A 57537-nucleotide genomic window follows, 5' to 3' on the forward strand; every position below is an offset into this window, starting at 1 on the left:
AACAAGCATCGGTCGACGTAACGCTTGGCTGATGAGTAGAACCCGCCAGTGCAATGCCGGCGGCGGGCACGACGCGCTGCTGTGGCGCGCGTGCCTCAGTTGGACGGGTGGCCCCCCTCAGCGTGAGACGTGCTTTGCGAGACGTTCCGCGGCTCGTCGGGCCCGCCCCCCAATGCGACGTAAAGCGACACCCCGTTCTGCAAGGCCGTTGCCCGAAGCTGGATCAGCTGCTGCTCGGCGGCAAACTGATTGCGTCGCGCATCCACCACCTCGAGATAGATCGAGATCCCGTTTTCGTAGCGCAGCTCCGCCGTTTCGGCGAGTTGCCGCTGCGCCTGCACCGCCTGTTCCTGCGCCGCGATCTGTTCCTTGTAGCGTTGTCGCGCGACCAATGCGTCGGACACTTCACGAAACGCGTTCTGCACCGTGCGCTGATAATCGGCGACCAGTTCGTCGCGTCGCGCGCGCGCCTGCGATAGTTGCGCCTGGCGCTGTCCCGCATCGAAGATCGGCATGCCGACCAGCGCGCCGAACGACCACGCCTGCTTGGCCGGCACGAACAGATCGCCGAGTTCGGGCGACACATATCCGAAGCTACCCGTCAGCGCGATGCGTGGAAAAAAGTCCGCGCGAGCGGCGCCGATGTCGGCATTGGCTGCGCGCAGTTGCTGCTCGGCCTGCTGGATGTCCGGCCGGTCGATCAGCAGTGCGGAGGGCAGGCCCGCATCGAGCTCGCGGAACTGCGCGGCGTCGGCGATCGGCGGCGCCGGCGGTAGCGACCCGCTGAGCGGCCCGCCGATCAGTACCTCGAGCAGATGGCGCTGCTGCGCGGTGGTCCGTTGCAGCTCGGCCAGCTGCGTTTGCGCCTGCGTGACCAGAATGGCGGCCTGGTCGTAATCGACCATCGACGTGACGCCCGCGTCGAGCCGCATCTTCGCGACTTCCAGCGCGTAGCGCCGACTGTCGAGCGTGTGTTGTGCAAGCTCGATGCCTTCCTCACCCGAGCGGATCGCGTAGTAGTTCGACGCGACATTGCCGATCAGCGACAAACGGAACGCGTGCTGCGCGTCGACGGTGGCCAGATATCGACGCCGAGCGGCTTCGCTGGTGTTGCGCACGCGCCCCCAGAAGTCGAGTTCGAACGACGTCACCGCGGCCTGCACGTTGTACTGATTGAACTGGACCGAGATGTCCGTGTTGTCGAACTCGGGATCGATCGAACCGAGTGGCGCCCTGGTGCGGGTCGCACCCGCGTTCGCATTGACCTGCGGCAAACGCGCGGCGTTCTGGATGCGATAAAACGCGCGCGCCTGCTCGATGCGCGCGATCGACGCGGCGAGATCGCGGTTGTGCTCGAGCGCCGCCTCGATCAGCAGCTTCAGTTGCGGATCGGCGAAGAAGGTCTGCCAGTCGACTTCGCTTGCCAGATGCGCGGCGGCCGGATTGGCGGTCTCCGTCGTCTCGAAACGATCGGCGATCGGCAATTGGGGCTGCTGATAGTTCGGCGCAAAGTTGCAGGCGGCGAGCGAGCAGCAGAAGAGGGGCAGCACCAGGCGCACATGAAGGCATTTACGCATCGCGCTGCCCTCCACCCGAATCGCGCGGCATGGCTGTCGGCAGATCGTCATCGTCGAGATCGGTGCTGCGTTTCTTGCGGCTCAGCCAGCGTCGCGCGGCGACATAGAACAGCGGCGTAAAGAAGACGCCGAACATCGTCGCGGTCAGCATGCTGCCCATCACGCCGGTGCCGACCGCGCGGCGGCTCGCCGCGCCCGCGCCGGTCGCGAGCACGAGCGGCAGCATGCCCAACACGAACGTGACGCTCGTCATCAGAATCGGGCGCAGACGCTGCTGTGCGCCGCTTTTGGCGGCGGCTAGCGCGTCCCTTCCTTCGGATTCCTCCTTGATCGCAAATTCGACGATCAGAATGGCGTTCTTCGCGGCAAGGCCGATGATCGTCACGAGGCCGATGTTGAAATACACGTCCGCGGACAGTCCACGCAGCATCGTCAACAGTACCGCGCCGATCACGCCGAACGGGATGATCAGCAACACCGCGACCGGAATCGCCCAGCTCTCGTACAGCGCCGCGAGCAACAGGAACACGACCACGAGCGACAGCCCGAGCAGCATGCCGATCTGGCCGCTCGCCTGTTTTTCCTCGAGCGCGGTGCCGGTCCATTCGTAAGTCAGGTTGCCGGTCAACACGTGCGACGCGATGCGCTCCATCTCGGCGATCGCCGCGCCGCTCGAGCGGCCGGGCGCGGCCTGACCCGACAGCGTCGCGGACGGAAAGCCGTTATAGCGTTCGAGCTGCTGCGGTCCGGAAATCCAGCGCACGCGCGTGAACGCCGAGAACGGCACCATCTCGCCGCGGTTATTGCGCAAGCGCAGCGAAGTCACGTCCTCGGCACGCATGCGTTGCTCGGCGTCCGCCTGCAACAGCACGCGCAGCACGTTGCCCTCGAACACGAAGTCGTTCACGTAGTTCGAGCCGAACGTCAGCGCAAGCGCCTGGTTGACCTGACCGATTTGCAGGCCTAATGCGCGCGCCTTCACGCGGTCGATCTCGACATACAGTTGCGGCGCTTCCGGCATGCCCTCGGCGCGCACGCCCGTGAGAAGGGGGCTTTGCGACGCCTCGATCATCATCCGCCGCGCGGCCTGTTGCAGCGCTTCGCCGCCGATGCCGCTGCGATCCTGGATCTTCATCGTGAAGCCAGTCGCGTTGCCGAGCGACGGAATCGGCGGCGGGTCGAGCGCAAAAATGATCGCCTCGGGAATCTGCCGAAACGCCGCATTCGCGCGACGCACCAGCGCGCTCGCCGAATTGGCCTCGCCCGAGCGCTCGTCCCACGGCTTCAGATCGACGAACGACAGAGCCGCCGATTGCCCCTGGCCAAAGAAGCTGAAGCCCGTCACGGACGCGACGTTGCGCACTTGCGGCTGGGTTCGCAGAAACGCCTCGACCTGGTCGATCGCGTGCTGCGTGCGCTGGTCGGTCGAACCCGGCGGGCCGGTATACGTAATGAAGATATGCCCCTGGTCCTCGGTCGGCAGAAAGCCGGTCGGCAGCCGCGTGAAGAAAAACACGGTGATCGCGCAGGCCGCGACGAACACCAGCAGCCAGCGCAGCGGCGAGCGCAGCATCGCATCGACGCCCACGATATAGCGTGTGGTGCCCGCGTCGAGCCCACGATTGAAGCCGTCGAACACGCGATGCAGCAGACGCGACGCCGCGTTCTTCGGCCGCTCCTTGGCGGCCGCCTCGCTGCGCAACAGCGCCGCGCACAACGCCGCGCCGAGTGTCAGCGCCAACATCGTCGACAGCAGGATCGACACCGCGAGCGTGACCGAAAACTGCCGGTAGATGCCGCCCGTCGAGCCCGGAAAAAACGCCATCGGAATGAACACCGCGACGAGCACCAGCGTACTCGCGATCGCCGCGCCCGATATCTGCCCGATCGCCTTCACCGTTGCGCGCGGCGCGCCGAGCCCTTCCTCGCGCATGATGCGCGCGACGTTTTCGACGACGACGATCGCGTCGTCGTTGAGGATACCGATCGCGACCACCATGCCGAACAGCGACAGAATGTTGATCGACAGCCCGAACAGGTAGAGCCCCGCGCACGTGCCGATCAACGCGATCGGCACCACGATCGTCGGGATCACGGTCGCGCGCCAGTCCTGCAGGAACAGGAACACCACGACCGTCACGAGCAACAGCGCCTCGACCATCGTGCGGATCACGCCCTGCACCGAGGTCGTGATGAACGGCGTGGTGTCGAACGGCACGGTCCACGCGACGCCGCGCGGGAAGATCGGCTGCAATTCGGCCATGCGCTGGCGCACCGCGTTGGCGACTGCGAGCGCGTTCGCGCCGCTCGCGAGCTGGATCGCGATCCCGGCCGACGCCTTGCCGTTGACGGTCAGGCGGTTGCCGTAGCTGTCGTTGCCGAGCTCGACGCGCGCGACGTCGCCCACCCGCACGGTCGAGCCATCCGGATTCGCGTGCACGATGATTTCGCGGAACTGCTCGGGCGTCGTGAAGCGGCTTTGCGTGACGATCTGCGCGGTGAACTCGGAGCCCGGCGCGATCGGCTGATCGCCGAGGCTGCCGCCCGCGGTCTGGCTGTTCTGCTCCTGGATCGCCTGCAACACCTCGCTGGCCGACAGCCCAAAGCCCGCGAGCTTGCGCGGATCGAGCCAGATCCGCATCGCGTACGACGAGCCGAACAGCTGCACGTCGCCGACGCCGTCGATACGGCGCAACTCGTTGATGATGTTGTTCGACGCGAAGTTGCCCATCGCGACGGCGTCGGTGGTGCCGTCGGTCGCCTGCAGGGCAAGCAGCATCAGAAAGCCCGACGACGCCTTCGTCACGCTCAAGCCGATCTGACGGACTTCGAGCGGCAGGCGCGGTTCGACGCGGCTCAGACGGTCCTGCACCTGAGTGCGCGCGATGTCGAGATTGGTGCCGGGCTTTAGCACCACGGTGATCTGCATCGTGCCGTTCGAGCGGCTCACCGACGACATGTACAGGAAATTCTCGATGCCGTTCATCTCGTCTTCGACGATCGACGTGACGGTACGCTCGAGCGTGCTCGCGTCCGCGCCGCTGTAGACCGCGCTGATGGTGAGCGACGGCGGAGCGACGTCGGGGTACTGCTCGACCGGTAGCAGCGCGAGCGCGATCGAGCCGAACAGCACGATGAAAAGGGCGATGACCCACGCGAAGACCGGCCGGGCGACGAAGAATCGATTCATCGGCGAGCCCGTCAGTGCGCGGTCGAAGCGGGAGCGGGGGACGCGGCCGAATGCGCCGCTGGCGACGCATCGGGGGCGGGCCGCGCGTCGACCCGTTGACCGGGCTGCACCTTCTGCCAGCCATCGACGATCAGGCGCTCGCCGGGCTTCAGACCGTCGCGCACGGTCCAGCGTCCTTCGCCCTGCTCGCCGAGAGCGATATTGCGGCGGACCACGGTGCCGTCGGCGGCGACCAACGCAACGCTTGCAATGCCGTTGTCGATCTGCACCGCGCGCTCGGGAATACGGATGCCCCGCACATTGCCCGCCGCGATGATGCGCCCGCGCACGAACTGCCCCGGCAACAGCGTGCGGTCCGGATTCGCGAACTGCGCGCGCACCGTCTGCGTACCGGTCGACGGATCGACGACGAGATCGGCGAAGTCCAGAAAACCGCGCTCGTTGTAGACCTGGCCGTTGGCAAGGATCAGTTGCACCTCGACGTGCTTCATCCTGGTCGGCTTGCGCGCGCCCGACTGGATCTGTTGCTGGACGTCGAGCATCGCGGTATTCGACTGCGTGAACACCGCGTTGATCGGCGTCAGTTGATTGACCTGCGTGAGCAGCGTGGCGGCGCCCGCGCTGACGAGCGCGCCTTCGGTGACGAGCGCGCGGCCCGCGCGTCCGGCGATCGGCGTGCGTACGATGCAGCGATCGAGCCGCAATTGCGCAAGCGAGACCGCAGCTTGCGCATCGGAGACATTGGCCTGCGCCTGCTGCATGGTCGCGAGCGCGGCGTCGTATTCCTGCGCGCTGACCGCATGACGGCCGACGAGCGGCTTGAACCGGTCCACCACCGACGCCGCGTTGTCGCGCACGGCGGTCGCGCGCGTGAGCGCGGCCTGCGCCTGCTGCAACTGCGCGCGATAGTCGCTCGCGTCGATCTGGAAGAGTGGGGCGTTGGCCGGCAGGTCCGTGCCTTCCTGATAGAGCGTGCGCTGGACGATGCCGTCGACGCGCGCGCGGATCTCGGCGGTGCGCACGGCCTCGATGCGGCCAGGCAACTCGACGACATCGGCGACAGGGGTGGTGGAAACCGTTTCGACCAGCACGGGAACCGGCGGCATCGACGCTGCGGTGGGCGTCTGCGACCGGTCGTTGCAGGCGGCAAGCAGGAGCGGCAAACCGGTGATCAGAAGCGATACGGCACGACTACGCAGGCGGAGTGCGGAGCAAAGCAAGAGAAACTCCTTTGATCAAGGCAGTCTTTTTTGCGCGTGAGATCGGTGACGGTTTTAACGGTTTGCGGTCGAATTAACTATTCAGAACGTGTGTGGGTGCGTTAATGCGGGGAAAAGATTTCTGTTGATCCTACCGTGTCTGGGTAGCTTGTCAATTTATTCTTGGTGGTCGCGAGTGGAATGGACTCGCAAGGACCAGGCGGCGCATGCGGTGGGCACGAGCGGGTGATTCCCGCTCGCAGACGAGGTGTTGAATGGTAATTGTCAATTACATGTCAATTGTCATCCAGCAATTGCCGCAATTCAAAGGCATGCAATTTTCATCGAAATCGAGGCGCCTGAAAAAATATTCCGAGTCGCCACACATTCACGTACGCTTGCGCTCCGGATGCCGCAACACCGAATGGTTGCGGCCGTATGACAGATAAATCGTCATGCCGATCACGAGCCACACGACGAGCCGCAGCCACGTGACGAGCGGCAAGCCGACCATCAGCAGCAGGCAGAACAGGATGCCGAGCACTGGCACGACCGGCACGGCGGGCGCCCGGAATGGACGCGTCGCCTCCGCGTCGCTGCGCCGCAGATAGATCACCGCGCCGCACACCAGGACGAACGCGAACAGGGTGCCGATGCTGACCATCTCGCCGAGCACGCCGATCGGTGTCAGCGCCGCCACGATCGCGACGACGGTGCCGATCAGGATCTGACTCAGATAGGGTGTATGCAGACGCAGATGGACCCTCGAGAAAAAGTGCGGCAACAAACCGTCTTGCGACATCGTGAAGAAGATGCGGCTTTGTCCATAGAGCAGCACGAGTATCACGGTGGTCAGCCCCGTCAACGCGCCGATTTTGATCAGGATCGAGAACCACGTGAGCCCGATCGCGTCGACGCCCTTGGCGATCGGATCAGGAACGTTCAGCTCGGGGTACGGAACGAGGCCGGTCAGCACACCGGCGACGAGGATGTACAGCACCGTACAGATGATCAGCGAGCCGAGAATGCCGATCGGCATGTCGCGCTGCGGCTGTCGCGCTTCCTGCGCGGCGGTCGACACCGCATCGAAGCCGATGAACGCGAAGAACACCACGGCCGAGCCGCGCAGAATACCGCTCATGCCGAAACTGCCGAACTGGCCGGTATTGGCAGGAATGAACGGATGCCAGTGTTCCGGCTTGATGAAAAACACGCCGATGGCGATAAACGCGACAACCACGGTCAGCTTGATCGCGACCATCACGTTGTTGAGCCGCGCCGACTCCTTCGTCCCCAACACGAGCAACGTGGTCAGGATCGCGATGATCAACACCGCCGGCAGGTTGATCACGCCGGTGACCGTCGAGCCATCGGCCAGTTTGACGATGGTGCCGGGTGCGGCGGCGAGGGTAGGTGGAACGTCGATGCCGACGTTGCGCAACAGGCTCACGATATAGCCGGACCAACCGACCGCGACGGTCGCGGCGCCCATCGCGTACTCGAGGATCAGGTCCCAGCCGATGATCCACGCGAAGATCTCGCCGAGCGTCGCATACGTGTACGTGTAGCTGCTCCCGCACACGGGCAGCATCGCCGCAAGCTCCGAATAGCACAGGCCGACGAACGCGCACGCGATGCCGCCCAGCACGAACGACAGCGTGATGGCCGGCCCCGCGAACTGCGCGGCGGCGGTCCCCGTCAGCACGAAGATGCCTGCGCCGATGATCGCGCCGATGCCCATCGCGGTGATACTCGTCGCACCCAGCGTTTTCGACAGGTGACGGCCTTCTTCGACGTCGGCGCTGGCGACGATATCAGCAACGGTTTTGCGTGCCATGTAACCGGTATCGGCCATGATAAGTCGTCCCTTTTCAGTGTTGATCAGGCACGAACCGGTTAGGCTGCCATCGGCTCGTGGAGCACGACAAAAACATCCGTCGCCGCGCACGGCAACGGCCGCGGCAAGTGCGAAGAAAGCGTCTAACGGAAAATTCAGTCTATGCCGGATTAAAGGCAAAGTGAAATCCGCTTGCTTTGTCGGCGCGATAGGGCAGTGTGATGGCTGACGCGCGCAGCGCCGGGCGTGCCGCGGGCCGTGGTGCATTTGTGCATTGCGATCGCAAGCAAGGCCTCTGGTTCGATTCAGGAGGACTTACGATGTGCGATTGCGGAATCGGCAAGCAAACGTGGACGATTTCAGGCTTGCGGGGCGGACCTCAGCCGATCCGTCCGCGCCGCAGCACGCCGCTCAGTCCGAGCGAGTGGCCTGGGTCGTAGTAGTGAATGAGGAGCGTGCGCCGCTGTCCGTTCTGTACGTCGAAGTTCGCATGCTGAAGTGCGAAGCCGTTGAATTCATAGACGCTGCCCGGCTTGACCGGAATGCGCTTGCAGTTGCCGACACGCAGATCATGCAAGGTATGCCAGCTGCGCCAGCTGAGCGGCAGGCCGTGCAGGAAGCCATGGCGCATCTTGCAGATCATGTTGGTCAGCGTCGTTACGGACAGGCGCGGCTTGCGGTACATCACGAGGTCGCCGTTGTGAACTCCGTCGGGTGCGAGCTGAAGCGGAATCAGCAGCGTCAGCAGGTGCGAGTCGTAGTGGCGGCAGTGGCTCTCGGCCAACGAAGTCTTGCTCGCACAGCGCAGTACGTGGAACGGCTCAGTCGGTAAGTTTGTCTGACCGAACTTCGCGGCCATCGCGCGCGCATTCGCGCAGATCGACTGCTCGAGTTCGCGAAAGGCCTGACCGCGACGCAGCATCTCTGCAATCTTTGCGCCGGACTGCGAGCGCGGTGCCGTCGTGCCAAACAGCTGGTCGATGAACTCGTTGATTTCGACGATCGACTCCTGCGGAATTACGTCATCAAAAGACCTCAAGGCGACGCTTTTGTCGCTTCGAATCTGCTTAGTCTCTGTATGCCCACGCACGTCTGTCAGGGTGTCCATAGCCCAAATTTCCATTCGCTTTTTGTTCTACGACCGTATTGAAAAATATTCCCTACGAGGCGCGCATAATGTGCGCCAGCGTACATAAAATCCTCAGGCGGTTGAGCTCGATCATTAAATCCAAAGTCGGATTCATCTGACAGCTTTTGTAAATCTCGTTGGGCCGATTTGGAAAATGCTGCGATTGCGACGATTCAGCTTTGCCCAAGTACGGCATTACAGCTTTGCCGCTACATCACATGTCCCCGCCAAGTTCAAATGTCGGGGTTTGCACTAGATTGAAATGTCGGGTTTTACGGTGCTTTTCTTATGTTTTTGGGGTGGGCGGCGCAGCCGCCCACCCCCCCGTTCTTCATGTTTTTTGCGGCTCACTTCGTGCACGACCTGAGTGACGTCCGCTAGCGTGATCGCCCGCTGTTTCTTCAGGCCCACCAGCGCTTTCTTCGCCCGGACGTCCTCTCCAATATGGGTGCGTGAAGGCGAGCCGGAAACGCGCCGGTCATCACGCTGCGCCTGCACCAGCCTCGCAACCGCCAATGCCGCGGACAGCCGCTTGTTCTCAACCTCCGCGCCCTGATCGATCTGCGTGATCCGGTCGTATTCGCGACAGGGCAACACGCGGCCCGCCGCCTGAATCTCGACGGCTCCGTTCCGGTATTCAACGACCTCGACGTATTCATGCATCAGACGCCGGTTTGCCTCGGTGTCCTGCAACAGGTACATCACCCTGTCGTACTGCACCGTCAGCGCATTGGAGACCTTGCGCGCCACGCGATAGGCCAGGATCTGCTTCAGGTCCTCGTCGTCACGCAGCGGCCGGTGCGCGTTGTGGTCGCTCTTCGGTGGCTTGCCAAAGCGCCGGTTGAAATCGGCGATGAAGGAGGGCGCATACGCATTGGCCGCTTCCCGCGTACTGATGTTACGCAACCTCAGTTCCTTGACGAGCCGGTCCTGCAACGTCAGGTTGGCGCGCTCGACACGCCCCTTGGCCTGACTCGTGTTCGCACAGAACGCCTCGATATTGAGCTGGTAAAGGGCGCGGCCGAACTGTGTGACGCCTTTGCCAGCCGTGCTCGCCCGATCCTTGACGTAGAAAACACGCTGAACTTGTCGCTATAGAACGCGACCGGTTTGCCGTGTGCTGCCAGGTGTTTGCCCAGCGCTTCAAAATAGCTGAACGTCGATTCGGTCGCCGTGAAATGCAGCGTCATCAGTCGGCCAGTCGCATCGTCGATAAAGACCAGCAGCGTGCACGCTGGCGCGCGTTCCTCGAACCAGCGGTGATCGCTGCCATCAATCTGGATCAGTTCACCTAGGCACGCGCGGCGGTTGCGCGGCTGGTACACCCTGGGCGGCCGGTCCTTGCGGGGAATCCACAGACCGGCGGCCATCATCAGCGCGCGCACCGTCTCGACTGACAAACTGATGCTGTGGCATTCCCGAAGCTTCTCGCACGACAGTGTCGGTCCAAAATCGGCATAGCGCTCGCGAATGATCGCCAGCGCGCGTCGCGCCACACCGTCGGACAATTGATGGTTGCCCGCCCGACCGCGTTTGCCGGAGACCAGTCCGGCAACGCCTGCGGCCTGATAGCGCAGCACCAGGCGCTCAAGCTGACGCACGCTCAACGCGAGCCGGTCCGCGGCCTGGCCCGGCTTCAGCCGCCGCTCGCAAACGGCCTGTACCACCTTCAGCCGGTCCAGCTCGGTCATCGACATGGTGATCGTCCCAGATGCGTTCATGGCCGGCGCTCCTTAAGGAAGGCTGGCCACCAGCCTGAACCCGCAAACACGACATTTCAATTTAGCGGAAACGCGACATCTGAACTTTGGACTAACACCCAAAAAGTTGATAATTTATCTTATGTCAAATTGCAGATTCTTCGGAAAAGGCTTCCACTGCGCACCGCACGGGCCACCGTCGTTGCGCGTGCCGCGTGTCGGCCCTCCGCCACAAGCGATGCACACCGATGCCCGGTGGACGATCGCGAATCGTCCGAACCGCGACTCTTTCGCCTGCCACAACTGACGCCGGGTGCAGCCCGATTCAGCGACCAACAAAACTGGCGCAACAATTCAATTCCAATTTTTATGGCGGGCCCAATCAGAGCCCTCACGAATTAAGACGCGGCCGTGCGTACAGATTAATTTATGCACGCCACATGCCGCAATTAGACAGCTGTTAAATACTGCTTTGCGCGCCACGAGAATAAGCTTTGTAGCGAAAGCCAGTGCCGCTATCGCAGCTCGCGCGGATTTTTTATCGTCGGCTATTGCCTTGTGGCTTAGAGACGTTTCGCATTTCTCTCAACCGGCGAGCGTGTCGTCGTTGAGCGACTGTGAATGGGCTACGTGCATTTCGACGTGGCGTACGGGCGCAACGTGTTCGCCACCCTCCCACTTGCCGCGATCTGAGATGCATGTTCGAACACGCGCAGACGCTCGGCATCCGCAATCAGTCGCTTCTTCGTCATCGAGCGTCCCGCCGATCCGAAGCCCATCACCTTTTCATACTCACGCGGCCTGCCGTGCCTGAAGCGATTAAAGAAGTCATCGCCCGGCAGGCCGTTGTCGAGGCTCATCAGGCAGCCATAGTCGAGCGACGCGCAATCGCTCAGTGAGCGCGCCGCGTCCTCCAATGCGCGATAGCGGCTTTGCAACGGTTCGTCGCGACCGAAAAGCGCGTGCAGTTCCTGATAAGTCACGAGTCTTTTGCGTTTCGCGGCACGCAGTAGCATCGCGGCAATATTGCGGGTCCTATCCATGTTCATGTCGTTCTCCTTACCGCCTGCTTGCAAGCGCCCAATGGCAACCGATGAAAGCGCTGTCAGCTTTTATCGCGGTTATGCGTATCGAGTCGGAAACTGCCCGGCATAAAATATTTCCGGTATTGAACGACGCAGCTAAAATTAAGCGGGTGGTTACTGGATTCGGGCTTCACAACGCCACTCTGCACGAATGTCCCGTTTACATATAATCCGCTGGAAAAACGCCGCGAAGGATTTTCAATCTTCAGCACCTGTTTCGCAGCTTTCCGGCGAATCGCCAGCCTGCATCGAAAAATGCATTCCAATTACATTCGCAAAACAGGAATCCGCGCACTCAAACGGTTCAGTCTTCCGACCTGCCGCCCGCACTTAAAAGCGCCCGACGTCAAGCCGTATGCGGCCTGGCGGTATGCGGGCTGTCGGAGCGAGCCGAGCCGGATTGACGTCTTTGAATCACGTCAATCAGGTTAGCAAACGTTAAATTCAATCGCAAGAGAGATATTTAAGATTTTAGAAAGAAAACATCGTGTAACCGCCTTACGGGAGGATTGCGTGATTTTCTATCAGAGGAAAGGCGCGATTGATTTTTTATTCTTTTGGACACAGCGGGCGATTTTTCGATTATCTGTAGGTGGCGCGCCCTCCTCACTGTCTACCCCAGTAACCGATTGCAGTCCGGTCAGCGACCCAACGGCGGAGTTCTCCGATGCATCGACCAAATGACGATTTGCCGACCGTCGCACGGCGTCTCACGGCGGGCCAGAAACTGCTCGACGGCGTCGCTGCGGCCGAAGTCGCGAGACAGATGGGCATGGCCAAGACCACCGTCGAGCGATATCGCAAGCTATTGGAGCAAGGTGGGCTCGAGGCGCTGAGAAACATGAGCGTCGGCGGCCGCCATTCCGCACTCGCGGTGGCGGATCTGGACTGGTTGGCCCAGGCGCTGAGGGCCTCGCCGCGGGACTATGGCTTCGACGCCGACGGCTGGAGCAATGCGCGCATGCGCGAGCTGATAAGCCGTCAGTTCGGCATTTCGTACTCGCGAGTCTATGTATGGCAACTGGCCACCAGACTCGGCGTGTCTTATCGGCTCGGCCGGAATGCGCAGTAAAACGGCGCCCGTACCCAGCTAAAGCACGCGCGTGCGCATCGGCTCAAGCGCTTTCTCGAACCTTTGGCAGAAACTGCGGAGCCAGTTCGACCTCCGACCATTGGAACGGCAACGCGCCGCGACTGCGCCGCACTTCGCTCACATGAAACCGCACGAGTCGCTGGGCGCCCGCAAATGCCGCGAGTTCGTCGCCGTCCCAGATGATCTCTGCTCGCACCGCCAGATAAAGCAGATCGCCGGTTGCGAAGTCGATAAACAGCAGACCCGCGCGCGGATCGTGCACGAGGTTGCCGATCGTGTTGAAAAAGCGGTTGCCGCTGTAGTCGGGCGTGGTCAGCGTAGTTGCGTCGTCCACGCGCACGAAGCCCGGCGCACCGCCGCGATGGGAAACGTCGATCCCCTTTCCCGGTCCCGCTTCCTCGCTCAGATTCGCGCTGGCGATAAAGAAGGTGTCCGCGCTCGCGAGCAACTCGCGGTCGGCACTGCTCAGAAGCGTGGCGATTTCGGGCTGCGCGCGCGTCGCGGCCGCGTCCCGCTCGATGAAAGACGGCGCGCGGCTCTGGATATACTTCGGGCAATTGCCGAAGCTCTGCGTGACTTCGACCTGCAACGTGTCGCCTGCCACGGACCGGACGACGCCATTTGCCCGATTGCGCCGCCGCGTACGCGGCTCGATGCCCAGCGCACCAAGCTGCGCGCCTTCGCGCCAACCCGCGGCGAGCGGATCGCCAGCCAATGCGCCACCTTCGATGCGCAGTGTCCGCGCATCCGGTGACGAGACGAAACCCGGCGCACCCGCACGCAGCGTCGCCCACGGCTGAGCGCTCACATCGACGCCGCCAATCACGACGAACGGCTGCGCGGCAAAGAACTCGCGATGCTGCTCAGGCATGAATCGGCGAATGCCCCGACGTCCCATCGACTCGGCCACCTCACGCACACCCGCGCGCTGCTGCGCATCCTGCTCGCCGGCATGAAACGGCGACGCGTCGCTTCCCCAGTTATTCAACGGGACGAACTCGGACATGATCGGACTCCTTTGCAAGATCTGACGCAGCCGTCAACGCGTATCACGCCGCCAGCAAGCCCGCCTTCGTCGAAGGCATCGCGATGAAACGCGGCAGTGCCTCCACGCGCTGCAGCCACGCGCGAATGTTCGGATACGGCTGCAACGACACGCCGCCCTCGGGCGCGTGAGCGATATACGTGTGCGCGGCAATGTCGGCGATCGTGACGTGCGCACCAGCCACGAACGGCTTACCGGCAAGCTCCTCGTCGATCACGTCGAACAGCTTGACGGCGATCTGCTTCGCACGTTCGTGGTCGAGCGGCGCGCCGAACACGGTCACGAGCCGCGCCGCGCACGGCCCGTAGGCGATCTGGCCAGCCGCGAGCGACAGCCAGCGCTGCACCGCCGCGGCGCCGCGCGGATCGTCCGGCAGCCACGATGCGTCGCCATAGCGCTTCGCCAGATAGACCAGAATCGCGTTCGAATCGAACAGCGTGAGCTCGCCGTCCTGAATCGTCGGCACCTGACCGAATGGGTTCAGCGCGAGGTACTCGGGCTTGCGGTTGCCGCCCGCCTTCATGTTCAGTTCGACGACCTCGAACGGCAGATCGAGCAGCGTCAGAAACAGCTTCACGCGATGACCATGGCCTGAAAGCAGCGTCGTATACAGCTTGATAGGCTCGGCGGGTCTGGCAGCGGGCATGGATGGCTCCGGATACGTTGAATGACACGCCCAGCATAAGGCGTAGGCACTGTCGCGCGGAAGCCCGATAATCCGGGAAACACAGTCAAGCGAGAATGGACAATCGATCATGGCCGATGTGCGCAACGTGAACCTGAACCGCCTCGCGATCTTCGTCGCGGTCATCGACGCGGGCTCGCTGAGCGCCGCCGCGACGCGGCTCGGTCTCGCGAAGACGATGGTCAGCACGCACATGCAGAGGCTCGAGGCGGAGGTCGGCGCGAGCCTGCTGGTGCGCACCACCCGGCGGCTCGGCGTCACCGAGGCGGGCCGCACGTTCTACGAGGCGAGCGTGAAGATTCTGCGCGCCACCGAGGACGCGCTGAACGCGCTCGGCGGGGAAACCTCACCGGTGCGCGGCACGCTGCGCGTCAGTGCGCCGAACGACTACGGCACGCTCGTCGTCGCGCCCGCGCTGGTCGAATTGCGCCGCACGCATGCGCAGCTCGACGTCGAGCTGCTGAGCAGCGACCGCTACGTCGATCTGATCGCCGATGGCATCGATGTAGCGATCCGGCTTGGCCGCCTCGCGGATTCCAACTATCGCGCGGTGAAGCTCGGCAGCTTCGTCAAATGGCTCGTCGCGAGTCCGGAGTTCCTGCGGACGTGGGGCGCGCCGGGCACGCCGGCCGCGCTGGAGACGCTGCCCTACTGCGCGTTGTCGGTGCTGCCGCATCCGTTGACGCTCGATTTGCGGCACGTCGACGGCAAGATCGCGAGCGTGCGCTGCGCGTCCGCGTTGCGCGTCAACACGGCCGATGCCTGCCGCGCGGCGACGCTCGCGGGCGGCGGCATCGGTCTGTTGACGGATTTTTCGATCGCGGACGACGTCGCGGCGGGACGGCTGATCCGGCTGCTGCCCGAATGGGCGAGCGCACCGGCGAGCATTCAGGCCGTATTCCCGCCGACGAGTCACCCGCCGGCGAAGGTGCGCGCGTTGATCGATACGCTGAAGCGAAGGCTCGCGGCGGAGCCTGCGGATTAGCACGGCAGATCCTCCTGGCGCTCCCATTCCAGCGCAACGGCGGTTAGCTTCTATCCGCGTTATCGCCCGATTTGCTCTACTGCGACGATGCGCGCCGCACCCCGCGGCCTCGCCTGATCGTCAATGTGGAGAGCTTATGTCCGCCATTTCCCGTCCTGCTCAAGGGGTTCTCACCGTCGCGTGTCCGAGCGCGGCGGGCCAGGTTGCCGCCGTCGCTGGCTTTCTCGAACGGCATCGTTGCTATGTCGACGAACTCACCGTATTCGACGACGAACTGAGCGAGCGCTTTTTCGTGCGCTGCGTGTTTCACCACGTCGATCGCGACGATGCGCTGCAGATCGCCACGCTGAAGCAGGAATTCGCGCCGATCGCCGAACGCTTCCGGATGACGTGGGCGATCCACGATCTGTCGAGCCGGCCGAAAGTCCTGATCATGGTTTCCAGGCTCGAACACTGTCTCGCCGACCTGCTGTTTCGCTGGCGCATGGGCGAACTGAAGATGGACATCGTCGGTATCGGCTCCAATCATCGCGATCTCGAACCGCTCGCGCGAGCGCACGGCCTGCCGTTCCATCATCTGCCGATTACAGCCGACACGAAGCCACAACAGGAAGCCGGCCTGCTCGAGCTGTTCGATACGTCCGGCGCGGAACTGCTGATTCTCGCGCGCTACATGCAGATCCTGTCCGCCGAAACGAGCCGGGCGCTCGCCGGGCGCGCGATCAATATCCACCATTCGTTCCTACCCGGTTTCAAGGGAGCGAGACCGTATCATCAGGCCCATGCGCGCGGCGTCAAGGTAATCGGCGCCACCGCGCATTTCGTCACCGACGATCTCGACGAAGGTCCGATCATCGAGCAGGGAGTCGAACCGGTCGATCACTCGTACAGCCCCGAACGGCTGCTGACGACCGGACGCGACGTCGAATGCATTACGCTCGCGCGCGCGGTCAAGGCGTTCGTCGAGCGGCGTGTGTTCATCAACGGCGAGCGCACCGTCGTGCTGCGGTAAACAGAAAAACGCCGCTGAAAAGCGGCGTTTTCGTGTGCTGCGCCGACGCCTGGCCGAGTTACTTCACCCAGCTATCCACCCGGTCCGCATGCGCGCTGACCCACGCGTCGGCCGCTGCAGCCGGCTTTTCGCCATTCTGCGTGGCCAGCATCACCGTGTCGATCTCGCCCGGCTTCCATTGGAACTTCTTCAGGAACGCGACCACTGTCGGCGCTTTTTTCTCGAGCTCGGGATTCACCACGCTATCCACGTGCTCGGCTTCACCGAATACCTTCTTCGGATCGTCGAGGAATTTCAGCTTGTACTTGGCGAACATCCAGTGCGGCTTCCATCCGGTCACGATGATCGGCTTGCTGGCCGCCTCCGAGCGCGCCAGTTCGGCGGTCATCGCACTTCCGGAACTCGGCATCAGCTGATAGTCGAGCCCATAGGCCTTGATCGCCTCGCTGGTTTTCTGCATCACACCCGCGCCGGCGTCGATGCCGACGATGCGCGCGCCGAACTCCGCCTTCTTCGCCTGCAGATCGCCGACGCTCTTCACGTCCGCGTTGTCCGGCACGATCAGACCGATCTTCGCGTCGTTGAAGTTCGGCCCGAGGTCGACCACTTTGTCCTTGAAGTTGTTCCAGTAGGCGCCGTGCGTGACCGGCAGCCACGCGGACAGCGTCGCGTCGAGATCGCCGCGCGCCACGCCCTGCCACATCACGCCGGCCGCCACCGGCACCAGTTGCACCTGATAACCGAGGCGTTTTTCGATCACCTCGGCGGCCACGTTCGAGGTCGCCACGCTATCGTCCCAGCCCTCCACGTAACCGATCTTGATGGTCGGCTTCGAATCGGCCGACACGCCCGCACTGACCGCCGCCAGCATCACCCCCAACGCGCTTGCCACCACTACCTTTCCGATCAGTCTCATCGACGTTCTCCCGTTGATCCATTTGCCCATTGACGCGTTTGCCATCGAACCGTACATCGCGTATTCAGAATCGCCAACCAGAATTGCCGGGTAGCGTTGTTTTGCGACATGCAGTTGTCCGCATGCGACTTCCACGCCAATCCGCCCAGTGTTTGCCGTGTTGTTGTGGTGTTATCAGTCGTATTACTTGTCGACGACGAGATCGGTCAGCGGCTTGCTACAGCACAGCAGCACCATGCCCTGATCGATCTCGCGCTGACGGATACCGCCCGCGTGCTTCATCGCCACTTCGCCGGACACGAGCTTCACCTTGCAGGTGCCGCACATGCCTTGCGTGCACGACGCCGGCAGCCGCACGCCCGCCTGCTTCGCCGCATCGAGCACATGCTGGCCGCCGCCGCACTCGATCTCGCGATGACTGCGCGTAAAGCTCACCTTGAAACGCGTGGCGGTTTCGGCCGGCGCGCACGCATCGCTCAGCGTGTGCGCGACATGCGCTTCGGCCAATTGCGCGGCCACTTCGCTGACGGTCTCGAACGAGAAGCTTTCCTCGTGATAGTGCTGGCGATCGAAGCCGCCTTCATCGAGCAGATTGCGCACCGCCTGCATATACGGCGCGGGGCCGCACGTGAAAATCTCGCGCTCCAGAAAATCCGGCGCAATCAGTTTCAGCAGCGGCAGCGTCAGAAAGCCGGTGATGCCGGGCCAATTGGTGCGCGTGCCCACGCGTTCGCAGACGAACGCGGTGCGGAAATGCGCCTGATTGGCGGCGATCAGATCGAGCTCGCGCGCGAAGATGATGTCGTCCGGCGTACGCGCGCTGTGCACGAAGACGATATCGCTGTCCTCGCCGAGTTCATGATGCGCGCGGCTCATCGACATCAGCGGCGTGATGCCCGAGCCCGCCGACAAAAACAGCAACTTGCGCGCCGGATGCCGCGCGCAGGTGAATTCGCCGGCTGGGCCCAGCACGCGTACCTGCATACCCGCATGCAGATGGTCGTGCAGCCAGTTGGACACCGGGCCGCCCGGCACGCGCTTGACGGTGATCGAAATCGTATGCGGCCGTGTGGGCGCAGACGAGATCGTATAGCAGCGATTGACGCGCTCGCCGTCAATCTCCAACTCCAGCGTGATGAATTGCCCCGGCTCGAACACGAACGCCCGACCGGATGGCGCGCGGAAGAAGAAACTCTTCACGTCGTGCGTTTCGCTGCGGACCTGGCAGCACTCCAGCGTGTCGTCGGCGTCGCTGTTCCAGCGCGCCGGCAGCGCGTCCCAGAAGCGCGGCTGCGTGACGCGGCTCGGCGCGTCAGCTGGATTCTGCGAAGTCTGCTCGATGTCCGGTTGAAACATGGCCTGATCGCGCATCATGGTTGTCCCCCCGCTCCTCATTGCGGTCTTGCGCTCAGCGCACGAACGACACGACTTTCTCGTCGTGCACCGCCCGTGAGTTCGCGTCGTAATCCGCGAGACGGCCGATATACCACTCGCAGAACTTTTCGACGAGTCCTTCGGTGAACGGCGAATAAGGACCCGGCTCATACGCGCTGCTCGTCGCGCCGCGCTGCGAATATTCGACGAGTGCGCGATCCTGGTCGTTGGTCGCGCGCCACACGGCGGTCAGATTGTCGAGGTCGTAATCGATGCCTTCGCGCGCGTCCTTGTGCACGAGCCATTTGGTGCGCACCAGCGTCTTGCCGGCCGACAGCGGAATCACCGAGAAACTGACGATGTGGTCGCTCATGAAGTGATGCCACGAGTTCGGCTGGGTCCAGAACGACAGGCCGCCGAGATCCGCGTGCCTGAAACCGCCGAGCAGTTTCTTCGAGGCGACCTTCGCGTCGAGCGTCTGCGATTCGCCGTCGCGATCGAGCGGCAGACGTTGCGTACGAAACCCGGTGACCAGGTCGGCAAGCCGCTCGATTTCCGCCGACGGCAACTGCATCGCCTCCCACTGCGCGGTGCGGCGCGCGACCGTCGTCTCGAACGCGGCCATGCCCTCCTCGTTCGCCGGCGTGCGCTGATAACCGAAACCGTATTCGTACAGCGAGATGGTCAGCTCCGGATGGTTCGCCACGCAGTGATAGCACTCGCGATTGTTTTCCATCGTCAGTTTCCAGTTGCCCTCCTCGATGATGTCGATCGACGCGGCGATCTTGCAGCCGGCCAGATCGTGCGGCAACAGATACGGTTCCATCGCGGCGCGCATCACGGCGAAATCGGCGGGCGGCTGCTCGGCGAGGCAGATGAAAATCAGTCCGGCGAGATTTTCGACATGCACCGCTTTCAGACTATGTTTGCAGCGCTCGAACTGCTCGCCCATGTGCTCGGCGAACATCAGGTCGCCATTGAGGCTATACGTCCAGCTGTGATACGGACAGACGATATTGCCGAGCGAGCCCTTGCCGGTATTGCACAGACGCGCGCCGCGGTGGCGGCATACGTTATGAAACGCGCGCACCCGCATGTCGTCGTCGCGCACGATCAGGATCGAATCGTCGCCGATCTCGACCGTCACATAGTCGCCCGGCTCGGGCACGTCGGGCTCGACCGCGACCTGAATCCAGTGCCGGCGGAAAATCGCGTCGATGTCGAGCGCGAAGATGTGCTCGCTGGTATAGAACGGCGCTTCCAGCGTGTAGTTCTGCTTGCGGCGTTCGATCATTGCGCGAACGTCTGCGGAAACTTTCATTGTGTGCTCCGTTGCGTGTCACGTCTGGCGCCGCGCCAGGCCCTCCTGGTCGCATGCTGGCCCGAGCCGGAATTCAGTAATCCACCAGTTGATGCTCGCGCAAATACGCGAGTATCACTTGTGCTTTTTCGACGGAACTCCCTTCAATTACGACGCTGCCGCCGCGGCTCTCGGTCGTCGTCGCCGACAGCATGCGCGCGTGGCCCGAGCGCTTTTCGGCGGCGGCGAGGCGCACCGGTTTCGCTGTGGCGGAACCGATCGTCCATGCGGACTGTTCGCGAGTGGTGCCGTGCCGCGCGTCGGCGACCGGCGCGACGGCGCGCTCGATCGTGCCTTCGCGCATTCGTGCATACGCGTACGAGGTCGCGACGTTCGCGAGCGGATGCACGGCAACCAATGCCGGCAGCCGCACTTCGACGCGCCGTCGTAGGCCCTTCGGCATGGACTGCCGGACCTGCGCTCGACCGTCGCGCAGCGCCACATCGACGGCGGCGCCGACGAGCGGCACCGCCAGCGCATGCGCGACGCGATACGGCAGCATGCCGCTATCGAAACCGCCTTCGGCGCGCGTGCCGGTCAGCACCAGCTCGTAGCCACGCAAACGCGCGGCGAGTTGCGGCGCAGGATCGGCGTCGGGCGGCATTTCGAGCACTTCGACCGAACGCGCGCCGAGCGCCAGATACTCGTTCAACGCGGCGTTCGACGGATCGCCCGCGTGCAGCACGTCGAGCGTCGCGCCATGCGTTCTGACGAGCGACAGCGCCAGCGTCAACGCCGCCGCATCGTTGCGGCTGTAGCGCGCGACGCCGCTGACCGGGTGACGTCCGACTGAAACCAGCACGGCGATCTTCATGCGAGCACTCCTTCGGCAAGCTTGCCCGGCCGCAGCAGCGCGGCCGAGGTGGCGCGGGCACCGCGCGCCGCGGCCGCCGCCTCGTGGAGCGCCGCGATGGTTTCCTGCGCGTCGGCGATCACGGTCAGATTCGCGCGCTTCGCGATCGGCGCGCTCGCGTCGAGATTCACCGCGATCACATGGCGGCAATCCTTGATGCCCTGCAGATGCTGCACCGCCCCCGAGATGCCGAACGCGATATACACGCTCGCCTCGACGGTCTTGCCGGTCGCGCCGATCTGCTTGTCGCGCGTGAACTTGCCGTCGTCGACGGCAACCCGGCTGGCACCGATCGCCGCGCCGAGGGTCGTCGCGAGTCGCTCGAACGCGGGCACGTCGCTGACGCCGTTGCCCGCCGACACGATGAAATCCGCCTCTTCCAGCGCGACCTGCGCCGCGTCGATTTCGTCGATGCCGAGAGCGTGTATCGCTCGTTGCGCGACCGTGCTGTCCGCTTCGCGGTCGAAGCGCCACGCGACCCGCTCGCCCGCGCCGACGAACGGCAGCTTCGGATCGACCGCATTCGGCTCGAGCAGCACGACCTCGGGCAGCGCGCGGCTGGCGAGCGCCGTATTCGCGCGAATATAGGTGCACACGTGCCCGGCATCGATCTCGACGACGTGCGTCGCGACGCTTGCATCGGCCGCCGCCGCATAGCGGCGGCCGAGGTCGCCGTCGCCGGTCGCGTTGTCGGGCAGCAAGACATGGGCTGGCGCATAGGCCGCGACGCAGGCCGCCAGCGCATTCAGTTCATCGTCCGGCGCGTACGTGCGGCGATCGAACATCGGCAATTCGATCAGCTTGTCGGCGCCGAGCGCGGCGGCATCGCCGGTGAATTCGCCGAACACCAGCAGCACGACTTCGCTGTGCGTGTCCGCGATCAGCGCGGCGGCCGCGAGCGTCTGGCGCGCATGTTCATCGAGCGCGCCGCGGTCCGCGTGCGCCGCGACCAGCAGCACATGGCGCGGCGCGGCCGTCGTGCGGCGCGGCTTCGGCTGTTCGCGATGCCCGGCATGACGCGCATCGGACCGTGTGGCACTGTCGGCGTCCGCGATGCCAACGACGCCGAGCGTGATGCGCCTGAGTCCCTGTGCCGTCACCGTGAACGGCCGGCGCGGATCGATTCGTTTGAGCGTATTCATCATCGCGTTACTCCAGCGCCGCGGCGACCAGTTCGGCAACGTCCAGCACTTCCGGTCGCGGCCCCACCACCCCTTCGAGCATCGCCGTGCAATTCGGGCAGCCGACCGCGACGATCTCCGCGCCGCTCGCGCGCGCGTCGTCGATACGGATGTCGGGAATCCGCCGTTTGCCCGGGATATCGGTCAACGGTGCGCCACCACCGCCGCCGCAGCAGCGTCCGCGCAGGCCGTGACGCTCCATCTCGACCACCTTGATGCCGATGCTCTTCAGCACCCGGCGCGGCGCTTCCGTCTCGCCGTTGTAGCGGCCCAGATAGCACGGGTCGTGATACGTGATGTTGCGCGCCGCGACGGCGGCGGCCGCGCGCGGCGACAGCTTGCCGCTCGCGATCAGTTCGTCGATCAGCGCCGTGTGATGCTGGACCTGATAGAACCCGCCGAGCGCGCGATATTCGTTGCGCAGGCTATGCAGCACGTGCGGATCGGCGGTAACGATGCGCGCGAACGAGTACAGCGCGAGCGTCCCGATCAGCGTACGGGCCAGTTGCTGGAACGTCGCTTCGTCGCCGAGCCGCCGCGCGGTGTCGCCGGTATCGGTCTCGACACCGCCCAGCACCGCGTAATCGACGCCCGCGCGGTTCAGCACCTTGACGAGCGCGCGCAGCGTTCGCTGATAGCGCATGTCGAACGCGCCTTCGCCGGCGATCAGCAGCACGTCCACGTGACGGCCCGGCTGCGCGACCTGCACCTGCAGATCGACGGCCCAGTCGTAGCGCGCGCCGATGTCGTAGCCGTTGAGGCTGCCGGTTTCGCGCAGATTCGCGAGCGTCACCGGCCCCTTGCCCGGCACGCTGCCTTCGACGAGCGTCTGATTGCGGCGCATGTCCACGATCGCGTCCACGTGCTCGATCAGCATCGGGCACTCCTGCACGCAGGCGCGGCAGGTCGTGCAGGACCACAGCGTGTCCGCTTCGATCAGCGTCGAGATCAGCGGCTTGGAGGGCGCGCCCGCGTGCTCGCCGACCGGAATGCCGGGCGTCGGGCTGCCTGTGTACTGCGCGTCGGTGCCGCCGACCATGCCGGTTACCAGATCCTGAATCAGCTTCTTCGGATTGAGCGGCTGACCGGCCGCGAACGCGGGGCACGCCGCTTCGCATTTGCCGCATTGCACGCAGGCGTCGAAGCTGAGCAACTGGTTCCAGCGGAATTCGACCGGCTTGCCGACGCCATATTCTTTCGCGTCGAGCAGCGGGGTTTTAAGCGCGGTGGGCGGCACGGCATCGCGAGCGTGACGCGCTGCGGTGAAATCGGCAAAGCGCTCCTGACGCGGATGAAACGCGAGATGCAGCAGTCCGGCCAACGCATGTTTCATCGGGCCGCCACGCGCCGCGCCGAACGTCATCGTGAACGCGCCCGCCGCGATCAACAGCGCGACGATCACCGCGAGCGCGCCGGACATCATCGTCGCCGGAAGCGCGATGAACAGCGCGAGACCGAGCGCGAACGCGCCCAGTAGCAACGGCAACTGATCCCACGGCCCGCGCGAGAGTCGCGCCGGCACCGTCTTCGCGCCATGCCGGCGGCGCCACACGAACACCGTGCCGATCAGCATCGCCAGCGCGGCGAGAAAGATCAGTTTGTCCAGCCACGGCGAGTAGATCGCGAGACCGTAGTTGACGAACACGAGCGCCATCGCGAGGATCGCTCCGCCCGCCGTGGCAACGTGCGTGCGGGCGATATACGGATCGCGCGCGACCACGTGATGCAGGTCGACGAAGTAACGCTTCGGGATCGCGAGCAGATTGGCCCAGCCATAGGCGCCCGCGACGGTCGCACGGCCCTCGCGCCAGTAGGCGGCGCGGCGCGCCAGCGCGAACGCGAGACCGGCCGCCGACACCCACAGCAGGACGGTGATGACAAACACGGGGCTCATCGTCAGAAATCCTTGCAAAGGCGCAGCGCGTCGTAGATCGCGCCGTGAATGTTGTGCATCGAGATGCAGTCGCCGACCCGGAACAGCAGGAAGCGGCCGTCGCCGAGCTGCTCGTCGAGACCCGGTTGCGGTTCGGACGCGAACAGCTTGTGCACGTCGACCTGGCCGCGATTGACCGATTCAGGCTTCAGCTTCCAGTAAAGCCGGTCGTTCGGCGTACTGCCGTTTTCGATCACCACCTGATCGACCGCGCGCTCCTCCTGCTCCTCGGTGTACTCGTTGCGGATCACGGCGATCTTCTTGCCGTTCTCCTCGTACACCCTGTCGAGCCAGTAATTGGGCGTATGGATCACGCCTTGCGCGTACAGACGGCGATAGAAGATCGGGAACGTGGTGCCGCCGACGTCGTCGGCGACCTTCACGTCGGGCGTGACGATCTCCACGTTGGCGCCGCGGCTCGCGATGAAATCGGCGACGCCCGCACCGGCATGCGTGCTGACGCCGTCGTACACGAGCACGTTTCTGCCCGGCTCGACCTTGCCGGCCAGCACGTCCCACGAACTGACCGCGAGCCCCGCGTCGACGCCCCACGCCGCGACCTGCGACGTGAACGCCGAACCGCCGGTGGCGAGCACGACGATGTCGGGCTTCTCGGCCATGATGGTCCGCTCGTCGGCGGCGACACCGAGGCGGCGGTCCACGCCGAGGCGCTTCGTCTCCATGTCGAACCAGCGCACGATGCCCGCCATCTGCTCGCGCTGCGGCGCTTTCGCCGCCAGCATGATCTGGCCGCCCACGTGATCGTTCTTTTCGAACAGCACCACGTCGTGACCGCGCGACTTCGCGACGCGCGCCGCTTCGAGACCCGCCGGCCCCGCGCCGACCACGACGACCTTGCGCTTCGGCCCGCGCGACCTTGCGATCACGTGCGGCATCGTCGCTTCGCGCGAGGTCGCCGCGTTCTGCACGCACAGCACGTCGAGCCCGTTGTACTGTCGGTCGATGCAGTAGTTCGCGCCGACGCACTGTTTGATTTCGTCCTCGCGGCCATCGCGGATCTTGATGACCATATGCGGATCGGCGATCTGCGCGCGCGTCATGCCGACCAGATCGACCATGCCGCTCGCGAGCAAGCGCTCGGCCTGGCCCGCGTCGCGAATGCTTTGCGCGTGCATCACCGGCACCTTGACGACCTGCTTGATGCCGGCCGCGAGATGCACGAACGGCTCGGGCGGCAGCGCCATCGGCGGCATGCAGTTGGCGAGCGTGTTGTGGGTGTCCGCGCCGGAACCGATCACGCCGAGATAGTCGATCAGACCGGTCTCGCTCATCGCCTGGGCAATCTCTTTCAGCTGCTCGTGATCGAGCCCGTCTTCATGGAATTCGTCGCCACACATGCGCAGGCCGACGCAGAAGTCGGCGCCCACCGCCGCGCGCACCGCCTGCAACACTTCGACGCCGAAACGCAGGCGGTTTTCGAGCGAGCCGCCCCATTCGTCGGTACGGAAGTTGGTGCGGGGGCTCCAGAACTGATCGATCAGATGCTGGTGCGCCGCCGAGATCTCGATGCCGTCCATGCCCGCATCCTTCACGCGCTTCGCGGCCGCCGCGAAGTCGCCGATGATGCGGCGGATCTCTTCGACCTCGATGATCTTCGCGTTGCCGCGATGCACCGGCTCGCGCACTCCCGACGGCGACATCAGATGCGGCCAGTGCTCGCCGTGAAACGCCGAGCGGCGTCCCATGTGGGTGGCCTGAATCATGATTTTCGCGCCATGCGCGTGCATCGCTTCGGCGAGCCGCGCGAGCGGATCGACGATCCGGTCGGTGGCGAGATTCACCGACTTCCACCAGCCTTGCGGGCTGTCGATCGACACCGGGCTCGAACCGCCGCACACGGCCAGTCCGACTCCGCCCTTCGCCTTTTCCTCGTAGTAGCGAATATAACGATCGCCGGGCAGGCCACCCGGCTCCGCATAGACCTCCGCGTGCGCGGTACTGACGATGCGATTGCGCAGCGTCAGCTTGTTCAACGTGAGCGGCTTGAAAAGGTTCGGGTAACGCATCGCGATCGACCTCGGAATGCCCGGATTAGATTGACGCGAGCGGCGAGACTTCGAACACGCAGTGCTCGTGTCCCTCCGCCGCGCAGCGTGCTTCTTTCGACTGCGACGGCGGGCCCTTGCGCGCGCCGTCGGGCGCGGTATCGTTGACCCAGTCCATCGCGCCCGCGAACCAGCCGGCGAACATGTAGCAAAGCTTTCCGGCCTTGCCCGGTTGCGCGAGCACGAACGACGAGTGCCGCAACTCAATCCGCGCATGCGAGTTGCCCGGATCGGCTTCGATGATCCTGAAGATGCCCCAGCCGCGCTGCGACAGACGGTTCAGGTAGTGCTCGAATACCGCCATGCCGGCAAGACCATGTTGCTTCGCTTCCTTCTCGCACCAGAAATAGGCGGACTTGTGACCGGCCTTGTAGAGAATCCCGGCGTACGTATCGCGGCCGAGCGCTTCCTCGACGGCGACGTGGTTGTTGGTGAAGAAGTGGCGCGGCACGTACAGCATCGGCAGCGCGTCGGTGGTCCAGACGCCGGTGTGCGGATCGACGTCGATAGGCAGTTGGGGTTGCATGTGGAGACTCCGTTTCGTATCCGCTATGAAAACAAGGGCTAAAGCTCACACCTTCCAGACTTCGCCGAACACCCGTACCCAGTTTTCGCCCATGATCTTGCGGATGCGCGTCTCGCTCCAGCCGGCGCGTTCCATCGCGGCGGTCAGGTTCGGAAACTCGCCGATCGTGCGAATGCCTTCGGGATTCACGACCTTGCCGAAGTTCGTCAACTGGCGATAACGGCCCTTGTCGTGCGTGATCCAGTCGAAAAACTCGGTGCTGTAGCCCTGCGTGAAATCCGTGCCGATCCCCACCTGGTCCTCCCCGATCAGGTTCACCACGTACTCGATCGCCTCGATATAGTCCTCGACGGTCGCGTCCGGTCCGCGCTTCAGGAACGGCGCGAACATCGTCACGCCGACGAAGCCGCCCTCGTCCGCGATCTCCTTCAACTGCTCGTCGGTCTTGTTGCGCGGATGCTCCTTGAGCCCGGACGGGCAGCAATGCGAATAGCAGACCGGCTTCTTCGACGCCGCGATCGCCTCCGACGACGTCTTGCCGCCCACATGCGACAGATCGACCATGATGCCGACGCGATTCATCTCCTGAATCACTTCGCGCCCGTAGCCGGACAGACCGCCGTCGCGTTCGTAGCAGCCGGTGCCGACCAGGTTCTGCGTGTTGTAGCAAAGCTGCACCACGTTGACGCCGAGATCCTTGAACGCTTCGATATAGCCGAGGTTGTCCTCGAACGCATGCGCGTTCTGGAAGCCGAAGATGATGCCGGTCTTGTTCTCTTGCTTGGCGCGGAAGATGTCGTCGGTGGTGCGCACCAGCGTGAGGATCTCGCTGTATTGGCGGATTTGCTGCTTCATTTCGGCGATGTTGTCGACGGTCTTCTGAAAACTTTCCCAGACCGACACCGTGCAGTTCACCGCGGTCACGCCGCCCTTGCGCATGTCCTCGAACACCGAGCGCTCGAACTTCGAAATGTTCAGCCCGTCGATGATGATGCTGTTTTCGTGCAGTTGACTCATCGTTTGCTCCACGCGTACTCAGTAAATGGGAAAGCGCTCGCACAGCGCGAAAATCTCGCGGCGCACGCGTTGTTCGGTTGCGGCATCGCCTTCGGGCGACACGCGCAGCGCATCGAGCACCTCGACGATCAGACGCCCGACCTCGCGAAACTCGCTGACGCCGAAGCCACGTGTCGTGGCCGCCGGTGTGCCGAGGCGGATGCCGGACGTGATGGTCGGCTTCTCCGTATCGAACGGAATGCCGTTCTTGTTGCAGGTGATGCCCGCGCGCTCCAGCGCCTGTTCGACCTGATTGCCCTTGAGCCCCTTCGGCCGCAGATCGACCAGCAGCAGATGGTTGTCGGTGCCGCCCGTGACCAGATCGACGCCGCCCGATGTGAGCACCTCGCCCAATGCCCGCGCGTTCGCGAGCACGCTGTCGATATAGGTTTTGAAGCCCGGCTGCAGCGCCTCGCCGAATGCGACCGCCTTGCCGGCGATCACGTGCATCAGCGGGCCGCCCTGCAAGCCGGGGAACACGGCGGAGTTGATCTTCTTTGCGATCTCGTCGTCGTTGGTCAGCACGAATCCGCCGCGCGGACCGCGCAAGGTCTTGTGGGTGGTCGACGTGACCACGTGCGCATGTGGGACCGGATTGTCATGGCGGCCCGCCGCGATCAACCCGGCGATATGCGCCATGTCCACCATCAGCTTCGCACCGGCGCCATCGGCGATCGCGCGCAGCCGCGCGAAGTCGAGCGCGCGCGGATAGGCGGAGAAGCCGGCGATCAGCAGCGTCGGCTTGTGCTGTTGCGCCAGTTCCTCGATCTGCTCGTAGTCGATCAGCATCGTGTCGCGCCGCACGCCGTACTGCACCGCGTTGAACCACTTGCCCGACATCGCGGGTTTCGCGCCGTGCGTCAGATGCCCGCCCGCGTCGAGCGACATGCCGAGCACCGTATCGCCCGGCCTGGTGAGCGCGAGCATCACCGCGCCGTTCGCCTGCGCGCCGGAATGCGGCTGCACGTTGGCGAACTTCGCGTCGAACAGCTGCTTGATACGATCGAGCGCGAGCGTCTCGATCGCGTCGACGTATTCGCAACCGCCGTAGTAACGCTTGCCCGGATACCCTTCCGCGTACTTGTTGGTCAGCACCGAGCCCTGCGCGTCGAGCACCGCGCGCGACACGATGTTTTCCGACGCGATCAGCTCGACTTGCGACTGCTGACGCTCGAGCTCTTTCAGAATGGCGCCGCGCACCGCCGGATCGCGCGGCGCTAGCGAGTCTTCGAAGAAGGGATTCGGGTTCGACATGGAAGGTCCCTGAGAACGTTGACGGGGAGGCTGCTGCGGGTTGCCAGCGGGATCGCGCTACCGCTTTGCCTTGGGTCTATTCTTGACGGTCACCCGGCGCGTCTATTTACGAATTCAGACGCGTTCTTTGCCTTTTCCGCCATGCGCGACTTTTTTCGACAAGTCGGCGCGATCCGCGCGCTCAGCGCTGCACTACAACGCAGTATTCCTGCGCCGATCGGGTGCGCTGCAAGGGCGTCGCCGCGCTGTTCCGGTGCCGCGCGGATGGTTTCATCAGTCGATTGCTTAGCTATTCCAGGCTTTGTGCGCAGTATCCAGGGGTTTAGCCTGATGGCACGGTAGTTGCCCTGATACTCAGAATTCAGATAGTCGCCCTCCCCACGGCGACGCGACATTTACATCAGGAATCACCGTTCCCATGTCCACCGATCGCACGGCATCGTTGTCGCATTTCGCATTCATGCCGGTACCCAACTTCACGATGATCGCCTTCTCGAACGCGATCGAAGTGCTACGCATGGCGAACTATCTGACGGGCCAGACGCTTTACCGCTGGTCGATCGTGAGTCCCGCCGGCGGGCCGGTCATGGCGAGCAACGGGTTATCCGTTGATACGGGGCCGGTCGAATGCGTCGGGCAACCCGACATCGTGTTCGTGGTCGGCGGCATCGACGTGCAGCGCTCCACCAGCGCCGAGCATCTGTCCGCGCTGCGCCGTTTCGCGCGCATGGGCTGCGTGCTGGGCAGTCTTTGCACGGGCACCTATGCGCTCGCGCGCGCCGGCCTGCTGGCCGGTTATGCGTGCGCGATCCATTGGGAAAACATGTCGGCGCTGAAGGAAGAGTTTCCCGATACGCGCTTTCTGAAAGAGCTATTCGTGATCGATCGCGATCGCGTGACCTGTACCGGCGGCGTCGCGCCGCTCGACATGATGCTGAACCTGATCGCGCCGCGTGTTGGCACCGCTCGGGTCACGCAGATCGCCGAGCAGTTCATCGTCGAACACGTGCGCGACACCAGCGCGCAGCAGAAGATGCCGCTCGTCGCGCGGCTCGGCTCGGCCAACAAATCGCTGTTCGAAGTGATCTCGCTGATGGAGAACAACATCGAGGAGCCGCTGTCGCGCGAAGAACTGGCGCGGCTCGCCGGCATGTCGCAACGGCAGTTGCAACGGCTGTTCCGCGAACATCTGGGCATGACGCCGACGCACTACTATCTGACACTGCGCCTGCGGCGCGCACGCGAGCTGCTGTTGCAGACCGACATGTCGATCATGCACATCACGATGGCCTGCGGCTTCCAGTCGGCCTGCCACTTCTCGAAGAGCTATCGCGATGCGTTCGGCACCGCGCCGACGCGCGAGCGTCGCAAGCAGGCGCCTTCGCTATCCGCTGCGCCGGTGATGGCGGCTTGATCAATGAACAGAAGCGTCGCGTGCCCGGCAGGCCACGCAGCGCTTTAGCGGCCAACCAAACTCAGGCCGCCTTCAACAACCCGTGCGGGTCGATCACAAACTTCTTCGGCGCGCCGCCGTCGACGTCTCCATGTTCGTGAGCGGCACGCCGCACACGCTGCGCGGCGCACCGTTTCACCAGCGTAGCGGCCTACAACTTTTTCTTTACCCCCGCGCAACATATCCTCGTTTGCCAGCGGTTCGCAAAAGCCCGATAGTGCTGCCTCGGCCGAATCGCCGATCCACCGATTCACACTCCCCCGACCGAGGACCCGTTTGCCATGAAGACCCGAGCGCTCAAACTGATAACAACCGCCACGTTCGCGCTGTTCACGCTCTGCGCGATCTCACCCGTCGGCCACGCGGCCGAGCCCACCGCCGCGCAACTCCAACCGACCATCGATGCCGCGATCAGGCCGCTGATGGCGAAGTACCATATCGCCGGCATGGCGGTCGGCGTGATCGACGACGGCAAGCCCTACGTCTACAACTATGGCGTCGCATCGACGCAAACCGGCAAGCCGGTCACACGCGATACGCTGTTCGAACTCGGCTCGGTCAGCAAGACCTTCACGGCGACGCTCGCGTCGTATGCGCAGCTCGACGGCAAGCTGTCGTTGTCGGACGGCACGGAACGCTATCTGCCGACGCTGCGCGGCCGCCCGTTCGGCAAAGTCAGCCTGCTGAACCTCGGCACGCACACACCTGGCGGTCTGCCGCTACAGGTGCCGGACGACATCCATAACGACGCGCAATTGCTGCGGTACTTCCACGACTGGCAGCCCGCTCATGCGCCCGGCACGTTCCGCACCTACTCGAATCCCGGCATCGGCACGCTCGGCCTGATCACCGCGAAGACCATGGGACAGGATTTCACCGTGCTGATGCAGCAACGCGTGTTTCCGGCGCTCGGCATGAAGAACAGCTACATCGACGTCCCCGCGGCGAAAATGCCGGACTATGCGCAGGGCTATGCGAAAGACGGCGCGCCGGTCCGTCTGACGGGCGGCGTGATTTCCGCCGAAGCCTACGGGGTGAAGTCGACCGCCGCGGATATGCTGCGTTACGTGCAGGCCAACATGAACCTGATTCCGCTCGACAGTCAGTGGCAGCGCGCGATCACGGACACGCATACCGGCTACTTCCAGGCCGGCGTGCTGACCCAGGATCTGATCTGGGAGCAGTACCCGTATCCGGTCGCGTTGCCGACCTTGCTGGCCGGCAATTCGCCGGAGATGGTCCTCAACGGCACGCCGTCGACCGCAATCAAACCGCCGCTGCCGCCGCAGCAGAACGTCTGGATCAACAAGACCGGATCGACCAACGGGTTCGGTGCGTATGTCGCGTTCGTGCCGCAAAAACGCATCGGTATCGTGATGCTCGCCAATCGCAATTTCCCGAACGAAGCGCGCGTGAGCGCCGCGCATCAGATCCTCACGGCGCTGGATGGCGGCAAGCCCTGATACGGCGTGGACTTACGGGCGCAGCCGCGCACGCGCTGCACCGGCGATCCGCGCGAGGGCATCCGCGCTCAGACGGGCCGCGATTTTCTCGACGTACGCATGATGCCGCGCTTCGAGCGGCGCACCGAGCTCCCGCGCGAGCAGATAGCGGATCAGCGCAATGCGCCGATGACGCAGCGCGATACTTTGATCGAGCAGCGCGAGCGCGGCGCCGGCATCGCGCTCATCGCACGCGCGTGCCGTGAGAAGCGAGGTGGCCGCGCGTGCCGACGTCATGGCGAAATCAGCAAAGCGAACCGCGCGTCGCTCAGCACATCAACGGCTCGGCGGCGTCGAGCATGATCCTGACGAAGTAATCCGCGAAACTGCGACGCACGACGATGTCGAAACTGTCGGTGCCCGTGGGCAGCAACGTGATCGACGCCTTGAAATAGTGGCTCTGCGCGCACTGCCCCAGGCCGAAAAGTTTGGGATGCAGATCGAGCGGACAGCCGCGCGCGAGCACGTCGCGCGTGCGCGTGCCGGTGATTTCAAGCACCGTATAGCCGCTGCCCACATCGACCGCCGATGCGAACACGCCCGCGAACGCCGCGCCGAGCTTCGCCTGCAACGGCGCCGTGCGCGTCGCATCGTGCGCGGTCTCCGAACGCACGAGCCATTCGTCCGGGCCGAGCCAGACCATGTCGTAGCCGTTGCCGCGCGCGACCGTGTTCGGCTTCTCCGGCGGCTTGCAGCCGATCACCTGTTCCACCGCGCGAATGAACGCCGCGTCGCGCGTATCGCCGCGCACGTTCACGAGTTCGAGAAACGGCCGCTCGCCGAGCCGGAACGCGGCAGTCGCGTTGGCCTGATGCTGTTTCAGCAGCCCATCCACACCGACCAGCGGCGACTCCTGCCACGCGCCGTTTTGCCGCCCGAGCGTGCGGTCCACGATGGACACCGTTCCGCCTGTTTCATTCCACATGTTGACGTGCTCCTTCGCTGTCGTAGAACACCGGACTCGCGATCTTCGCCGCGATCTGTTTGCCGCTTGCGAGCGGAATCGTGACGGTCGTGCCGATCTTGTCGAGACCGCCCTTGACGACCGCCATCGCGATCGAGCGTTGCAGAATCGGGCTGTAATAGCTCGACGTGACGTGCCCGAGCATCGGCGCGGTATCGCCCTGGAACGGACCGGCGACGATCTGCGAGCCCTCGGGTATCACGAACGACGCATCCTCCGCGAGCAGCCCGACCAGTTGCTTGCGTCCCGCCTTCGCGGTGTCCGGGCGGGCGAGCGAGCGCTTGCCGAGAAAGTCCTTCGACTTCGCGACGAGCCCGCCCATGCCGAGGTCGTGCGGCGTCATCGAGCCGTCCGTATCCTGGCCGACGATGATGTAGCCCTTCTCCGCGCGCAGCACGTGCATCGTCTCGGTGCCGTACGGCGTGATGTCGAACTCCGCGCCCGCGGCCATCAATGCTTCCCACACCGCGCGTCCGACATTGGCCGGCACGTTCACCTCATACGCGAGTTCGCCCGAGAAGCTGATGCGCATCACGCGCGCCGCCGCGCACGCGACGGTGCCTTCACGATACGTCATGAACGGAAACGCCGCGTTCGCGAAGTCGATGTCGGCGCAGACCTTTTGCAGCACCTTGCGGCTCATCGGGCCGACTACCGCAAAAGTTGCCCAGTGATCGGTGACCGACGCGAGCCGCACGCGCAGGTCGGGCCATTCGGTTTGCAGCCAGCGTTCGAGCCACGTGAGCACACGCGCCGCGCCGCCGGTGGTGGTCGTCATCATGTAGTGCTGCTCGGCGAGGCGCACGGTCACGCCGTCGTCGAAGATCATGCCGTTTTCGTCGAGCATCAGGCCGTAGCGGCACTTGCCGACTTCGAGCCTGGTCCACGGATTCGTGTACACCCAGTTCAACAGCTTCGCGGAATCGGGGCCCTGAACATCGATCTTGCCTAGCGTCGACGCATCGAGAATGCCGACGCTCGTGCGCACCGCGAGCGCTTCGCGCGCGACGGCCGCATGCATGTCCTCGCCCGGCTTCGGGTAATACCACGGACGCTTCCAGTTGCCGACGTCCTCGAACGCCGCGCCGTGTTCCACGTGCCATTGGTGCACCGCCGTCTTGCGCACCGGATCGAGCAATTCGCCCAATTCCCGGCCGGCGAAAGTGCCGAACGTGACCGGCGTGTAGTTCGGCCGGAACGTCGTCGTGCCGGTCTCGGGAATGGTCTTACCGAGCGCCTGGGCGAGAATCGCCATGCCGTTGATGTTGCCGAGCTTGCCCTGGTCGGTGCCGAAGCCCATCGCGGTGTAGCGCTTCACGTGTTCGACGGATTCGAAGCCTTCGCGCGCCGCGAGGAAGATATCGGCCGCCGCGACGTCATTCTGGAAATCGACGAACTGCTTGGGCCCGCGCGTGGCCAACTCGCGTCCGCCGACGAGCCACAGCGGTTCCAGCTTCGTTTCGCTCAGTTCGGCGACCTGCACCGGCTTTGGCCGCGCGACGATGTGCCCGGCCGCGCGCGCCGCTTCGACGCCGGCGTCGAGCGCGAAGCGGATGCCCTGGCCGAGCGTGAAGTCGCCCGCGCAGGCGCCGACGCTGGTCTCAGGCTGGAGCGCCTTGCCCGGCACGAAGCAGGCCTTGTCGTCATGCCAATGGGCCTTGCCGCCCGACTGCGCGAACAGATGCAGCACTGGGCTCCAGCCACCCGACATCGCGAGCAGATCGCACGGCAGTTGGCGCTGCTGAGCGGTGATTTGCCCTTTCGCATACGAGGCGAGCGACACCGACGCGACGCGCAGCTTGCCATGCGCCGCCGTGACGACCGCGCCGTTCAGCACCTTGATGCCATGGCGGCGCGCGAGCGCCGGCAGCGTGCCCTTCGATTCGCCCGCGCGCGGATCGATGACGCTCACCTGCGCGCCGGCCGCTTTCAGGTCGAGCGCGCATTGATAGCCGTCGTCGTTGTTCGTGAACACGATCGCATTGCGACCCGGCAGTACCGCATACCGATGCAGATAGCTCGACACCGCCGACGCGAGCATCACGCCAGGCAGATCGTTGTTGCCGAACACGATCGGCCGTTCATGCGCGCCGGTCGCGAGAATCACGCGTTTCGCGCGGATCTTCCACAGCAGTTCGCGCGTGCCCTTGCGCTGCGACACGGGCAGATGATCGGTCAGGCGCTGCGTGACCGTGACGAGATTGTGGTCCTGATAGCCGAACGCGGTGCTGCGGCTCAGGATCTTCACATCGGGCAACTGCCGCAATTCGTCCTCGATTTTCTGCACCCACAGCAGCGCGGGCTTGCCGTCGATCTCCGCGCCGCAGGACAGCAGCGAGCCGCCCAGCTCGGGCTGATCGTCGACGAGCGTCACGCGCGCGCCGGACAAGGCCGCCGCGTGCGCGGCCGCGAGCCCGGCCGGGCCGCCGCCGACCACCAGCACGTCGCAATGCGCGAAGCACTTGTCGTAGCGGTCCGCGTCGCGCTGTCGCGGCGCGGTGCCGAGGCCGGCCGCGTCGCGAATCGCTTCCTCGTACTTCGGCCAGAGTTTGCGCGGCCACATGAAGGTCTTGTAGTAGAAGCCCGCCGGAATGAAGCGCGCGATCTTCTGGTTGATCGCCATACGGTCCTTCTCGATGCTCGGTTTCGCGTTCACGCTGCTCGCGACGAGCCCCTGGTACAACTCGACCTCGGTGGCGCGCGCGTTCGGCACCGTGTAGGCGCCGGTCTCCAGTTGCACGACCGCGTTCGGCTCCTCGACGCCCGCGGTCACGATGCCGCGCGGCCGATGATATTTCCAGCTGCGCGCGACGAAATGCATGCCGTTCGCGAGCAATGCGGACGCGAGCGTATCGCCTTGATAACCCTGATACTCGACGCCGTTGAACGTGAAGCTCAGCGCGATCGCGCGATTGATGCGCCCGCCGGTCGGGAGTCGGTCTTTCTGGCTCATGATGCTTTGCCCTCTTGTGCCTTTACCTGTGCGTTTGCGGCCTGTGTATCGGTACTGTCCAGCGCCAGCAACGGACGCTCGAACGTCTGATAACCCTGGAACGCATAGCTGACGGTGTCGCGCTGCGCCTTGAACCAGCGGCGGCAGCCCTGCGTGTGGAACCATTGCTCGCGATGCACGCCGCGCGGGTTCTTGCGCATGAAAAGGTAGTCGCCCCATTCCTTGTCGGTGAGCTTGTCCGTGTCGAGCGGGCGGGCGATGTCCGCCTCGCCGCCGCACGAGAATTCGGTTTCGGCGCGGGGACCGCACCAGGGGCATTCGATCAGCAGCATCTGTGTCTCCTTGTCGACTAGTGGGCCACGGCGGCAGCGCCATGCTCATCGATCAGATGACCGGTATAGAACCGGTCCAGCGAAAACGGCGCGTTCAACGGATGGGGTTCGTCCTTCGCGATCGTGTGCGCACAAACCCATCCCGAGCCGGGCGTCGCCTTGAAGCCGCCCGTCCCCCAGCCGCAGTTGAAATACAGTCCCTTCACATCGGTCTTGCTGATGATCGGGCACGCGTCCGGCGACACGTCGACGATGCCGCCCCACTGCCGGTTCATCCGCACGCGGGAAAACACCGGGAACATCTCGACGATCGCCTCGAGCGTACCCTCGATGATCTGGAAGCTGCCGCGCTGCCCAAAGCCCGTGTACTGATCGACGCCCGCGCCGATCACGAGATCGCCCTTGTCGGACTGGCTGATATACGCGTGGACCGCATTCGACATCACGACCGTGTTGACGACCGGCTTGATCGGCTCCGACACCAGCGCCTGCAACGGATGGCTTTCGAGCGGCAGCCGCACGCCGGCCATGTCGGCGAGCGTCGACGTGTTGCCGGCCGCGACCACCGCGACCTTCTTCGCCTTGATGAAACCCTTGGTCGTGTCGACGCCCGTCACCTGGCTGCCGTCGCGGCGAATGCCGACGACCTGGCAGTTCTGCACGATATCGACGCCGGCCTGATCGGCGCCGCGCGCGAAGCCCCACGCCACCGCATCGTGCCGGGCCACGCCGCCGCGCCGCTGGATCGATGCGCCGAGCACCGGGTAGCGGCTGTTCAGATTGATGGTCGGCTCGAGTTCCTTGATCTGCGCGGGCGTGAGAAATTCGGCGTCGACGCCGTTCAGGCGGTTCGCGTTGACGCGGCGTTCGGTGTCGCGCACGTCCTGCAGCGTATGCGCGAGATTCATCACGCCGCGCTGGCTGAACATCACGTTGTAGTTCAGATCCTGCGCGAGCCCTTCCCACAGCTTCATCGCCTTCTCGTAGAGCGCGGCGGATTCGTCCCACAGGTAGTTCGACCGCACGATCGTCGTATTGCGCGCGGTGTTGCCGCCGCCGATCCAGCCCTTCTCGAGCACCGCGACATTGCGCACGCCATGCTCCTTCGCGAGGTAGTACGCGGTCGCGAGACCGTGCCCGCCGCCGCCCACGATCACGACGTCGTATTCACGTTTAGGCTCGGGGCTGCGCCATTGCCGCTCCCAGTTCTCGTGATACGACATCCCGTTGCGTAGCAGGCTGAATATCGAATAGCGGCTCATCGTCGTTCCTTTGCGGTTTTGCAGATGCGGTGTAGCGGTTCAACACTCGATGACGTTCACGGCCAGTCCGCCGCGCGACGTCTCCTTGTATTTCGTCTTCATGTCGGCGCCGGTTTCGCGCATGGTGCGGATCACACTGTCGAGCGACACCACGTGCTTGCCGTCGCCCTTCATCGCGAGGCGGGCCGCGTTGATCGCCTTGATCGCGCCCATCGCGTTGCGCTCGATGCACGGAATCTGCACCAGCCCGCCGACCGGATCGCAGGTCATGCCGAGGTTGTGTTCCATGCCGATTTCGGCGGCGTTCTCGACCTGGGTGGGCGTGCCGCCCATCACGGCCGCGAGCGCGGCGGCGGCCATCGAGCAGGCCACGCCCACTTCGCCCTGGCAGCCCACCTCGGCGCCGGAGATCGACGCCGTTTCCTTGTAGATGATGCCGATCGCCGCGGCGGTCAGCAGGAAGTCGACGATGCCGGCGTCGTTCGCCGCATGCATGAATTTCACGTAGTAGTGCAGCACGGCCGGGATCACGCCGGCCGCGCCATTGGTCGGCGCGGTGACGACCCGGCCGCCCGCGGCGTTCTCCTCGTTGACGGCCATCGCGTACAGGTTGACCCAGTCGAGCATCGACAGCGGGTCGCGCAGCGATTCCTCCGAGCGTGCGCGCAAGCGCTCGCATAGCTCGGCCGCGCGACGCTTCACGTGCATCGGGCCGGGCAACTCGCCGCGCACCTTGCAACCGCGCTCGACACACGCGGCCATCGTGCGCCAGATCGCCAGCAGGCCCTCGCGCACTTCGTGCTCGGGCCGGGTCGCGCATTCGTTGCGCAACGTCACTTCGGCGATGGACAGGCCGCTTTCGCGGCACACGCGCATCAGATCGTCGCCGGTGCGAAACGGATACGGCACCTCCGCGTTGGCGCGCCGGCCGTTCACGCGGTCGCCGTCGCGATTGACGACGAAGCCGCCGCCGATCGAGAAGTACTCTTTTTCGACGAGCAGTTGACCGTTCTCGTCGAAGGCCTGGAAGCGCATGCCGTTCGGATGCACGACGCCCGAGCCCGGCGCGCCCGGCATCAGCTTGCGCAAGAAGCCGACATGTTCGCGCTCGTCGAACGCGACCGCATGCTTGCCGAGCAGCACGAGCTGTCGGGTCTCGCGGATCGCGCGCAGCCGCGGCTCGATCAGCTCAGGATCGAGCCGGTCGGGCAGATTGCCTTCGAGGCCGAGCAGCACCGCCTTGTCGGTGCCGTGGCCCTTGCCGGTCGCGCCGAGCGAGCCGAACAGCTCGGCTCTGACGCGCCGCACGAAGCCGAGCAGATTCGCGTCCTCGATGTGCGATGCGAAGCGGCATGCGGCGATCATCGGCCCGACCGTGTGCGAGCTGGATGGACCGATGCCGATCTTGAACAGATCGAAGACGCTGACGTTCATGGCGTGCCTTGTGCGTTGTGTCTTGCGTGTTGCGATGGCCGGAAGCGCTTCGACTCGACACATGCGCCCGGATGGAATGTGCGTCTATTGCACCGCACGCCGGGCCGGATCGATAGAATAAAAACGGCATCGCAATGGGATGGCGTCGTCAAGTGAGCCGCCACGCGGGTCTCCCGGCGCATTTGCGATGACTTGGGACGCATTTGCGACAGGCGGCCCGATTGCGGCCGGCAATGCTGAAGGTCCGTGGTGCTATCCTCGGCTTCACCGTTTCGGTCAACGTTCGTTCCCCTTTCGCCGTTCTTTTCACCGACCCGCCGCGCGCATGAATTCCGCTGAAACGCTTGCCCCTCCTTCACTCGACACAGCCACGAAGCAGCGCATCCGCTTCGGCATCGTCCTGCTGCCGAACTTCACGCTGACCGCATTCTCGGGTTTCGTCGACCTGCTGCGCCTGTCCGCCGACGAAGGCGACTTCAGCAAGCCGGTGCGCTGTTCGTGGAGCGTGATCGGGGAAACCCTGGCTCCGGTGCGGGCGAGTTGCGGCATCCAGATCACGCCGTGGGAAACTTTCGAGACCGCTGGGAAGTTCGACTACGTGGTGGTGGTCGGCGGACTGCTGCACTCGGGGCCGGCCGCGAGCGAGGCGACGCTCGCGTTTATCCGCCGCGCCGCCGCCCGCGACGCGACGCTGGTCGGCATGTGCACCGGCGTGTTCTCGCTGATGCGCGCGGGCGTGCTCGACGGCCATCGGATCTGCGTGAGCTGGTTTCACTACTGGGATTTCATCGAGCGCTTTCCGTCGGTCGACGAACAGATGCTGGTCGCCGACCGGCTGTTCGTGATCGACCGGCGGCGCATCACCTGTTCCGGCGGCCGCGCGTCGATCGACGTCGCCGCCGCGATCCTGCTGCGTCATTTCGAAACGGCGACGGTGCAGAAGGCGCTGCGCATCCTGCTCGTCGACGACCTGCAGAAAGGCAACGCACCGCAGCCGCATCCGCCCGGGCTCGCGCCGGCCTCGCATCCGAAGGTCAAGCGCGCGATCCTGCTGATGGAGCAGCACGTGGGCCGCGCGCTGCCGCTCGACGAACTGGCGGGCAAGCTCGATCTGTCGCCGCGTCAGCTCGAACGGCTGTTCAAGGCGCAGACCGGCAAGGCGCCGCAGGCCTACGCGAAGCAGGTGCGCCTGCGCACCGCCGCGTGGTTGTTGACGAGCTCAGACAAAACCGTCGCCGATATCGCGTCGAGCTGCGGCTTTTCGGACGCCTCACACCTGGGACGGGAATTTCGCAAACAGTTCGGCGTGCCGCCGATGATGTATCGCGAGCAGCGCGGCACGGCGCAGCAAGCCGACGACGGCTCGTGCTACGACGAAACGTTTCCGGGCCGCGCGCAGGCGATCTGAATCCGCGCGGCATGCGAGGCCGCGGCACCCGCTACTCCGGCATGCGCCGCTCGACGCTCGGCGCATGTCCGAACTGCGCGCGATAGGCCTTGCTGAAATGACACGGAGAATGAAAACCGCACACCGTGGTCACGCGCGCGATCGACGCGTCGGTATTGCGCAGTAGATCGCGCGCGCGGCGCAGCCGCAAGCTCAGGTAGTAATGCGTCGGCGACACGTTCAGGAATAGCTTGAACATCCGTTGCAAATGACGCTGCGACAGGTTGACGAGCCGGGCGAGTTCGTCGAGCGATAGCGGCTCCTCGATGTTCGCTTCCATCAGCCGCACCACTTCGATCAGTTCGGTGCGCGACAGGCCGACCCGTGCGTCGACCGGAATGTGCTGGTAATCGGTCGAGCCGCGAATCCGCTCGACGATGAATTGCTCGGACACCTGCGCGGCCACCGAGGCCCCCAGCCGCATGCCCACCAGATGCAGCATCAGATCGAGCGGCGCGGTTCCGCCGGTGCAGGTCAGCCGGTCGCGGTCGATCACGAACAGTTCGTCGTCGAAATGCACATGCGGATAGCGCTGGTGCAACGGCGACATGTCCTCCCAATGCACGGTCGCGCGATAGCCGTCGAGCAGCCCGGCCGCGAGCAGCGCATACGGACCCGTGCAGATCCCGCCGAGCGGCACGCGGTGCGCGGCCGCCTCGCGCAGCAGCGCGATCACCGCGTCGTTCACATACTCGCGCACGTGCCAGCCCGCGCACACGAACAGCAGGTCCGGCATGCCGGCCTCGGCGAGCGTGGTGGTCGGTTTCACCGTGATGCCGTTGCTCGCGCGCGCCGGCTCGCCGTCCGGCGTGATCACCGACCACCGGTAGTGCTGCGCGCGGCCCACGTAGTTCGCCATGCGCAGCACCTCGACCGCGCTCGTGAACGCGATCATCGAGAAGTTCGGCAGCGTCAGGAAGCCGACGTGCGCGACGGCGCACAGCCGCGCATCGGCTTCGGCGGAGGCGATTGCGTCGCGCTTCATGGACGTATCGAATCAGGCCATCAACCGTGTTGCGCCGCCGGCTCGCGGCGCACTTTCATCGCATTGCGCAAACCGGCGAACAGGGGCGCGCGTACCTTGCCCGGCGCCCGGCCGAAGCTCTCGGTGATGCGGTCCAGAATGATCGCCAGCATCACGACCGACATGCCGCTTTCGAAGCCGAGTCCGATATCGAGCCGCTGGATGCTCGCGAGCACGTCGTTGCCGAGGCCGCCCGCACCGACCATCGACGCGATGATCACCATCGACAGCGCCATCATGATGGTCTGGTTCACGCCGGTCATGATCGACGGCAGCGCGTTCGGAAACTGCACCTTGTACAGCAGTTGCCACGGCGTGCAGCCGAACGCCTGTCCCGCTTCGACGATTTCGCGATTCACGTGCTTGATGCCGAGCGCGGTCAGACGCACCGCGGGCGGCATCGCGAAGATCACCGTCGACAGGATGCCCGGCACGCGGCCGAGACCGAACAGCATCGCGGCCGGGATCAGGTAGACGAACGCGGGCATCGTCTGCATCAGATCGAGCACCGGGCGCACGATCATTTCGACGGCGCGGCTCTTCGCCATCCAGATGCCGAGCGGCACGCCGAGCACGAGACTGATCACCGTCGATGACAGCGTGAGGCCGAGCGTGATCACCATCTGATCCCAGAAGCCGGTGCCGTAGATCAGCAGCAGCGCCGCCAGCGTGAACAGCGCGAAGCGCCAGCCGACGCGCCACAAGCCGATGCCGACGAAAAACGCCATCAGCGCCCACATCGGCACGGCCTGCAAACCGTGCTCGACCGCCGCGGCGAAACTCTCGATGACCTTGCCGATCGTGTCGAAGGTCTGCGCATCATGATCGAGCAGGTAGTGAACGCCGCGATCGACCCACGCGCCAACTGGAATGACTTCAGACATGGGAACCTCGATGGCGCGTGAGAACGTTCAGCACGTTCGTCTTGTTGACCGAACCGCAGTAGGAGCCGTCCGCATCGACGACCGGCAGCGGCGCGCGGCTCGCCACCACGCGCGCGACCACGTCGTCGAGCGGCGTGCTGCGGCGGATGCATTCGATCTGGTTGAGCTGCGGCGACGCGCTGCCCGTCGCATCGCGGCACACGAAGCCGCGAATCCGGCGCTCGCTATCGAGCACGAACGCGTAGTCGGCGCTGCCGTTGAGCGTCGCGGCAACGCTCGACGCGTCGATCTGCGGCGCGTGCATCAGCGGCACGTCGTCGGTCTGCATCAGATCGCCGGCCGTCAGATAGCGGCTCGTGTCGATGCCTTCGAAGAACGCGCGCACGTAGTCGTCGGCCGGGTTCTTGATGATTTCCCGCGGCGTGCCGATCTGCACGACACGGCCGCCTTCCATGATCGCGATGCGCGTGCCGATGCGCATCGCCTCCTCCAGATCGTGCGACACGAACAGGATCGTGCGCTGCTGCTCGCGTTGCAGATCGAGCAGCACGTTCTGCATCTCCTTGCGCTTGAGCGGATCGAGCGCGGAGAACGCCTCGTCCATGATCATCAGCGACGGGTTGACCGCGAGCGCGCGCGCGAGCCCGACGCGCTGCTGCATGCCGCCCGACAACTCGGCCGGCAGTTTCTGCGCGAACGGCGCAAGGCCGACCTGTTCGAGCACCGTCAGCGCCCGCGCCTCGCGCTCCTTGCGGCCGACCCCCGCCACCTCAAGCCCGAACGCCGCGTTGGCCAGCACGTTGCGCTGCGGCATCAGCGCGAAGGACTGGAACACCATGCTCATGTCCTTGCGGCGCAGCGCGGTCAGCTCGGCGCGCGGCACGCCCGCGACATCGCGGCCGTCGATCAGCACTTTGCCGGCGCTGGGCTCGACGAGCCGATTGATCAGGCGAATCAGCGTCGACTTGCCCGAGCCGGACAGGCCCATCAGCACGAAGATCTCGCCCTCGCGAACCTCGAACGACGCGTTGTGGACGCCGACGATCTGACCGGTGCGGGCAAACACCTCTTCTTTCGTGGCGCCGCTGGCCAGCATCGCGAGCGCCTGTTTCGGGTTGCTGCCGAACACCTTGCACAGCCCTTCGACCACGACCTTGGGGGAATTCATCGAACGCTCTCCTCGCTCGCGGACGTCCGTCCGCGCTGTGCCTACATAGTTGCCAGAAAAAAGTGCGGCTAACCGACTAATTCCGACAACCACATGAGGAAATGCGACACCCGGCCATGCCGTGGACGCTCGGCGCGGCGAGCAAACCCTTGTGGGAGAAAGGATTGACACGGGTTGGCGCGCGCGCGGAGCGTGTCGCAACAGAGCAAGCGGCGCTCCCGGACGGCGGCGAGCGCGAGAGGCCTGAGAGGCGCCGGGTTCAGGAAATCGACACGCCCAGCAAGCGCCCGACGCCGAACGTGAACCCTGCCGCGATGAGCCCGATGACGATCTGGCGCAGCGCCGAAAACCCCGCGCTGCGTCCGTTGAACAACGACGTGAACACGCCGATCGACGCGAGCGCCAGCATGCTCAGCACGACACACTGCACGATTGCGCTGACGCCGCGTGTCCACAGGAAAGGCATCACCGGGAAAATCGCGCCGAGCGAGAACAAGCAGAACGACACACCCGCCGCCGACCACGGATTGCCGCCCAGTTCCGCCGGATCGAGACCTAGCTCCTCGCGCGTGAGGGTGTCGAGCGCCTTGTCCTTGTCGCGCATCATCTGCGAGGCCACGCGTTTCGCCTCGCTCGCGTCGAGCCCTTTCGCGCGGTAGATCAGCGCGAGCTCGTGCTCCTCCGCTTCGGGCTGTTCTTCGATCTCCTCGGCTTCCTTGGCGATCTGCGTGCTCGCGAGTTCGCGCGCATTGGTAACCGACAGCCATTCGCCGAGCGCCATCGAACAGGCACCGGCGATCAGCCCGGCGAGGCCGGTCAACAGGATCGCCTTGTTGCCGGTGCCCGCGCCGGCGACGCCCATGATCAGGCAGAAGTTGGACACGAGGCCATCGTTCGCGCCGAGAACCGCCGCGCGCAGATCGTTGCCCGACGCGGCGCCCTTGTGCCACGACTCGGCCGCGGCAATGCGCGCGCCGGACGACAGGTTGGCATTGCCGGTGCTCGCGAGCGTCTGCACCACGGCCGCGTGATGATGTTCGTCGGCCGACATGTGGCCCGCGTCGCGTTGGCCTTGATATTTGTTGCGGTCCGCGTATTCGGCTGCGGCGAGCGTCGGCAGCACGAAGTCCGCGCCGCACACGCGCACGAGCCCCTTCATCAGACGCGTCTTGACCGCATGGCCACGGCCCTTCGGTTCGATGCCATTGGCTCTGAGCTTGTCGGCCCACACTTGCGCGTGGCTGTGTTCGGATTGCGCGAGATCCTGATAGACCTGCTTGCGGGTCTCGTCTTTCTCGACCTGTGCGAGCGTCTCATAGAGGGTGGCGCTGTGCAGTTCGTCGGAGAGATTCGCCTTGTAGCGTTTCACTTCATGTTTCGTTGCCATGATCGCGCCTCGCAACTGCCCGGTGCCTCATCAACGATGAATGCCACGCCGGGCGTCCGCCTGTCCGTTACTGGCTGGCAGGCGCACCAACGCCGGCCTTCTTCTGGGCTGCCTGCAGCTTGTCCGGATAGTTCGGATCGTTCTGCGCCGGCTGGTAGCCCGCGTCTTCGAGTTTCTTCAACTCGGCGTTCTTTTTCGCGCGAGCCTGTTTGCGCTCTGCCTTGCGCTCTGCCTTGGTCGGCTTTGGGGTGGTCGTCGTCGCGCCAGGCTGGGCTGCGGCGTCCGTCGAGCCCTGCGCGAGCGCGAGCGGAATCGTACCGGCCATCAGTGCGACGGCCGAAACGCCCAGCATGATTCGTTTAATGGCGAAGCTCTTCATCACTGATATCCCCTGAAAAAATTGGCAATAACGTACGAGTTGCGGCTGCGAATCGTGAACCACACGCCGGGTCGCGCAGCCTCCACGCGAACCCGTCAACGGGAGCTTACTGCCAAATAGCGGGATGCGGGTCGGGAGCGTGGACGACCCCTGCGGCCTCGCTTTCAGAATTCTCCGGGTTTTGCCGAGATTGACTCATGAACAATAGTGGCGCGGATCGATTTCATCATCTACTCGGACCGTCGCTTCGTTCAAAACTTTCCGCCGATCGTGCTCTATCTATGAAACGCATCTCTACGCGTGTCGCATTGTTAGCGGGTCTCATTGCCGTGCTTTATCTCGGTCTGTTCGACCATACTCCGCAAGGAAGCGAGTGTCGCAAATCGGCACCTGCCCACGGCCTGTACACGGCAGAGCTTTGCCTGTTGCGATGGATTCCGGGCCGCAGTGGAAGCCCTGAATATGTCGGCAGGCTATTCGATGCAAAAACTGGGAAGCTGCTTGCACAGCGCACGTTCAGCACGCCTGTCCCCGATCTTTTCTGGTCAACGGGTCTGCGATACTCGCTGAATCCGTATTCGCCGCCCCGTTATCTCGGTCCGTCCGTCGAATTTTCCCGCGGAGATGGCGGTGAAGGAGATTCGAGTATTTCGTTACCTCCGTCGTTCTGGGACAAACTAGCCGCCGCGCGCCCGCGCTTATAGTCGGCTGCGTCGTATGCCGGTGCCTGTGTCTCACCGTGCTGGAATCAAGCCGCACGCACTTCCTTCCGCGATTCAGTTGTTTGGCATGTCCGCGCCGTCAGGAGTATCTTTTAACCGCGCCGGAAGCGCCAACACCACCACTCCTCTACAAGACAGGCGCTTCCCAGAGTCCAGACCAGCTCGACAAAGCGCGAAGTTTCTAACATGCAACGAAGCGACATCAACTTATCGAGGATGGTGAAACCGTGAAAACAGTCAATCTTTTGAAGGTGCTCGGTATTGCATTGTGCGTGGCAACCGCATCCAGCGCCTATGCCCAGGCGAGCGACGCGCAGGCGCCCGCCGCCACGGCGCCTGCGCCGGCCACGACCGCCCAATCGACGCGTGCGGCAGATCGCAAGCTCGGCCGCGACGTGCGGCGCGCGCTCGGTAAAGCGCCGGGCTTCAATGTATCGAACGTGTTCGTGCGGGCGCGCGGCGGCGCAGTGACGTTGACCGGCTCGGTGCCTCAGGGCGAAATGATCCAGCAGGCCGGCGATGTTGCGAAAGGCGTGCCGGGCGTGACCTCGGTGACCAACAGACTCACCCTGGGCCTGCCATCCCGCGGGAGTGGCGGGAGCTGAGCACAAGCTGGACGCAACTCAGCGCCGCACCAACCCCACCACGTATCTGCACACCTCGGTGCCCGCATTGAAGAACTCGCATTCGACCGGCGCACCGAGTTGCAAACAATCCCCCGCTTCGAGCCGGTGCGTGAGCGCGCCCTCGCGAAACGTCAGCACCCCTTGCGTGACCCAGATCTGCTGATGCTGAAACACGAACGCATCCGACGGATAAGGCACCCTCACCCCAGTCGGCAATTCGATTTCGAGCAGTTCCAACACGCCGCCGGTCGGCGGTGAAATGCGCCGCCGCGTATAGCCGGTTTCGGGGTCCTCCCACAGCGACTGGTCCGCATGACGCACGAGCCGCTCGCCGGTCTGCTCAGCGAGTGCGAGCAACGTGGACAGCGTCAGCCCGAACGCGCCCGACAGCCGCCCGAGCACCGTCGCGGTCGGACTCGCCTCGCCACGCTCGATCTTGCTGATCATCGCCTTCGATACACCCGAGCGCTCGGCCAGCTCGGCGAGCGACCAGTTGCGCGCCTCGCGCTCGGTCTTCACGCGCGCGGAGATCGCCTGGGTCAGATCGATGGCGGAAGTTTCGGACATGGCGGGGTCGTCGTTGCGCAAGTGGGGGCACCTTATCCTCAAAGACCTTCCGACAACCGGCCTTGGTCAAGGCCTCTTGTTGCGACTCAAGGTTCTGATCCTGCGTCGAGACACGGGGGTAGTCGATGATCGTGGCGTGACAGTGCCGATTGACGAGTTCGTTGCCGCCGGCGGCCGAGATAGTTGCCTTCAGTTCCGTCAACTCCATCCGCTCGGTCATTGCTTCATTCCATCGTCCTTGCGGTCTTCATCTTCGGCATCCTGGCACGCGGCAGGCAGTTGTTTCAGTAGCTCTGGTAGCGCCGTTTGCACTGCAAGCATCGGTTGCGGCTTGCTGCATGTGGTCGAGGTAGTCCGGCAAGCGGTTCTCGTTCATACCGGCTGCGCCTGCGCAAGCACCTTGGCCCGGAACTTCTGCGGCAGGTCGGCCGGGGTCAGCAGATCGACGTGGACGCCGAGTAGCGCTTCCAGTTCATCCTGTACCCCCCCCAGGTCGAACAGCGTCGCCCCTGGCAGCGCATCGACCAGCAGATCGAGGTCGCTGCCGTCCCGGTCGGTGCCGTGCAGCACCGAGCCGAACACGCGCGGGTTCGCTGCGCGGAAGCGACTCGTCGCTTCGCGCACTACGCTGCGCTTCATGTCGAGAACAACGGACGGTCGCATGGGCATCCTTTCTTATCGAAACTCATCGAGACGATAAGCGATTGAGTCGAGACTCGCAATGCCTTCACCTCCCATGCCATGCCGGTTGCGTTGGCGGGCTTGCTGCCCCGGCACGGCCTACGCCAAGCTGATTACCTTTGACGCAGCAGCGCCAGGATCAGCGCAGACCAGTTCAGGCCGCTACGACCACCGCAACCGGCACAGCCAGCCAACCATGTCTTGCATAGTGATTTTTCGTCCACTATATTAAACGAAACGCCATCGCCCGAACCCGCTCATCAGCAGGAACACACCATGCCGAAGGAAATCGTTCTCAACGCGTTCGACATGAACTGCGTAGGCCACATCCAGCAAGGGCTGTGGACCCATCCGCGCGATCAGTCCACGCGCTACACGGATCTGCAGTACTGGACCGACTACGCGCGCAAGCTCGAAGCGGGCCTGTTCGACGGCATCTTTTTCGCGGACGTGGTCGGCGTGTACGACGTCTACGGCGGCAGCCCGGACGCGGCAATCGGCGGCGCCGTGCAGGTGCCGGTCAACGATCCGACGCTGCTGATTCCGGCGATGGCCGCGCTCACGCGGCATCTGTCGTTCGGCGTCACGTCGAATCTGTCGGTCGAGCAGCCGTTTCTGTTCGCGCGCCGCATGTCGACGCTCGATCATCTGACGCGCGGCCGGGTCGGCTGGAACATCGTGACCGGCTATCTGGACAGCGCATCGCGCGCGATCGGCCTGAGCGGCCAGATGGCGCACGACGACCGCTACGATCTCGCCGACGAGTACATGGAGCTCGTGTACAAGCTGTGGGAATGCAGCTGGGAAGACGGCGCGGTGCTGCGCGACAAGGCGCGCGGCGTCTATGCGGACGCGTCGAAGGTCCACGTGATCCATCACCACGGCAAGCAGTACCGCGTCGATGCGATGCATCTCGCGGAGCCGTCGCCGCAGCGCACGCCGGTGCTGTATCAGGCCGGTTCGTCCGCGCGCGGCAAACAGTTCGCGGCGGCACACGCGGAGTGTGTGTTCGTCAACGGCCAGGCGAAGCCGGCGGTCAAGACGATCGTCGACGACATCCGCGCGCACGCGGTCGCCAGCGGCCGCCGCGCCGACGACATCAAGGTACTGCTCGGCCAGACCGTGATCACGGGCCGCACCGATCAGGAAGCGCGGGAGAAATTCGAGGAGTACCGCCGCTATGTGAGCTCGGAGGCGGCGCTGGTGCACGCGGCCGCGTCGCTTGGCATCGACTTCGCGCGCTACGACCTCGACGAGCCGATCGAAACGGGCAAGAGCCAGGCGATCGTGTCGAACGTCGAAGCGATGACGCGCGCGGCCGGTCCGCAATGGACGAAGCGCAAGCTGCTCGAACAGATGGTGCTCGGCAGCCGCCAGCAGCCGCTCGTCGGTTCGGCCGACAAAATCGCCAACGATCTGATCGCGTGGACCGAGGAAACCGGTGTCGATGGCTTCAATCTGTCGCGCACCGTCGTGCCCGAGTGCTTCGACGATTTCATCGAACTGGTCGTGCCGCTGCTACAGGAACGTGGCGCGTACAAGCGCGCGTATCGTAACGGCACGCTGCGCGAAAAGCTGTTCGGCCATGCGCGGCTGCCTGAGAGCCACACGGCGGCGCGCTTCCGTTCGCCGGCTTGCGCGGCGGCGCCGGACGACGAGGCTCGCGGCTAACTCGATCACCGTTGTTTTGGCGAACCCGACTTCCAGCAGAGGCCCCCATGCTTGACAAGAGCACGTTCCGCGACGCGATGGCCGGGCTTGGCGCGGCTGTCAACATCATCAGCAGCGACGGCAAAGCCGGCCTTGCAGGCTGCACCGCGTCGGCGGTCTGCGGCGTCACCGACGAGCCGCCCACCCTGCTCGTTTGCATCAACCGCAGCAGCCGCAACAACGCGGCGTTTCGCAGCAACGGCAAGCTCTGCGTGAACGTGCTGAGCGCCGAGCAGCAGGCGCTTGCCGCGCACTTCGCCACGAGCGCGCTCGCGATCGAAGAGCGCTTCGCCGCCGCGCAATGGGACGACCTCGCAACCGGCGCGCCGGTGTTGCAGGACGCGCTCGCGTCGCTCGACTGCGAGATCGAGTCGGTGACCGAAGTCGGTACGCACACGGTGTTCTTCTGCGCGGTGAAAGCCGCGCGCACGCAGGGCGCGGGCGATGCGCTGATCTACTACGGCCGCCGCTATCATCGCGTCGGCGAGCGCTCGGTTCACGCGACGCCCGCCGCTTCACCTGCCCCGCCCCAGCCTCGCCAACGGCCCGGCCGCGATCGTCCGGCCGAATAGCGCGGCCGCGGTGCGCTCCGGAGCGAGCGCAATACTTTCGCTCGCTGCACCGACGATCAACGCGTCACGCCCGCACGACGCCCGTCATCGGTCTGCCCGCCATGGTCCGGCCAAACAGCGCTGCCGCCGTCCGTTCGGGATCGAGCCCGAGACTTTCACTCGCGGTGCCGGCGATCAACGCATCGAGCGAGGCGGTCGGCTTCAGGTCGCGCGACTGATACAGCTGATGCGGCGCGAGGCCCGGCCAATCCGCCATCACGCGTCCGCCCTGCACCGACCCGCCGAGCACCATCGCGACCGAGCCGGTGCCGTGATCGGTGCCGCCCGTGCCGTTCGCGGCGGCGGTCCTGCCGAACTCCGTCGCGACCAGCACCGTGGTCTTGCTCCACGATGAACCCATGCCGTCGCGCAACGCCGCGAGCATCGTGTCGAGTGCCTTCAGTTGATTCGCGAGCCGCGTGTTCTGCGCGCTGTGCGTGTCCCACCCGCCGGTCTCGATCATCGCGATGCGCGGACCGTCGTCGCGCGCCAGAAAACTGGCCGCGAGCTTGCCGAGGCTCGCCGGGTCCTGGCGCGCGCCAGCGTCGCCCGCAAGGCCGCGCGCCGCCATCGCCGATTCCCACAGCGCACGCAGCTGCGCGTCGTGCTCGTACAGTTGCGACACGCGCGCGAGCAGATCATCGGGCGCCTGCGGCAAGGCCGACGGTGCATACGAGGTCACCGCCGCGGGCCCGCGCAGCGCCATCGGCACGGTCGGCGCGAACGCGATCGCGTTTTCGCGGGTGGCGGGCAGTTGCGCGGCGAGCCGGTTGAGCCAGCCGTCCTTCGTCTGATACGGCGACGTGCCGCCGGTTTCCAGCACGTTCTGTCCGTCGAAATGCGAGCGGTCGCGATACGGCGAGGCGACCGCGTGCACGAACAACGCCTCGCGCTGCGCGTACAGCTTCGCCATCTGCGCGAGCGCCGGATGCAGCGCGAACGTGCCGTCCAGATGCGGCGCGTTCGACGCATCGATCGCGAGCGGCCCGCGCAGCGTCGCATACGCGGGGTCCGCGTACGGCACGACGATGTTCAGCCCGTCGGCCGCGCCACGCTGGATCACGAACACGAAGCGGCGGTCGGTCGCGACATGCGCGAACGCAATCCGCGGCGACACGAGCAGTGCGCCGGCACCGGCGGCGGCGACGCTCAGAAACTGACGGCGTGACAGCATGGCGTTCATCTCCGTTGCAAATCGGGCGATACGAGCAGCAGCGCGATCGCCGTCGATGCGCTTTCCGCGCGCGACACCGCCGTGGCCGTCGGCTCGCTGAGCGAGCCAGCCAGCAAGGTCTGGCCGAGCGAGCGCGCATCGAGCCGGTCACCCACGCGCGCGGCGAAACGTTGCGCGACTTCGACGCGGCGCACGAGCGCATCGGGCGCGGCCCAGCTCGCGGCGATATCGTCGTAGCCGGCGGGTGAACCGGGCCGCCACACCGGCTGGCCAAGCTGCGTGAGGATCGGCGCGCTCTGCAGATTGCCGGGCTCGTGCCAGCCAAGTCCGCGCATCGACGAGATGGTCCACTCCCACGGCGTCTTGAACTTCACCGCGGCCGGCGACCACGCTTGCGGCGTATCGATCAACGCGCGATAGACGGCCGGCAGATCGCCGTCGCTGCGCGTGAACGCATCGGCCAGACGTTCGCTGACGCCAGGTGGCGGATTGTCGGCGACGAAATGGCGCGCGAGCTTCGTGCCGATATGCTGCGCGGTGGCCGGTGCGTGCGCGAGGTCGTGCAGGATCGCGAGCGCCTGCTGTTCGCCGGCTTCGTCGTAGCGGCGTCCCATGATCGTGCGCGAGCCGGGCTCGTGCAGCGCGGGACGAAACACGAAGCTGCCGGGTTCGCCGTTCTGTTCCAGCGCGCGGCGGTTTGCATTGGCGCCGCCGTTCCCCGGATTGCCGACGAGACTCCAGCCGGTCAGCGCACGCGCGAACTCGGTCACGTCGTCCTGGCTATAGCCGCTGCGCACGCCGAGCGTATGCAGTTCCATGATCTCGCGCGCGAGGTTCTCGTTGAGTCCGCGTTTGTTGTCCGGATTGCGCTGCGCGGCGCGCAGCGCGGCCATGCTGTCGGGACCGACCGAGCGGGTCTGGTCGAGGAACAGCTGCATGGCCGGATGACGCTCGACGGCCACCAGCATGTCCTCGAAACGGCCGAGCACGTGCGGGCGAATCGCCTCCGCTTCGAACGACCCGGCGAGCGCCGCGACGCCGGGCTTTTCGGTCGACACCGCGAAGTGATTCGCCCAGAAATGCACGAGGCGTTCGATGAACGGCGTCTGCGTGGTCAGCGCGCTTGCGACGCGCGCATTGACCGACGAGCGGTACATGTCGAGGATTTCGACGCGCAGTGCTTTTCTTTCGGCTTGCCTGGCGGCTTGCGCGTCGGTCTGGCTGGGTGCTGCGGTGTTGTTCGCATTCTGGCTCGGGTCGGTCTCCTCGCCCGCCTTCTGTTTCGACTGCTGCTCCATCTGCATGCGCTGCTGCACGAGCTGCGTCGACAATGCGATCGAATCGGGTTGGTTCGCCCACGCGTCGGGCCGCGGCTGATACTGCTCGAACTGCGCGAGCAGCCAGCCCTTCGGATCGGCGGGCGGCGTGTCGTCGGCGCGCGCGCCGAGGCCGAAGCGGTTCAGTGCGATCGCCGCGGCATTCAGGTTCGGTGAGTTGGCCATACGATCCTCGTCGCGGGTAGGACACCTGCATGTCCGTTAAACGGCCGACACGCTGAAACCCGTCGTCATCGCGCGCATTTTTTATTCGCTCGATGCGGCATTCGCCGCCGGTTTTTTCGCGTTCGGCGCCGGCTGCGCTTCGCGCCATTGCCCGCGCAACTTCAAACTCTCGGCGAATTCGACGCGCTCCTCGGGCGTCAGCGTCGCCGCGAAATCGGCGACGCTCGCTTCGACCATCGCGCGCAGGCTGACGTCGGCCGCGCGCGTGCGCGCGAGCGCGGCATCGAGTGCGGCGCGATCGAACTTCGGCGCGGCCAGCAGACGCAGCACCTCACGACGCCCTTCGCGAGCGTCGCGCGCATATTGGCGCCCGTCGCGCCGCGCGCTCTTCAGGCCGTCGATAAACGCCTGCCGCTGCTGCGCCGACAGCGGCTCGGCGGCGAACCGCAGCGCGCGCCGGTCCTGCGCCGCCGCCGGCGGATTCGCACCGTGCGCGGCGAACCATTGATACGCGCCGCCGGCGATCGCGCCGAGCAGGAACACGTTGAGCACCACCGAGCCCAGCAGCGCAAATTTCCACGAGCGCCCGTTCATTCGCCGCTCCAATCGGCGGAGCTGCCGCCGAAGCTCGAAGTCAGATACGAGGATTCATGCACGACCGGCGCGTTCTCAGCCAGCACGAAGAACGACACCGCGAACGCCCCCGCCACGCCGCCGAGCAGCCCGACACCTGCCACCGCCGCGCCCGACCACCACAAACGCCAGCGCGCGGCTGGGCGTCGGGACGGCGCGCGGTCGATGATGCGACGCTGCAATTCGAGGCTCGGCGGCTCGAGCTCGTCGGCGGCGAGCCACGCGTCGAGGCTGGCCGCATCGCTCAGCGCCGCATCGGCTTCGTCGCGATGCGCGCGCGCCCACGCCTGCGCGGCTTCGCGTTCGCGCTCCGGCCAGCGGCGCGCGTCGGCACCGTAAGCTGCAACGATCTGATGGAATCTTTCGGGCGTCATGACTTGTCCTTGCTAAGGCCGCTGCCGGCCAGTTGAGCGCGCAAACCGCGGCGCGCGCGGCCCAGCAGACTCTCCAGCGCATCGACGCTGACGCCCATCAAGGCCGCAGCGTCGAGGTTCGACATCTCCTGGTAGTAGGTCAGCACGAGTGCCTCGCGCTGTCGCGCCGGCAGCGCGGCGAGCGCCGCGCGCACGCGCGCGTGGTCGGCACGTGCTTCGAGCCGCGCGTCGGGCGGCGCGGCGGGATCGGCCGAATCGGGCAGTTCGTCGCTCGGGTCTTCGCGCGAGCCGCGCAGACGGTCATAGCAGAGATTGAGCGCGACCCGATGCATCCACGTGTCGAACTTCGCTTCGCCTTCACGCCAGCGGGCCGCCTGTTTCCAGATTCGCACGAAGACCTCCTGCGCGATGTCCTCCGCTTCCATACGATCGCCGAGCATGCGCGTGGCGAGCGCAAGTAGCCGCGGCAGCTTGCGCGCGACCAGCGAGCGGACCGCGCCGGGCTCCGCGCGGCCCACCCGCGCGATCAGCTCGGCGTCCGGATCGGGTGGTGCGTCGCTCAAGGCGTGCGGCTCGGTCGCGGCATCACGCGCGCGCTTTCGCGTGAGGACCGCATCACGAAATCAACGTCGTTCACTTGCCGCCGCTCCTTCAGCTGTCGTGTCGTTATGTTGTCGTGCCGCTACGCCGCTATCCGGCCTCGTATCACGTACGCGGTCAATATACGACGAGCGCCGGCCGGTAATAGGCCGGGCGTGCCGGATAGACCACACAGCCGGCGAGCGAGGCCGCCAGCAGAATCATCACGAGTGTTTTCATCGCGAGCCTCGTTCAAGCCCAATGTCCTTCGATCCAGCGCCAGTGCGGCCCACGTTGCGCCCAATGCCCGGGCACCCAGTGATAGCCGAGGCGCACCGGCTGCCAGTGGCCCGGCACCCACGCATAGCGGCCGTGCTCCCAGCGCCAGCGGCCCTGATCCCACACATAGCCGTCCCGTGGCGCGGGCACGACTTCGACGCGCGGCGGCGGCGGTGCCATCGGCGCGATCATCACTTGTGCGGAGGCCGGCGCGGCGGTCAGCGTGGCCGCGCAGCACAGCGCGGCGCTCAGCGTGGAACCGAGCAAACGACTGATGCGGTTGGTGTTCATGTCGATTTCTCCCTTCAAGGCTGGGACAAGTCGGTGCCCAGGACGGCCCCGTTTCTACTTGAACGCGGCAGCGGGAGAAATCCGTCGCGCTATTTGCGAAAAAAATGCACGAATACAGTCGGGTTCACGTAAGGCAATAGTCGGCGTTTCGCCCGAAAATTTTCATTTTTTGATGGTCCAATGCCCGGGCTGCAATCACTGGCGTCGGCCGTTACGCTTCTAACAACAATTTCCAGCACCGTTCATACCTATCGATGGAAGGGCTGGACCGCGAATGTGGAGCCACCAAAGAATGTTCCGTAAAGCCCTTTTGCCCATTCCGTTTGCCGCCGCACTGTTCGTGCTGAGCGCATGCGGAAACAGCAGCGTCAGCTCTCCTTCGACTGCATCCGCGCCGGCCTCCACACCGGCTGCTACCGTATCCGCCCAGGACGCGTTGGCCACGGCAACGCCGATCAAGCACCTCGTCGTGATCTTCGGTGAGAATCGTTCTTTCGATCACTACTTCGGCACCTATCCGAACGCGCAGAACCCGGCCGGTGAACCGGCGTTCACGGCGGCGAACACGCCGGCCCAGATCAACAATCTGAATCAGAATTCGCTTCTGACGAGCAACCCGAACTTCCTGAACACGGCGAACAACGCGGCCTCCGCAGGCAGCGGTATCAATCCGTTCCGCCTCGACCGCAGCCAGGCCAACACCAACGGCCAGTCGCACGACTACATGAAGGAACAGCTCGCCTACAACAATGGCGCGGCGGACCTGTTCCCCAAGTACACGGGTAACAACAGCACCGGCAGCGGTTCGACGTTCGGCACGCCGGGTCTCGTGATGGGCTATTTCGACGGCAACACGGTTACCGCGCTGTGGAATTACGCGCAGAACTTCGCGATGAGCGACAACATGTACACCGACACGTACGGTCCGTCGACACCGGGCGCGCTCGAGGTGGTTTCCGGCCAGACCAACGGCGCTATTCCTGCGAACGGTGCCGCTCAAGGCGACAACGTGATTGCCGACGGCGCGGGCAGCTTCACGATGAACGGCGATTCCGACCCGACCGGGGACGTGTGCAACACCTCGACGTCGAGCGGCCAGGCCACGCTGAGCTCGAATAACAAAAACATCGGTGACCTCCTCAACGCGAAAGGCATTACGTGGGGCGGCTTCATGGGCGGCTTCGACCTGAGCGCCACCAACTCGAACGGCACCACGGCGTGCAAGCGCAGTACCTACTCGTCGGTCCTCGGCGCAACGAAGACGGACTACGTACCTCACCACAACTGGTTCCAGTACTACGCTACGACGGCCAACCTGGCGCACACGCGCCCGACGTCGACCGCGCTGATTGGGCAGACCGACCCGCTCGATTCGACGGCTACGCCGGTGCACCATCAATACGACGTCAACGACTTCTTCACGGCCGTCTCGGCGGGCAACTTCCCGTCGGTCAGCTACCTGAAGGCACCGGCCGTCGGCGATGCGCACCCGGGCAACTCGGATCCGATCGACGAGCAGGCGTTCATCACGAAGGTCGTCAACTTCCTGCAACAACAGCCGGACTGGAAGAACACCGCCGTCATCATCACGTACGACGATTCGGATGGCTGGTACGACCACGCTTATGCGACGCCGACGACTTCGTCGTTTGACGCCACCGCCGACCAGCTGAACGGCGCGGGCACCTGCAACGCAACGGGCGCGAAGCAAGGCGTCGGCGTGACAGGCGCGGCTGTCAACGGCCGTTGCGGCCCGGGAACGCGTGTTCCGCTTCTGGTGATCTCGCCGTACGCACGTAGCAACTACGTTGACCACACGGCGGTCACTCAGGCTTCGGTTGTCAGGTTCATCGAAGACAACTGGCTCGGCGGCACCCGCATCGGCAACGGATCGCACGATGCGACGACGGGGAGCATCGCGTCGCTGTTCGACTTCACCAACGGTGGCAAAACGCCGGCGTTGTACCTCGACACGAACCTTGGCACCAAGCTGTCGGCTCCTCCTGCAACGAACTAAGGAGCCACCGTTTATCCGTCCGTTCTGCCGCACGGAGAAGTACGCGGTGTGACGTTCAGGGAACGGAGCTGTTGATGCCCGTCAATCAGTGATGACGTCGAGCCAGCCGGTACGGTGGCTCGACGTGCTTGTTTGCAGTTCAGCTTGCCTACCGCTATCGCCATGAATCGTCGTTCGAACGCCACCTTGTCTTCGCAACTACCCACCGCAAGCGCCCCGTCCCCTCGCGCTGCGAGCAGCACGTGGCGTCGCCTGATCCTCCGGATAGTGCTGGGCATCGTGCTGCTGGGCGCCGCTCTGGTTGGCTACGCGCTGATCTATCCCGAGCGTATGCCCGCGGCGATCGGCGATACGGTCGAGAATCTGACGGGCCTCAACGCCCATCCGGTCAAGCTCCAGCGTCCCCCCGTCGCGCCCCTTAGCGCGGTCGCGGTACTCGGCAGGGACCTGTTCAATGATCCGTCGCTTTCGGCGTCGGGCAAACAGTCGTGCGCGTCGTGCCACAGCGCCGCGCACGCTTTCTCGC

Annotated in this window: 48 protein-coding genes and 4 pseudogenes (2 of these 52 cut by a window edge); 13 read left to right on the forward strand and 39 right to left on the reverse strand. The window is 64.8% G+C overall.

All coding sequences use genetic code 11. The features are described from left to right. A protein-coding gene (locus F6X39_RS11595) for a trypsin-like peptidase domain-containing protein (RefSeq protein WP_187616731.1) crosses the window boundary here: on the forward strand, window positions 1-32 show its final stretch. Its footprint begins 1387 nt before the window's first position; only the last 32 of its 1419 coding nucleotides appear in the window; its start codon lies off the left edge, out of view; the stop codon is at window positions 30-32. 63 nt (window positions 33-95) lie between these two features. On the opposite strand, the gene F6X39_RS11600 is transcribed toward F6X39_RS11595, so the two are convergent. The 7 genes and pseudogenes from F6X39_RS11600 to F6X39_RS11630 all read right to left on the reverse strand — a co-directional run bounded on the left by F6X39_RS11600 (window position 96) and on the right by F6X39_RS11630 (window position 11681). Next, window positions 96-1577: an efflux transporter outer membrane subunit gene (locus F6X39_RS11600; protein WP_187616732.1), complete on the reverse strand. Its 1482-nt coding sequence runs from the start codon at window positions 1575-1577 to the stop codon at window positions 96-98. Beyond that, window positions 1570-4767, reverse strand: coding sequence for a multidrug efflux RND transporter permease subunit (locus F6X39_RS11605; protein ID WP_187616733.1), 3198 nt, complete (start codon window positions 4765-4767; stop codon window positions 1570-1572). Before F6X39_RS11605 ends, F6X39_RS11600 begins: the two co-directional genes overlap by 8 nt. 11 nt (window positions 4768-4778) lie before the next feature. Beyond that, window positions 4779-5873 (reverse strand): efflux RND transporter periplasmic adaptor subunit, encoded by a 1095-nt coding sequence (locus F6X39_RS11610; protein WP_262413916.1) that lies wholly within the window; start codon window positions 5871-5873, stop codon window positions 4779-4781. Window positions 5874-6354: 481 nt separating this feature from the next. Next, complete coding sequence (locus F6X39_RS11615) at window positions 6355-7821, reverse strand: amino acid permease (protein ID WP_187616735.1); 1467 nt, start codon at window positions 7819-7821, stop codon at window positions 6355-6357. Between the two features lie 361 nt (window positions 7822-8182). Next, the gene (locus F6X39_RS11620; RefSeq protein ID WP_187616736.1) at window positions 8183-8911 is read right to left on the reverse strand and encodes a hypothetical protein; all 729 of its coding nucleotides are present in this window, start codon (window positions 8909-8911) and stop codon (window positions 8183-8185) included. A 273-nt stretch (window positions 8912-9184) separates the two neighbouring features. Further along, window positions 9185-10629, reverse strand: a pseudogene (locus F6X39_RS11625) (ISNCY family transposase). 629 nt (window positions 10630-11258) lie between these two features. Continuing rightward, a complete protein-coding gene (locus tag F6X39_RS11630; protein ID WP_187616737.1) occupies window positions 11259-11681 on the reverse strand; it encodes a hypothetical protein in 423 nt (140 codons plus the stop codon). A 703-nt stretch (window positions 11682-12384) separates the two neighbouring features. Between F6X39_RS11630 and F6X39_RS11635 the strand changes: the two genes are divergently transcribed. Continuing rightward, the gene (locus F6X39_RS11635; protein ID WP_184073010.1) at window positions 12385-12789 is read left to right on the forward strand and encodes a helix-turn-helix domain-containing protein; all 405 of its coding nucleotides are present in this window, start codon (window positions 12385-12387) and stop codon (window positions 12787-12789) included. A 70-nt stretch (window positions 12790-12859) separates the two neighbouring features. Here F6X39_RS11635 and F6X39_RS11640 read toward each other — a convergent pair. Next, window positions 12860-13816, reverse strand: a pseudogene (locus F6X39_RS11640) (pyridoxamine 5'-phosphate oxidase family protein); the annotation flags it as partial. A 43-nt stretch (window positions 13817-13859) separates the two neighbouring features. Continuing rightward, window positions 13860-14501 carry a glutathione S-transferase family protein gene (locus F6X39_RS11645; RefSeq protein WP_184060196.1) on the reverse strand — a complete coding sequence of 214 codons (642 nt, stop codon included), beginning with the start codon at window positions 14499-14501 and terminating at the stop codon, window positions 13860-13862. 109 nt (window positions 14502-14610) lie between these two features. Here F6X39_RS11645 and F6X39_RS11650 point away from each other — a divergent pair, with 109 nt between their 5' ends. Together F6X39_RS11650 and purU are read left to right on the forward strand one after the other, a co-directional pair. Continuing rightward, window positions 14611-15525 carry a LysR family transcriptional regulator gene (locus F6X39_RS11650; RefSeq protein ID WP_187616739.1) on the forward strand — a complete coding sequence of 305 codons (915 nt, stop codon included), beginning with the start codon at window positions 14611-14613 and terminating at the stop codon, window positions 15523-15525. 136 nt (window positions 15526-15661) lie between these two features. After that, window positions 15662-16537 (forward strand): formyltetrahydrofolate deformylase, encoded by an 876-nt coding sequence (gene purU, locus F6X39_RS11655; RefSeq protein ID WP_184046876.1) that lies wholly within the window; start codon window positions 15662-15664, stop codon window positions 16535-16537. A 58-nt stretch (window positions 16538-16595) separates the two neighbouring features. Here the strand turns inward: purU and F6X39_RS11660 are convergent, their stop codons facing one another. From F6X39_RS11660 to F6X39_RS11705, 10 genes are all read right to left on the reverse strand, one after another. Further along, a complete protein-coding gene (locus F6X39_RS11660; protein WP_090810004.1) occupies window positions 16596-17453 on the reverse strand; it encodes a glycine betaine ABC transporter substrate-binding protein in 858 nt (285 codons plus the stop codon). A 183-nt stretch (window positions 17454-17636) separates the two neighbouring features. Next, complete coding sequence (locus tag F6X39_RS11665; RefSeq protein ID WP_187616740.1) at window positions 17637-18827, reverse strand: hybrid-cluster NAD(P)-dependent oxidoreductase; 1191 nt, start codon at window positions 18825-18827, stop codon at window positions 17637-17639. Between the two features lie 34 nt (window positions 18828-18861). After that, window positions 18862-20148, reverse strand: coding sequence for an aromatic ring-hydroxylating oxygenase subunit alpha (locus tag F6X39_RS11670; protein WP_187616741.1), 1287 nt, complete (start codon window positions 20146-20148; stop codon window positions 18862-18864). A gap of 73 nt (window positions 20149-20221) precedes the next feature. After that, the gene (locus tag F6X39_RS11675; protein ID WP_187616742.1) at window positions 20222-21001 is read right to left on the reverse strand and encodes an electron transfer flavoprotein subunit beta/FixA family protein; all 780 of its coding nucleotides are present in this window, start codon (window positions 20999-21001) and stop codon (window positions 20222-20224) included. Continuing rightward, complete coding sequence (locus tag F6X39_RS11680) at window positions 20998-22182, reverse strand: electron transfer flavoprotein subunit alpha/FixB family protein (RefSeq protein WP_187616800.1); 1185 nt, start codon at window positions 22180-22182, stop codon at window positions 20998-21000. Before F6X39_RS11680 ends, F6X39_RS11675 begins: the two co-directional genes overlap by 4 nt. Window positions 22183-22189: 7 nt before the next feature. Beyond that, window positions 22190-24115, reverse strand: a complete 1926-nt coding sequence (locus F6X39_RS11685) for a (Fe-S)-binding protein (RefSeq protein ID WP_187616743.1) — start codon at window positions 24113-24115, stop codon at window positions 22190-22192. Window positions 24116-24117: 2 nt separating this feature from the next. Then, the gene (locus tag F6X39_RS11690) at window positions 24118-26181 is read right to left on the reverse strand and encodes an NADH:flavin oxidoreductase (RefSeq protein ID WP_187616744.1); all 2064 of its coding nucleotides are present in this window, start codon (window positions 26179-26181) and stop codon (window positions 24118-24120) included. Window positions 26182-26206: 25 nt separating this feature from the next. Then, window positions 26207-26746, reverse strand: a complete 540-nt coding sequence (locus F6X39_RS11695; RefSeq protein ID WP_187616745.1) for a DUF5943 domain-containing protein — start codon at window positions 26744-26746, stop codon at window positions 26207-26209. Window positions 26747-26791: 45 nt separating this feature from the next. Then, entirely contained in the window at window positions 26792-27763 is a 972-nt protein-coding gene (locus tag F6X39_RS11700; protein WP_187616746.1) for a dipeptidase, read from the reverse strand. Window positions 27764-27781: 18 nt separating this feature from the next. After that, window positions 27782-29056 carry a serine hydroxymethyltransferase gene (locus F6X39_RS11705; RefSeq protein ID WP_187616747.1) on the reverse strand — a complete coding sequence of 425 codons (1275 nt, stop codon included), beginning with the start codon at window positions 29054-29056 and terminating at the stop codon, window positions 27782-27784. A gap of 418 nt (window positions 29057-29474) precedes the next feature. Between F6X39_RS11705 and F6X39_RS11710 the strand changes: the two genes are divergently transcribed. Then, entirely contained in the window at window positions 29475-30470 is a 996-nt protein-coding gene (locus F6X39_RS11710) for a GlxA family transcriptional regulator (RefSeq protein ID WP_187616748.1), read from the forward strand. A gap of 320 nt (window positions 30471-30790) precedes the next feature. Next, complete coding sequence (gene ampC, locus F6X39_RS11715; RefSeq protein ID WP_187616749.1) at window positions 30791-31972, forward strand: class C beta-lactamase; 1182 nt, start codon at window positions 30791-30793, stop codon at window positions 31970-31972. Window positions 31973-31984: 12 nt separating this feature from the next. On the opposite strand, the gene F6X39_RS11720 is transcribed toward ampC, so the two are convergent. The 6 genes from F6X39_RS11720 to F6X39_RS11745 are packed head-to-tail and all read right to left on the reverse strand — an operon-like array spanning window position 31985 to window position 38956. After that, window positions 31985-32248 carry a hypothetical protein gene (locus F6X39_RS11720; RefSeq protein WP_018425089.1) on the reverse strand — a complete coding sequence of 88 codons (264 nt, stop codon included), beginning with the start codon at window positions 32246-32248 and terminating at the stop codon, window positions 31985-31987. Between the two features lie 31 nt (window positions 32249-32279). Then, on the reverse strand, window positions 32280-32936 hold the full coding sequence (locus F6X39_RS11725; RefSeq protein WP_187616750.1) for a sarcosine oxidase subunit gamma: 657 nt from the start codon (window positions 32934-32936) through the stop codon (window positions 32280-32282). After that, window positions 32926-35928 carry a sarcosine oxidase subunit alpha family protein gene (locus tag F6X39_RS11730; protein WP_187616751.1) on the reverse strand — a complete coding sequence of 1001 codons (3003 nt, stop codon included), beginning with the start codon at window positions 35926-35928 and terminating at the stop codon, window positions 32926-32928. Before F6X39_RS11730 ends, F6X39_RS11725 begins: the two co-directional genes overlap by 11 nt. Next, on the reverse strand, window positions 35925-36260 hold the full coding sequence (locus tag F6X39_RS11735; protein WP_018425086.1) for a sarcosine oxidase subunit delta: 336 nt from the start codon (window positions 36258-36260) through the stop codon (window positions 35925-35927). Before F6X39_RS11735 ends, F6X39_RS11730 begins: the two co-directional genes overlap by 4 nt. A 17-nt stretch (window positions 36261-36277) precedes the next feature. Then, a complete protein-coding gene (locus F6X39_RS11740; protein ID WP_187616752.1) occupies window positions 36278-37522 on the reverse strand; it encodes a sarcosine oxidase subunit beta family protein in 1245 nt (414 codons plus the stop codon). A 39-nt stretch (window positions 37523-37561) separates the two neighbouring features. Continuing rightward, on the reverse strand, window positions 37562-38956 hold the full coding sequence (locus tag F6X39_RS11745; RefSeq protein WP_187616753.1) for an L-serine ammonia-lyase: 1395 nt from the start codon (window positions 38954-38956) through the stop codon (window positions 37562-37564). 325 nt (window positions 38957-39281) lie between these two features. Here F6X39_RS11745 and F6X39_RS11750 point away from each other — a divergent pair, with 325 nt between their 5' ends. Continuing rightward, window positions 39282-40364, forward strand: coding sequence for a GlxA family transcriptional regulator (locus F6X39_RS11750; protein ID WP_187616754.1), 1083 nt, complete (start codon window positions 39282-39284; stop codon window positions 40362-40364). A 31-nt stretch (window positions 40365-40395) separates the two neighbouring features. Here the strand turns inward: F6X39_RS11750 and F6X39_RS11755 are convergent, their stop codons facing one another. The 5 genes from F6X39_RS11755 to F6X39_RS11775 all read right to left on the reverse strand — a co-directional run bounded on the left by F6X39_RS11755 (window position 40396) and on the right by F6X39_RS11775 (window position 45245). Then, on the reverse strand, window positions 40396-41388 hold the full coding sequence (locus tag F6X39_RS11755) for a GlxA family transcriptional regulator (protein WP_187611347.1): 993 nt from the start codon (window positions 41386-41388) through the stop codon (window positions 40396-40398). Between the two features lie 20 nt (window positions 41389-41408). Next, on the reverse strand, window positions 41409-42311 hold the full coding sequence (gene choW / locus F6X39_RS11760) for a choline ABC transporter permease subunit (protein ID WP_187616755.1): 903 nt from the start codon (window positions 42309-42311) through the stop codon (window positions 41409-41411). Beyond that, window positions 42304-43479: a glycine betaine/L-proline ABC transporter ATP-binding protein gene (locus F6X39_RS11765; RefSeq protein WP_187616756.1), complete on the reverse strand. Its 1176-nt coding sequence runs from the start codon at window positions 43477-43479 to the stop codon at window positions 42304-42306. The genes choW and F6X39_RS11765 overlap by 8 nt, the downstream gene beginning before the upstream one ends. 259 nt (window positions 43480-43738) lie before the next feature. Then, a complete protein-coding gene (locus F6X39_RS11770; RefSeq protein ID WP_187616757.1) occupies window positions 43739-44866 on the reverse strand; it encodes a VIT1/CCC1 transporter family protein in 1128 nt (375 codons plus the stop codon). Window positions 44867-44933: 67 nt separating this feature from the next. Continuing rightward, window positions 44934-45245 carry a hypothetical protein gene (locus tag F6X39_RS11775; protein ID WP_187616758.1) on the reverse strand — a complete coding sequence of 104 codons (312 nt, stop codon included), beginning with the start codon at window positions 45243-45245 and terminating at the stop codon, window positions 44934-44936. A gap of 197 nt (window positions 45246-45442) precedes the next feature. Here F6X39_RS11775 and F6X39_RS11780 point away from each other — a divergent pair, with 197 nt between their 5' ends. Both F6X39_RS11780 and F6X39_RS11785 read left to right on the forward strand, forming a co-directional pair. Next, the gene (locus tag F6X39_RS11780) at window positions 45443-45949 is read left to right on the forward strand and encodes a hypothetical protein (RefSeq protein WP_187616759.1); all 507 of its coding nucleotides are present in this window, start codon (window positions 45443-45445) and stop codon (window positions 45947-45949) included. Between the two features lie 245 nt (window positions 45950-46194). Continuing rightward, complete coding sequence (locus tag F6X39_RS11785; protein ID WP_187616760.1) at window positions 46195-46572, forward strand: BON domain-containing protein; 378 nt, start codon at window positions 46195-46197, stop codon at window positions 46570-46572. Between the two features lie 18 nt (window positions 46573-46590). Here F6X39_RS11785 and F6X39_RS11790 read toward each other — a convergent pair whose 3' ends face one another. From F6X39_RS11790 to F6X39_RS11800, 3 genes and pseudogenes are all read right to left on the reverse strand, one after another. After that, on the reverse strand, window positions 46591-47160 hold the full coding sequence (locus F6X39_RS11790) for a helix-turn-helix domain-containing protein (protein ID WP_184046833.1): 570 nt from the start codon (window positions 47158-47160) through the stop codon (window positions 46591-46593). A 4-nt stretch (window positions 47161-47164) separates the two neighbouring features. Next, window positions 47165-47290, reverse strand: a pseudogene (locus F6X39_RS36760) (recombinase family protein); the annotation flags it as partial. Window positions 47291-47532: 242 nt separating this feature from the next. Beyond that, window positions 47533-47823 carry a nucleotidyltransferase family protein gene (locus F6X39_RS11800; protein ID WP_187616761.1) on the reverse strand — a complete coding sequence of 97 codons (291 nt, stop codon included), beginning with the start codon at window positions 47821-47823 and terminating at the stop codon, window positions 47533-47535. A gap of 294 nt (window positions 47824-48117) precedes the next feature. Here F6X39_RS11800 and F6X39_RS11805 point away from each other — a divergent pair, with 294 nt between their 5' ends. Together F6X39_RS11805 and F6X39_RS11810 are read left to right on the forward strand one after the other, a co-directional pair. Next, entirely contained in the window at window positions 48118-49512 is a 1395-nt protein-coding gene (locus F6X39_RS11805; protein ID WP_187616762.1) for an LLM class flavin-dependent oxidoreductase, read from the forward strand. Between the two features lie 47 nt (window positions 49513-49559). Continuing rightward, window positions 49560-50123, forward strand: a complete 564-nt coding sequence (locus F6X39_RS11810) for a flavin reductase (RefSeq protein ID WP_187616763.1) — start codon at window positions 49560-49562, stop codon at window positions 50121-50123. Window positions 50124-50187: 64 nt separating this feature from the next. Here F6X39_RS11810 and F6X39_RS11815 read toward each other — a convergent pair whose 3' ends face one another. The 6 genes and pseudogenes from F6X39_RS11815 to F6X39_RS11840 all read right to left on the reverse strand — a co-directional run bounded on the left by F6X39_RS11815 (window position 50188) and on the right by F6X39_RS11840 (window position 54994). Then, on the reverse strand, window positions 50188-51336 hold the full coding sequence (locus F6X39_RS11815; protein WP_187616764.1) for a DUF1501 domain-containing protein: 1149 nt from the start codon (window positions 51334-51336) through the stop codon (window positions 50188-50190). 5 nt (window positions 51337-51341) lie between these two features. Continuing rightward, window positions 51342-52838 (reverse strand): DUF1800 family protein, encoded by a 1497-nt coding sequence (locus F6X39_RS11820; RefSeq protein ID WP_187616765.1) that lies wholly within the window; start codon window positions 52836-52838, stop codon window positions 51342-51344. 81 nt (window positions 52839-52919) lie between these two features. Beyond that, the gene (locus F6X39_RS11825; RefSeq protein ID WP_090805856.1) at window positions 52920-53432 is read right to left on the reverse strand and encodes a periplasmic heavy metal sensor; all 513 of its coding nucleotides are present in this window, start codon (window positions 53430-53432) and stop codon (window positions 52920-52922) included. Further along, on the reverse strand, window positions 53429-53845 hold the full coding sequence (locus F6X39_RS11830) for a hypothetical protein (protein ID WP_187616766.1): 417 nt from the start codon (window positions 53843-53845) through the stop codon (window positions 53429-53431). The genes F6X39_RS11825 and F6X39_RS11830 overlap by 4 nt, the downstream gene beginning before the upstream one ends. Next, window positions 53842-54432 (reverse strand): annotated as a pseudogene (locus tag F6X39_RS11835) (RNA polymerase sigma factor); the annotation flags it as partial. The pseudogene F6X39_RS11835 and the gene F6X39_RS11830, both read right to left, overlap by 4 nt. 244 nt (window positions 54433-54676) lie before the next feature. Continuing rightward, the gene (locus F6X39_RS11840) at window positions 54677-54994 is read right to left on the reverse strand and encodes a YXWGXW repeat-containing protein (protein WP_187616768.1); all 318 of its coding nucleotides are present in this window, start codon (window positions 54992-54994) and stop codon (window positions 54677-54679) included. Between the two features lie 292 nt (window positions 54995-55286). Between F6X39_RS11840 and F6X39_RS11845 the strand changes: the two genes are divergently transcribed. Further along, on the forward strand, window positions 55287-57011 hold the full coding sequence (locus tag F6X39_RS11845) for a phospholipase C (protein ID WP_187616769.1): 1725 nt from the start codon (window positions 55287-55289) through the stop codon (window positions 57009-57011). 162 nt (window positions 57012-57173) lie between these two features. After that, window positions 57174-57537, forward strand: the beginning of a protein-coding gene (locus F6X39_RS11850) for a cytochrome-c peroxidase (protein ID WP_187616770.1). Its footprint extends 1082 nt past the window's final position; the window shows 364 of its 1446 coding nt (coding positions 1-364); its start codon is at window positions 57174-57176; its stop codon lies off the right edge, out of view.

The sequence above is a fragment of the Paraburkholderia sp. UCT2 genome, assembly GCF_014397665.1.
GTDB lineage: Bacteria > Pseudomonadota > Gammaproteobacteria > Burkholderiales > Burkholderiaceae > Paraburkholderia > Paraburkholderia tuberum.

Bases quoted from the DNA above. Each gene is read 5' to 3' on its own strand.
- F6X39_RS11825 (WP_090805856.1), bottom strand. From the start codon at position 53,432: ATGAACGGGCGCTCGTGGAAATTTGCGCTGCTGGGCTCGGTGGTGCTC.
- F6X39_RS11735 (WP_018425086.1), bottom strand. From the start codon at position 36,260: ATGCTGCTGATCGAATGCCCCTGGTGCGGTCCCCGCGCCGAAACCGAA.
- F6X39_RS11810 (WP_187616763.1), top strand. From the start codon at position 49,560: ATGCTTGACAAGAGCACGTTCCGCGACGCGATGGCCGGGCTTGGCGCG.
- F6X39_RS11690 (WP_187616744.1), bottom strand. From the start codon at position 26,181: ATGCGTTACCCGAACCTTTTCAAGCCGCTCACGTTGAACAAGCTGACG.
- F6X39_RS11605 (WP_187616733.1), bottom strand. From the start codon at position 4,767: ATGAATCGATTCTTCGTCGCCCGGCCGGTCTTCGCGTGGGTCATCGCC.
- F6X39_RS11685 (WP_187616743.1), bottom strand. From the start codon at position 24,115: ATGAGCCCCGTGTTTGTCATCACCGTCCTGCTGTGGGTGTCGGCGGCC.
- F6X39_RS11635 (WP_184073010.1), top strand. From the start codon at position 12,385: ATGCATCGACCAAATGACGATTTGCCGACCGTCGCACGGCGTCTCACG.
- F6X39_RS11805 (WP_187616762.1), top strand. From the start codon at position 48,118: ATGCCGAAGGAAATCGTTCTCAACGCGTTCGACATGAACTGCGTAGGC.
- F6X39_RS11725 (WP_187616750.1), bottom strand. From the start codon at position 32,936: ATGTGGAATGAAACAGGCGGAACGGTGTCCATCGTGGACCGCACGCTC.
- F6X39_RS11660 (WP_090810004.1), bottom strand. From the start codon at position 17,453: ATGAGACTGATCGGAAAGGTAGTGGTGGCAAGCGCGTTGGGGGTGATG.
- F6X39_RS11830 (WP_187616766.1), bottom strand. From the start codon at position 53,845: ATGACGCCCGAAAGATTCCATCAGATCGTTGCAGCTTACGGTGCCGAC.
- F6X39_RS11820 (WP_187616765.1), bottom strand. From the start codon at position 52,838: ATGGCCAACTCACCGAACCTGAATGCCGCGGCGATCGCACTGAACCGC.
- F6X39_RS11645 (WP_184060196.1), bottom strand. From the start codon at position 14,501: ATGCCCGCTGCCAGACCCGCCGAGCCTATCAAGCTGTATACGACGCTG.
- F6X39_RS11840 (WP_187616768.1), bottom strand. From the start codon at position 54,994: ATGAACACCAACCGCATCAGTCGTTTGCTCGGTTCCACGCTGAGCGCC.
- F6X39_RS11815 (WP_187616764.1), bottom strand. From the start codon at position 51,336: ATGCTGTCACGCCGTCAGTTTCTGAGCGTCGCCGCCGCCGGTGCCGGC.
- F6X39_RS11740 (WP_187616752.1), bottom strand. From the start codon at position 37,522: ATGAGCCGCTATTCGATATTCAGCCTGCTACGCAACGGGATGTCGTAT.
- F6X39_RS11700 (WP_187616746.1), bottom strand. From the start codon at position 27,763: ATGAGTCAACTGCACGAAAACAGCATCATCATCGACGGGCTGAACATT.
- F6X39_RS11845 (WP_187616769.1), top strand. From the start codon at position 55,287: ATGTTCCGTAAAGCCCTTTTGCCCATTCCGTTTGCCGCCGCACTGTTC.
- F6X39_RS11620 (WP_187616736.1), bottom strand. From the start codon at position 8,911: ATGGACACCCTGACAGACGTGCGTGGGCATACAGAGACTAAGCAGATT.
- purU (WP_184046876.1), top strand. From the start codon at position 15,662: ATGTCCGCCATTTCCCGTCCTGCTCAAGGGGTTCTCACCGTCGCGTGT.
- F6X39_RS11695 (WP_187616745.1), bottom strand. From the start codon at position 26,746: ATGCAACCCCAACTGCCTATCGACGTCGATCCGCACACCGGCGTCTGG.
- F6X39_RS11680 (WP_187616800.1), bottom strand. From the start codon at position 22,182: ATGAATACGCTCAAACGAATCGATCCGCGCCGGCCGTTCACGGTGACG.
- F6X39_RS11670 (WP_187616741.1), bottom strand. From the start codon at position 20,148: ATGAAAGTTTCCGCAGACGTTCGCGCAATGATCGAACGCCGCAAGCAG.
- F6X39_RS11765 (WP_187616756.1), bottom strand. From the start codon at position 43,479: ATGAATTCCCCCAAGGTCGTGGTCGAAGGGCTGTGCAAGGTGTTCGGC.
- F6X39_RS11750 (WP_187616754.1), top strand. From the start codon at position 39,282: ATGAATTCCGCTGAAACGCTTGCCCCTCCTTCACTCGACACAGCCACG.
- F6X39_RS11705 (WP_187616747.1), bottom strand. From the start codon at position 29,056: ATGTCGAACCCGAATCCCTTCTTCGAAGACTCGCTAGCGCCGCGCGAT.
- F6X39_RS11800 (WP_187616761.1), bottom strand. From the start codon at position 47,823: ATGCGACCGTCCGTTGTTCTCGACATGAAGCGCAGCGTAGTGCGCGAA.
- F6X39_RS11710 (WP_187616748.1), top strand. From the start codon at position 29,475: ATGTCCACCGATCGCACGGCATCGTTGTCGCATTTCGCATTCATGCCG.
- F6X39_RS11730 (WP_187616751.1), bottom strand. From the start codon at position 35,928: ATGAGCCAGAAAGACCGACTCCCGACCGGCGGGCGCATCAATCGCGCG.
- F6X39_RS11610 (WP_262413916.1), bottom strand. From the start codon at position 5,873: ATGCCGCCGGTTCCCGTGCTGGTCGAAACGGTTTCCACCACCCCTGTC.
- F6X39_RS11665 (WP_187616740.1), bottom strand. From the start codon at position 18,827: ATGATGCGCGATCAGGCCATGTTTCAACCGGACATCGAGCAGACTTCG.
- F6X39_RS11745 (WP_187616753.1), bottom strand. From the start codon at position 38,956: ATGAACGTCAGCGTCTTCGATCTGTTCAAGATCGGCATCGGTCCATCC.
- F6X39_RS11775 (WP_187616758.1), bottom strand. From the start codon at position 45,245: ATGAAGAGCTTCGCCATTAAACGAATCATGCTGGGCGTTTCGGCCGTC.
- ampC (WP_187616749.1), top strand. From the start codon at position 30,791: ATGAAGACCCGAGCGCTCAAACTGATAACAACCGCCACGTTCGCGCTG.
- F6X39_RS11780 (WP_187616759.1), top strand. From the start codon at position 45,443: ATGAACAATAGTGGCGCGGATCGATTTCATCATCTACTCGGACCGTCG.
- F6X39_RS11650 (WP_187616739.1), top strand. From the start codon at position 14,611: ATGGCCGATGTGCGCAACGTGAACCTGAACCGCCTCGCGATCTTCGTC.
- F6X39_RS11615 (WP_187616735.1), bottom strand. From the start codon at position 7,821: ATGGCCGATACCGGTTACATGGCACGCAAAACCGTTGCTGATATCGTC.
- choW (WP_187616755.1), bottom strand. From the start codon at position 42,311: ATGTCTGAAGTCATTCCAGTTGGCGCGTGGGTCGATCGCGGCGTTCAC.
- F6X39_RS11600 (WP_187616732.1), bottom strand. From the start codon at position 1,577: ATGCGTAAATGCCTTCATGTGCGCCTGGTGCTGCCCCTCTTCTGCTGC.
- F6X39_RS11720 (WP_018425089.1), bottom strand. From the start codon at position 32,248: ATGACGTCGGCACGCGCGGCCACCTCGCTTCTCACGGCACGCGCGTGC.
- F6X39_RS11770 (WP_187616757.1), bottom strand. From the start codon at position 44,866: ATGGCAACGAAACATGAAGTGAAACGCTACAAGGCGAATCTCTCCGAC.
- F6X39_RS11755 (WP_187611347.1), bottom strand. From the start codon at position 41,388: ATGAAGCGCGACGCAATCGCCTCCGCCGAAGCCGATGCGCGGCTGTGC.
- F6X39_RS11675 (WP_187616742.1), bottom strand. From the start codon at position 21,001: ATGAAGATCGCCGTGCTGGTTTCAGTCGGACGTCACCCGGTCAGCGGC.
- F6X39_RS11790 (WP_184046833.1), bottom strand. From the start codon at position 47,160: ATGTCCGAAACTTCCGCCATCGATCTGACCCAGGCGATCTCCGCGCGC.
- F6X39_RS11630 (WP_187616737.1), bottom strand. From the start codon at position 11,681: ATGAACATGGATAGGACCCGCAATATTGCCGCGATGCTACTGCGTGCC.